Raw genomic sequence first — 55,703 nt, forward strand, 5'->3', positions numbered from 1 at the left:
CGGTCTTGACGACGTAGAGGCCGGCCGAGCCGCGAGAGACGTTGACGATGTGGTTGCTGCGGTCCAGCACGCCGTTCTCGCGGACGACCGCGAACGGCGGCGACGGCGTGACGCCGTCCTTGCCCGCGGGGCCAACGGGGCCCGCCGCACCGGTGGCACCGGTGGCGCCGGTCGCGCCCGTGGCACCGGTCGGCAGCTGGCCGCGGCCGAAGTCGATGGCCTTCAGCGACCCGTCCTTCACCTTAGCCGACGTAACGGCTGAAGCGCGCAGCTGGGTGGCACCGACAGAGTTCTTGGGGAGCGTGACGGCCGCGTAGGCGCCGGCGCTCAAGGCCACGAACAACGCGACCAAAGCCACGGCCATGGACGGGGAGAAGTACTTGTTGGAGGTCATGCCGACCAGTGTGAGGCGCCGCGGCACCCGCGCCGGTGCGGCGGGCAGGCGGACGATCTGGCGGAGGACCGACGGGCTGCCGCCGGGCAACCCCCGTGAGGCTCAGCCCGCGCTATCGCGCACGTAAGCCAGGACGGCCAGCACGCGCCGGTGGCCTCCGTCACCGGCGCTCAGGCCGAGCTTCTCGAAGATCGCGGTGACGTGGCGCTCGACCGCGCGCTCGGTGACCGTCAGCGCCTCGCTGATCGCGCGGTTGGTCTGGCCCTCGGCCATCAGCTCCAGGACCTCGCCCTCCTTCGGGGTCAGCGTCTCCAGCGGCCCGTCAGGCCGCCGCCGGCCGAGCATCTGCGAGACGACCTCGGGATCGAGCACGGAGCCGCCCTCCGCGACGCGGCGGACGCCGTCCACGAAGCGGTCGATGTCGGCGACGCGGTCCTTGAGCAGGTAGCCGACGCCTTCGGCCCCGCCGGCCATCAGCCGCTGCGCGTAGGACTCCTCGACGTACTGCGACAACACGAGCACGCCGATCTCCGGCAGCTCGGCGCGCAGCGTCTCGGCGGCGACGAGCCCCTCGTCGGTGTTGGTGGGCGGCATGCGGATGTCGACGATCGCGACATCCGGCTGGTGCGCGCGCACCTTGCGCAGCAGGTCCTCGCCGTCGCCTGCCTGGCCTACAACTTCGATGCCCGCCTCCTCGAGGATGCGGACCGCGCCCTCGCGCAGCAGAACGGAGTCGTCGGCGATCACGACGCGCACGGGATCTCCCCTCGGAGGACGGTCCCGCCGGACGGCGGGCTGGTGACGGTCAGGACGCCGCCCAGGACGGCGAGGCGGTCGGCGAGGCCGCGCAGGCCGCCGCCGTCGGGATCGGCGCCGCCGGCGCCGTCGTCGCGAACTTCGACGACAAGAACGCCGGGTTCTTCGACGACGGCGATCTCGACGACCGTGGCGCTGGCCGCGTGCCGCGCCGCGTTGGTGAGCCCTTCCGCGACCAGGAAGTACGCGGCCGCCTCTACGTCGGCGCCGTAGCGGCGGCCGTCGGCGGGCGGCGCGGCGACACGCGCCGCGAGCGCGCTGCGGCGCACCAGGCCGTTCAGCGCCGGTGCGAGGCCGCCCTCGGTGAGGATCGCCGGGTGGATCCCGCGGGCCAGCTCGCGCAGCTCGGCGAGCGCCTCGGTCAACCCCTCGTCCAACTCGGTCAGCAGCTCGCGGGCGGCGTCGGCGTCGCCGTTGTCCAGGCGCCGCTGGGCGAGCCGCAGCGTGACCGCCAGCGAGACAAGCGACTGCTGGGCGCCGTCGTGGAGGTCGCGCTCGATCTGGCGGCGCGCCGCATCGGCGGTGTGGACGATGCGGGCGCGCGAGTCGCGCAGCTCGGCCTCGGAGCGCTTGCGGTCGGAGATGTCGCGGAGGTGGCCGGTGAAGAGCGTGTCGCCGCCGACGTCGATCCGTGTGATCGTCAGCTCGACCGGGAAGCGCTCGCCGTCGGCGCGCTGGGCCTCGATCTCGATGCGCCGGTCGAGCAAGTGCGGGGTGTCGGTCTCCAGGTAACGATGCAGGCCGCGTCGGTGCGGCTCACGCAGCTCGGGCGGGACGATCAGGTCGGCCATGTCATGACCTACAGCTTGAGTCGAGTTGTAGCCGAACGTCCGCTCGGCGGCGGCGTTGAACTCCACCACCTTGCCTTGGGCGTCCATCGTGACGACGCAGTCCAGCGCGGCTTGAAGCGTCGCGCGGTGGCGGGCGTCGGCAAGCCGGCGCTCCACGAGCTGGCCGAGCATTGCGCCGAGCAGGTCGAGCGTGGCGAGCAGCTCGGGGTCCGGGTCGCGCGGGCGATCGGCGAACAGCTCCACGACGCCGACGGTGCCGCGCTCGGAGCGGACCGGGAACGCGACCGCGGCGTGCAGTCCGGCGGCCGTGGCGGCGTCGCGGCGCGGCAGGCGGTCGTCCACGGTGGCGTCGGTCAGCCACTCGGCGGTCCCAGCGGCGAAGACGCGGCCGGGCAGGCCCTCGCCGAGGCGCAGGATCGTGGTGCGGGTGGCGTCCAGGAACGGCGCCAGGTCACCCGGGCCATCGGTTGACGAGCACGCGACGCAGGCCAGCGCGCCGCCCTCGGCGGTGGCGGGCTCCCATGCCGCGGCCAACCGCCAGTCGAGGCGCTCGGTGATCGTCCGCAGGAGCCGTTCATAGGCACCGGCCGACTGTTGCGCCACTGACATCTAGATGTGGACGCTACTGGGTGAGCAAGCCGTCAAGAGCGGCACCGGAGAGGTCCGCCTTCGCGAGGAAGCCCTTGGCGCCGTGAGCGGCGGCCAGCGCGGCGAAGTCCCCCGCGTCCTGGGTCGAGACCAGGACGACGGCGACGTCCGGCTGGGCGTCGGCGAGCCGCTGGGCGACGACCAGGCCGGAGACGTCCGGCAGGCCGATGTCCAGCAGGACGAGGTCGGGCGTCAGGCGCTGCGCTTCGGCCAAGCCGTTGGTGCCGTCCTGCGCCTCGCCGACGACGGTCCAGCCGTCGCACTCCAGCGCGCGGCGGGCGGTGCGGCGAAACCGCGGATGGTCGTCAACGATCAGGACGCGGCCCGGCACGCCGTGCATTGTCGCCGATCCCGCGCCACCCGATGTGTCGGTTTCCCGCCACACCTTTAGGCGACGGCGGTGGCGCGGAGCGCACCGCGGACCTGCGCGACGAGGCGCAGCAGGTGGTCGTGCTCGGCGACGGCGACCCAGTAGCGGCGCTGGATCGTGTCGAAGCCCTTGCGGTAGGTCAGGCGCAGCTGAAGCCGCGCGCCGAGCGCCGGGACGACCTCGAGGGCGATGACGTCGCGGGCGGCGACGCGCAGGCCGTCGCCGACGATCTCGAGGATGCCGTCGTCAAACCGCGCCAGGCCGCTGGGCCAGACCGGGACGTCGGCGCGCATCGTGAAGCTCGGGGCGACCATCGGGACGGGCGCCTGGTTGGCCTCACGGCTGAGGATGGAGAGCGGATCGCGGAACACGTCGGGGATCCTGCCGCCCGCGGCGCGGCCCGACCGTGGTGCGGGCTGGCGTCTGCGGTGGCGGAGAACCGACACCCGCCGGGGCCGTCACCTCGTCACCCTGCCGCGCGCGCCGCCCAGGCCGTTCGGTAGGCGTCTCCGAGGAAGGCGTCGATCCGCGCGAGGTCCGCGTCGGGCGGCAGGTCGGCGGCGTCGGCGGCCGCGCGCAAGCGCTCGGTGGCGTCCTCGATCTGCTCGAGGATCTCGCTCAGCGGCGGCTCGCCCGCGCGGACGCCGCGCAGCCGCGTGCGGTCTGGCTCGGCGACCGGCAGCGAGATCCGGCCGGTCTGAAGGAGCTCGATGCCCTGGTGGCCGATCCGCAGCGCGTGCATCGCGTACTTGGTGTCGTAGCCGTGGGTGGCCGACAGCTCGCGGGTGCGCGTGGCGTGGCGCTCACCGCGCAGGCTGCGGGCCTGGGCGTCGAGGTAGCCGAGAAACGCGCGGCCGGTGCGGCGCGACAGGAACGCTGGCGCGAGCTGTTGGAGTTGCTCTCCGAGCGGGTCGCGGTGCAGCACGTCGTCGCCTGCGACGAAGAACAGCAACAACACGGTGGGGCTGCCCTTGATCGCCAGCCGCGCGAACTTGCGCAGGCCGTAGATCGTGAGGTCGACGTCGCCCGGGCCAGACGGGTGGCCTTCCGGCTGCGTGCGGGCGACGCAGTGCTCGAAGCGGCGCAGACCCAAGATGTAGTCCTCGGACTCGATGCAGACACCCATCTCGTCGCGGTCGTCGGTTCCGGGGTTGGAAAGTCCGTGCACGGTCGAGCCGACGAGGCCGCGCAGGATGCAGCCCTCGGTCGCGACGCGCAGGGCGACGTCGCGGTCGGGCTCCAGCGAGTTGACGGTGACGAAGTCCACAGAGGACAGCTTGACCGATAGCGTCGTCGACCATGGACCAGGCGGCCATGCGCGCGTTGTTGATGGGGATGCCCCAGGCAGAGGAGTACGAGCACGGCGGCCTGCCCGCGTTCCGGATCCGCGGCAAGCCGCGCTTTGCGACGATGCTCGACGACGAGGGCGTCAACCTCTTCCCCGGTGAGGAGGGCATCCTCGCGTTCACGCAGTCACACCCGCAGTGGTGCACCGAGCGGTGGTGGGGCAAGCAGCTCGCGGCGGTGCGCTTGCACTACGCCGACGCGCCTCGGGAGTTGGTGGAGGACTTGGTCCTGGAGTCGTGGTCGGCGCGCGCGCCGAAGCGACTGCTGAGCACGTTCGAAGGGTTCTAGGCCGGGCGCGCGCGGAACGCAGTCAATCTCGTTCCCACCAGCGTGGCAGTGGATCATCACTGCGCCGCGCGACGCGCGTGACCGGCTGCTCCCACCACCGCATCGCGTGATCCTCGACCGCCCACCGGATCGCCGGCAGCGTCGCGGGCCCGACACCGCGGATCGAGAGCAACTGCTCATCGCTCATCTCCCGCAGTTGGTCGACACGCTCGACGCCCGCCCGGTTCAGCGTCGTCTGCACGTGGCTGCCGATCCGGAGGTGGTCGATCCCCTCCGTGTCCTCGTCCTCGTCGCCAGGCTCCCGCAGCTGCGGCGTGAGGTTCGCCGCCGCGCCCTTCAGGTTCCGCGCCAGCGCCGCCAGACGACCCCTTGACTCATCGCTCAGCAGACTGTCCTCGTCCGCGAGGACCGTCGTCACCGTGTCCGCGATCAGGCCGAGCGCCTCGGCCAGACCATCCGCCCCACGATCTGCCGGCATGGCGCGCAGTATCGCCAATTCGCCCCCGAACGCCAACCCCGTCTTCAAAGTCGCGTGACAACCCTCACTCAGCTGTCACCACAAGGGATGAGGCGTTCGCTCAGATGTAGTACATCGCCACGCCCGCGGCCTTCTTCTCCTGCTCGACCACGTCGGCGACGGTGGTCTTCTCCAGGATGGCGCGGGCGGCGTTGGCGGCGTCAAGGAAAATGCCTTCGGAGCCGCCGCCGAGGGGGCCGTCGAGGAGCTCGACGATCTCCAAGACGGTGATCTCGGAGGCGGGCTTGGCGAACGAGTAGCCGCCCTTGACGCCGCGCTGGCTCTTCAGCAGCCCGGCGCGGCGGAGGACCGCGAAGAGCTGCTCGAGGAACTGGACCGGGATGCCGCGCGCGCGGGCGAGCTCGCCGATCGGGATGGGCGAATCGCCGCCCTGACGGGCGAGCTCGGTCAGCGCCTTCAGCGCGTACGGTGACTTCGTGGTGATCGACAGCATCCCGGTGTCGATGCTACGACACCGGACGGCTGGGGAAGCTACGGCTGGCTCTACAGCCAGCCGCGCTCGGTGGCGGTCGCGACCTCGAGAGGCGCCGCCGTCAGTCCTACAACCACCCTCGCTCGGTGGCGATGAGGACCGCCTGCGCGCGGTCGACCGCGCCGAGCTTGCCGTAGATGTTGTGGAGGTGGGTGCGGACCGTGGAGGTGCTCAGGGAGAGCTCCAGCGCGATCTGCTTGTAGACCTTGCCCTCGGCGAGGCGCTTGAGGACCTCGAGCTCGCGGCCGGAGAGCGGGCACGGGTCGATCTGACGCGTGCGGCCGGTCGTCGGGTACGGCAGGTCGTACATGACGCTGCGCAGCTCGCTCGGCCCGAGGCCGATCGTCCGGGCGCACTTCAGCAGCTCGGTCGGCGACACGGCGCCGCCCTGGGAGTAGTGCGCGAGCATGTCGGCCAGGCGGACGAACGCGGCCTCGCCCTGGGCGTCGTCGGCGTGGTGGCGCTCGATGACCGACGCGACGGCCTTCGGCAGGCCCCAGCGACGGGCGAGGACGCCGCCGACCAGCGCGTGGTCGACGCCGAGCTCACGGCGCTCGCGGTGGATGCGCTCCTCCGGCGTGCGGGCGTTGCCGTGCACCTGGCCCGGGTAGCCGGGGTAGGCGTGCATCAGCACGAGCTTGCCGATGTCGTGCAGCAGCGCGGTGACCATCAGGCGGTCGCGGTGCTCGTAGCCGGCCTCGGTCGCGAGACGGTCAGCGGCACGCTGCGTCGCGACGCCATGCAGGCGGAAGCGCTCGGGCGCCGCGTCCCACACGGACGAGCGCTCGAAGAAGTCAAAGGTGCGAGCGCGGGTCGCCAAGGCCTGGACGGCCTCCGGCGAGAGCAGCTCGACGGCCTGCACGACGGACTCGACCTTGCCGCGGGTCTTGCCCTCGACCTGGTTGCCGAGACGCAGCACGCTGATCACCAGCGCGACGTCGGACTCAACCGCGGCGACGACCTCGCCGGTCGACACACGCTCCTGGCGCACGACGCGCAGCAGGCGGTTGCGGGACTCGGCCAGGGCCGGGAACGCCTCCAGGGCCTCGAAGGCAGCCGTCAGGCGACGGCCATGACCTTCGTTGTGACGGCGCTGGACATCAGCGGCCGGCGTGTGCTGGCTCTGGGAAGCGGCTGCGGCTGGGGGCATGTCGTCTCTGGGCTCCATGAAGGCAGGGGCACGGTTGTTCCGGCCCGTCGGTACATCCCGGTTATCGGCAGCCGTGGACGGATGATTGAGCACCAGATCCAACACTTGTCCGGTGCGTTGTCAGATCGGACCGAATCCCTGCTATTGCGCAGCCGTCGCGAGGGCCGCGTCGAGGCGGCGCAGCGACTCCTCGCGGCCAAGCACCGCAAGGGATTCGAAGATGCCAGGCGAGATCGTCGTCCCCGCCAGCGCAACGCGGATCGGCTGGAAGACATCCTTGGGCTTGCGCTCCGGATCGGCTTCCACGACCTCGCGCAGCGCGACCTCGATCCGCTCGACGTCGAACGGCTCCAGGTGGGCCAGCGCCTCGCGGGCCTGGACCAGCGCGCCGCGGTGGCCGGCGTCCAACCACTTCTCGCGCGCCTTGTCGTCGCCGTCGGCCGGGCCGTCGAAGAGGAAGCCCGCCAGCGGCCAGAAGTCCGCGAGCGTCCCGATCTTCTCCTGGGAGATCGCCACCGCCGCGCGCAGCCCGGTCCGTCCCGTGAACGCCTCGAGCCGCGCGGTGAGCGCGTCGACGTCCAGCTCGCGGATGTAGCGCCCGTTCAGCCACGTGAGCTTCTTGACGTCGAACTGCGCCGGGTTCTTCTGCACGCGCGCGACGTCGAACTGCTGCTGTAGCTCGTGCGTGGTCAGGATCGTCTGGTCGTCGGCCGCGCCCCAGCCAAGCAAGGCCAGGTAGTTGCGGACGGCCTCCGGCAGGAAGCCGGCGTCGCGCAGCTCCTGCACCGAGGCCGCGCCGTGGCGCTTGGAGAGCTTCTTGCCGTCCGGCCCGTGCAGCAGCGGCAGGTGCGCGAACAGCGGCGGCGCGGCACCCAGCGCCTCATAGACCAGCAGCTGCTTGGGCGTGTTGGAGAGGTGGTCCTCGCCGCGGACGACGTGGGTGATCTCCGCGTCGAGGTCGTCCACCGCGACGGCGAAGTTGTACAACACGCTTCCGTCCGCGCGGGCGATCACCGGGTCGTCGAGGTGGACGTGCTGGAAGACCGTGTCGCCGCGGATCAGGTCGTGGACGATCGTGGAGCCGTCGTCCGGGACGCGCAGCCGAACCGCGCCCTCGTCCTCGGCGATCCCGCGGAAGCCCTTGTCGGCGCCGTGCTTGGACTTGTACTCCTTGACATCGTCGCCGGTCGCCGTCGACCGGTAGGCCTTGCCCTCGTCGAGCAGCTTCTGCAGCAGCTCCTGGTGGCGCTCGGTGCGCGAGACCTGCGAGATCGGCCCCTCGTCGTAGTCCAGCTCCAACCACTTCAAGGCGTCGAGGATCTGCTCGACGTTCTCGGGCGTGGAGCGCTCGCGGTCGGTGTCCTCGATGCGCAGGACCAGGACGCCGCCCTCGTTGCCGCGGGCCATGAGCCAGTTGTAGAGGGCGGTGCGGGCACCGCCGATGTGGAGGGCACCGGTGGGCGAGGGAGCGAAGCGGACGCGCATTTCGGTAGGACTCTAGGTGATGCTCATCGGCGCACATGTCTCCCCGGCCGGCGGCCCGGCGAAAGCGGTCGAACGCGGGGTCGAGCGGGGTGCCCGCGCGATCCAGATCTTCAACCAGAACCCGCGGGCGTGGAAGCCGACGATCTACAGCGACGAGGCGATGGCCGACTTCCGCGAGGCGATGGAAGGCTCGGAGGTCGACGCGCTGCTGATCCACGCCGTCTACTTGCTCAACGCAGCGTCCGAGGACCCCGACATCCGCGCGAAGACGCTGACGTCGCTGATCGCCTCGCTGCGCGCCGGGGACGCCCTGGGCGCGGTGTCGGTGGTCCTGCATCCGGGCAGCGCGCTCGGCGGCGAGGTCGCGCCGGCGATCAAGCGGGCGGGCGCGGTGATTAAGGAGGCGCTGGCCGAGAGCGAGTCGTGCGCGCTGCACCTCGAGAACACCGCCGGCGCCGGCGGCACGCTGGGCCGCTCGTTCGGCGAGCTGCACGCGCTGATCGACGCCGCGGGCGGCGACGCGCGGTTGGGCATGTGCCTGGACTCCTGCCACCTCTACGCGTCCGGCTTTGACATCCGCACCGCCGAGGGCCTGACCAAGGTCCTGGACGAGTGCGACGACGTCGTCGGCCTGGACCGCCTCGGCTCGCTGCACTTCAACGACTCCAAAGGCACGCTGGGCTCCAACCGCGACCGCCATGCCGACGTCGGCCAGGGCGAGCTCGGTGAGGACGGCTGCGCGGTCTTCCTCAGCGAGCCGCGCTTCGACGGCCTGCCGGTGATCCTCGAGACGCCGGGCCCCGACAAGAAGGGGCCGACGAAGGAGGAGCTGGAGCTGTGCTGGACCCTGCGCGAGCGTGGGGCAAAGGCACGCGGCTAGCGGCGCGGCGCGCCTGGGCCGCCTGGCCGTCAGCGCTGGTTTCACCCGACTCGAACCCGGAGACACTGCGGTCGGACGCGCAACGTCCAACGCATGGGAGCAGCAACGCAGTGCGGCCCCCGCCCCCGGTCCAGCGACAGAGCGGGGGCCGCATTCGCGACGCTACACGGCCGACCGCGGCCTGCGGGGGAAATCGTTCACCCGTTGCTGGGTGATTGGCGCCCCGCATTCCGGATGATCGTGAACGAGACCATCGCTTTGGCTCCGTCGCGGGTGCTCGCGACGAGCCGGTAGCGGCCGTCGCGCCGTCGACTCGCCCTACGCCGCTGCGGGCTCGGGCGACTGAGGCCGTCGCGCCGTCGACTCGCCCTACGCTGCCGCGGGCTCGGGCGACGGCGGCGCGGCGAGCGCCTCCGGCCCGAGGATGCGCGCTAGCTCGGCGCGCAGCGACGGCGTCGGGTCGACGCGGAAGTCCGAGCCGAGCCGCAGCGTGCGCGGGCCACCGGAGGTGCGGACGTCCAGCAGGACCTCGGCCTCCCCCACGTGGTTGCCGAACACGTGCTTGAGCTCCTCGATGATCGAGGCGGGCAGGCGCGCGGCGTCCAGCACCAACGTCAAGGCCTCGGGACCCTTGGCGACCTCGACCGCGTTGGCGCGCGCGATGTCGACCTCTTGCTGGGTCGGCTCGAACAGCTCACAGGCCTGGACCTTGATCGTCAGGCCGCGGTCGTCGTTGCCCACGCGACCGCGCACGGTGACGATCTTGTCGATCTGCGCGATGTGCTCGTACTCGGCGAGCTGGTCGCCGAAGAAGATCAGCTCGATCGAGCCTTCGAGGTCGTCGAGCGTCGCGAACATCATCATGTTGCCGGTGCGCGTCTTGAGCTTGCGCGCCGCGGTGATGATCCCGCCGACCGTGATCCACTCGCCGTCCTTGACGGTCGGCAGTTCGCTCAGCGGCCGGTCGACCTTGGCGAACAGTGCCTCACGCACCTCCTTGAGGGGGTGCATCGAGAGGAACAGGCCGATCGCGTCCTTCTCGTGGGCGAGCAGCTCGTTCTTCTCGAACTCCTCCTCCGGGATCGCCGGATGCACCGGCCCGGCGAACGCGGCCGCCGCGCCGTTGCTACCGCCGCCGGAGTCGCCCCCGCCGCCGCCCGTGTCAAAAAGGTCGAAGATCGAGCCCTGGCCGATCTCGGCGTCCTGCTGGGCCTTCTGACCCGCGGACTGCGCAGCCTCCAAGACCTCCAACATGCCCTTGCGCGACGCGCCCGTGGAGCCGAAGGCCCCGCACTTGATCAGCGCCTCGATCGACCGCTTGTTGACGGCCTTGGGGTCGACGCGCTCGCAGAAGTCCCAGATCGACGTGAAGTCGCCGGCGTCCTCGCGGGCGCGCTTGATCGCCTCGACCGCCGCGTAGCCAACGCCCTTGACCGCGTCCAGGCCGAAACGGATGTTGCCCTCGACGACGACGAACTCGTGGTCGGAGAGGTTGACGTCCGGGGGCAAGATCTCGATCCCCATCTCGTCGCACCGGGCGGCGAAGAACGGGACCTTGTCCTTGGTGTCCATGACCGACGAGATCAGCGCGGCCATGTACTCGGCGGTGTAGTTGGCCTTCAGCCACGCCGTGCGGTAGGAGATCAGCGCGTAACACGCCGCGTGCGACTTGTTGAAGGAGTAGTCCGCGGACTTCTCGTTGGTCGCCCAGAGCCAGTCGATCGTCGACTGCGCGACGCCGTTCTTGGCGGCGCCCTCGCGGAACATCGGCTCCAGCTTGGCCATCGCCGCGCGGTTCTTCTTGCCGATCGCCTTGCGGAGGTCGTCCGCTTGGGCGCCCGTGAACCCGGCCAGCTCCTTGGAGATGAGCATGGACTGCTCCTGGTACAGGATCACGCCGTACGTCGGGCCGATGATCGGCTCCAGACGCTCGTCGGCGATCGAGACCAGGTCGGGGTTGCGCTTGCCGCGCGCGTAGGTCGGGATCTGCTCCATCGCGCCCGGGCGGTAGAGCGACACGAGCGCGACGAGGTCGTCGAACTCCGTCGGCTTGACCTTGCGCAGGGCCTCCTGCATGCCGTCAGACTCGAACTGGAAGACGCCGACCGAGTCGCCCGCGGCGAGCATCTCGTAGGTCTTCTCGTCGTCGAGCGGCAGGCGGGCCATGTCAGGCCGCTCGCCCGTGGAGCGGGCGATGATGTCCAGTGCGTCCTCGATGACGTCGAGGTTGCGCAGGCCCAGGAAGTCCATCTTGAGGAGCCCGAGCTCCTCGACCGGCTTCATCGAGAACTGCGTGACCTGCCGGTAGACCTTGTTGCCGTCGGCGTCGGTCTCGTTGGCGTCCGCGAGCTGCAGCGGCACGACGTCGGTGAGCGGCATGCCCGCGATGACGACCGCGGCCGCGTGGATCGAGTTGTTGCGGACGATCCCCTCGAGGCCCTTGGCGACGTCGATGATCTGCTTGGCCGTCGGGTCCTCGTCGTAGGCGGCGCGCAGCGGCTCGCCCGGCTGGAGGCAGTCGTCGAACGACGGCGGCCGGCCCATGATCGGATCCGGGATCAGCTTGGCGAGGCGGTCGCCCTGGCCGTACTCGTGGCCGAGCACGCGGGCTGCATCGCGCGTCGCCGCGCGCGGGAACATCTTGCCGAAGGTGATGATCTGCGCGACCGAGCCGCGGCCGTACTTCTCGACCACGTACTGCATCACGCGCTCACGGCCGCGGACGGAGAAGTCGATGTCGATGTCCGGCATCGACACGCGCTCGGGGTTGAGGAAGCGCTCGAAGAGCAGGTCGTAGCGCAGCGGATCGAGGTCGGTGATCCGCAAGGTGTAGGCGATGATCGACCCGGCGGCCGAGCCACGGCCCGGGCCGACGGCGATGCCGTTCTCCTTGGCCCACTTGACGAAGTCCCACACGATCAAGAAGTAGGCGTTGAAGCCCATCTTGTCGATGGTCGCCAGCTCGAACTCCATGCGCTCCATCGCGGCGGCCGGGATCGGATCGCCGTAGCGGTGGCGCATCCCCTCCATCACGCGGTCGCGCAGGTACTGCTTCTCGTCCTGGCCCTCGGGCAGGAAGCGCGGGATCAGCTGCTCGCCGAGCGGGATCTCGACCTCGCAGCGCTCGGCGACCTCGACGGTGTTCGGGACCGCATCCGGCCACTCCGCGAAGTCGCGGGCCATCTCCTCGGAGTTCTTGAGGTAGAACTCGTTGGTGTCGAAGGTCATCTTCGGCGCGGCGAGCGTCGACTTGGTCTGCACGCACAGCAGCGCCGTGTGGTGGTGGTAGTCCTCGCGCCGGAGGTAGTGGACGTCGCCGGTGCCGACGAGCTTGCCGCCCATCTCGCGGGCGATCTTGACGATGCCCTCGTTGGCCTTGTTCTGGTCGGCGATGCCGTTCTTCTGGACCTCGAAGTAGACGTCCCCAGGGCCGAAGACCTGGATCAGCTCGTCGACGTGGGCCCGGGCCTCGGGCTCGTTGTCGGCGATCAGGCGCTGGCAGAAGCGGCCGGCGAGGCAGCCGGTCAGGGCGATGACGCCCTCGGCGTGCGCGGCGAGCTGGGCCATGTCCAGCGACGGCTTGCCGCGGTGCAAGCCCTCGAGGAAGCCCATCGAGGAGAGCTTGACCAGGTTGCGGTAGCCGACGTCGTTCTGCGCGAGCAGCGTGAGGTGGTTGCGCTCGACGCGGCCCGGCGCGCGGTTGGCGTGGTCGTCGACGAGGTAGATCTCGCAGCCGAGGATCGGCTTGACGCCCTCGTCCTTGCACGCCTTGTACATCTCGATGGCGCCGTTCATGACGCCGTGGTCGGTGAGCCCGAGGGCCGGCTGCCCGAACTCCGCGGCGCGCTTGGCGAGCGCCTTGATGTTGCAGGCGCCGTCGAGCAGCGAGTACTCGGAGTGGACGTGCAGGTGGACGGCTGGGGACTGGCTCACGGGCGAAGATCGAGGATAGGTGTCGGGGCGGATGGCGTGGCGGGGTCGGACAGGGCTTGCCGCAAGGAGCGGATTTTGGGACTCATCGGCCTCCGCGCTGGGCGCGGTCGAGCCAGGACAGGAGCGTGCGGACGTCGCGCAGTGAGCCCTCGACGGAGGCCTGGCTGGGCTGCGCGGTCCCTGCGAGGACCGCGGGCAGGAGGCCGGCCGACGTGTGCAGGGTCGCGTCGGCGGGCGGCGCGTCCTCGGCCGACAGGATCGACAGCGGACCCTCACCGGAGGCGTGGATGCGCCAGCGATCGGCGCCCGCGGCGGCAACGTCGATCGACAGGCGACGGCCTTGGGTCCAGGCGGGATCGACCGCCTTGGCGAGCACCGTGAGCAGCAGGCCCGGCGACGGCGAGACGGCCTTGGCCGCCAGCTCGGCGAGGCCGACCGGCTGCCGCCGCGCCTTCAGCAGGCGACGGAGGTAACGGCGGTTCTCGATCGTCGTGTCCGGGAGCCGGCGGCCGGCGCCGCCCGCGACCAGCGGGACGAGCGCGGCGAGCGACCCGGAGACCTTCGCCTTCGGCGTCTCGCCCCGCGGCAGCGAGACCCGGACGAGGTCGTGCTCGACCTGCACCCGGTGCGTCGTGCCGCCGAGCACCTGCAGCTCGTAGGTGATGGGGTTGCGCGTGAGCCCCGCTTGGGCCGGCAGCAGCGCGACCAGCAGCAGCTCCGCGATGTCCGGCTCGCTGTCGGCCAGCGCGGTGAGCGCGTTGCGCAGCCACGGCGAGGGCTTGAGGATCGGCGCGCGCTGCGGCAGCGGCTGCCGCACCGGCTTGGACGCAACCACCCGCGGCCGGACCGGCACCGGCTCATCCTCGACCGGCTCGGGCACGGGCGCCGCCGCCGTCGGCACGAACGCGGCATCGTCGGGCTCGACCGGCGGAGCGACGACGAACGCTACGACCTCGGCCTCCGGCTCCTCCTCGACCGGCTCCGGCTCGACGACAGACGGCGCGGCGAAGCCGACCGGCTCCGGCTCGACGACGGCGACCGGCTCCGCGACCTCGACCGGCTCGGCGAGGTCAGGCGACTCCGCTCCAAGCTGCTCCTCGACCGACTCCAGCTCGGCGGCCAGCGACTCGGACTCGAAGCCCTCCTCGAGCGGCTCAGACTCCGGCTCGCGCTCCGTCTCCGGCGCCTCCGCCCGCAGGCGCGCGGCGGCCGCGGCGAAGTCGAGGTCCAGCGCGGGGTTCGGCGACGCGGGCGCGGTTGTGAGGTGGGAGAGCGCCTCGCGCAGGGAGGCGAGCGTCGCGGGGTTCGTGACGGGCTGGGCGATGCGCGAGGCGGCGAGCTCGGCCTCGGCGGCGGCGCGGGCGGCACGGTCGGTGTCGCCGCGACGGCGCTCGGTCTCCAGCTCGGCCTCGGCGACCCAGCGAGCGGCGCGCTCGGTCTCCAGCTCGGCGCGGAGCTCGACCAGGCTCGTCTGCTCGGCAGAGGCTTCGTCGTGCAGGCGCGTCGCGACCGCGACGACGTTCTCGACGCGCTCGGTCAGCCGCGACATGCGCTGGTCGTCGGCGCGCACCGCGGTCAGCTCGGCGTCCAGCGACTCCAGCGCCGCGCGCAGCTGCGCCTCGGTCGCGATCCGCTGCTCGAGCTCGCGCGACAGCTCCTCTGAGCGCGCCTGCGCCGCGGCCAGGGCGGTCTCCAGCTCGGCGATCCGCTGCCCGGCCGCCGCCTGCTGGCGCTCCAAGGCCGCCGCTCGCGTCCGTGCCGCATCGGCCGCGGACTCCGCGGCGACCCGCGCGCGCCGCTCGTCCTCCAAGCGCTCCTTGAGCACCCGCGCCGCGGCACCAAGCCGATCCTTCACGGAGGCGACCGCGCGCTCGACCGCCTCGACCCGCCCCGCGAACTCGCGCCGCTCAGCCTCGACGCGCCCGGCCAGTGCGGCCTGCTCGGCCGCCGCGCCCTCCACCAGCGCACGCTGCTGCGCCGCCAGCCGCGCGTCGGCCTCCGCGTCGCGCGCCGCCAGCGCCTCGCGCGCCGCGCTCACGGCCGAGGACGCCGCGGTCGTCAGCTCGTCGCGCCGCGCCAGCTCCGAGCGCAACAGCAAGCCCTCGCGCTCCAGCGCCTCGCGCCGCTCGCGCTCGGCGGCCACGCGCAGCCGCTCGTCCTCCAACGCCTTCCGCGCCCGGTCACGCTCGGCCGCGACCGTCGCCAGCTCGGCCTCCGCCGCCGCCAGCCGCTCGCGCAGCTCGGCCAGCTGCACGCCCGCCAGCTCGCGCGCCGCGGCGGTCTCGCCTTGAGCCTCCAGGCGCTCCTGCTGCTCGGCCCATTCGCGCTGACGCGAGACCGTCAGCTGCCCTTCGACCTGCGTGACCCGCGCCCGCAGCCGGTCGCGCTCGGCCGCGACCTCCCCCAGGCGCCGCTCGGCTTCGAAGAGCCGCAGCTCCAGGCCCGCGTCCTCGGACACCTCGGCGCGGCGCGCGCGCCGCGAGGCCAGCACCTGCGGGTCGACGACGTTGCCGCTCTCGGAGGACGGAGGAAGGGTCATGCGGCCCGGGACACTAGGCCCCGGGCCGGACGGATTCGGCGCCGAACGATCGGCTGACCCGAAGCCTTACTGCGTCTGCCGCTGCTTCGCGTTCGCCGCCACGATCAGCGCTCCCACGCCGACCCCGACCGCGCCCGCCGCGGCGAAGCGCTTCGCCCGCGACACGCGATGGCCGAGGTACCACTTTGCGCCCTTCCAGACGACGAACCCCAGGATCTTGTAGCCCATTACGGACTACGACTACCCGCGAGCCTCGTTGCGCAGACGCCACGCGAGCCGCGACTGCAGCGACCACAGCTCGATGAAGCCCGGCGACGCCTGCTGGGAGAACAGCCCGCCGGACTCGTTGAACGAGGCCAGCGACGCGTCGTAGACCGCGTTCGGGGACTCGCGCGTGACGACGCGCGCCATGCCCTTGTAGAGCTTGACGCCGATCGTCCCGGTCACCTGCTTGTTGACCTCGTTCATGTAGGCGTCGATGTCGGTCCGCAGCGGCTCCCACCACAGGCCGGCGTAGACGAGGTAGCCCCACTGCTGGTCCAGCCCGGTCTTGAAGCGGTTCTGGTGGATCGTCCCGACCAGGCGCTCCAGCTCGGCGTGGGCGGGCAGGATGATCGCCGCCGCCGGCACCTCGTAGATGTCGCGGACCTTCAGGCCGACGATCCGGTCCTCGATGTGGTCGACGATCCCGACGCCGTGCTTCATGCCGATCTCGCCGACGCGGTCCAGCAGCTCGACGAGCCCGAGCTGCTCGCCGTTGAGCGCGACCGGCACGCCCTGCTCGAAGCCGATCGTGACGGTCTCGGCCTCGTCGGGCGCCTCCTCGGGACGCGTGACGAGCTGGAAGACGTCGTCGTCAGGCGCGTGGGTCAGGTCCTCGATCCACTTGCCCTCAGACGACCGGCCCCAGATGTTGTCGTCGATCGAGTACGGCGCGGACTCCGTGCCGCCCTTGACCGGGATCCCGTGCTCGCGCGCGTAGGCGATCTCCTCCTCGCGGCCCATCTTCCAGTCGCGGACCGGGGCGATGATCTTCAACTCCGGCGCCAGCGTCGCGACCGTGCCGTCGATCCGGACCTGGTCGTTGCCCTTGCCGGTGCAGCCGTGGGCGATCGTGTCGCAGCCGGTCTCGCGCGCGACCTCGACCGCGATCTTGCCCAGCAGCGGCCGGCCCAAGGCGGTGAACAACGGGTAGTTGAGCCCGTAGTTGGCATTGGCCTTGATCGCCGGGACGATGTACTCGGCGGCGAACTCCTCGCGCGCGTCGACCACGCGCGCGTCGATCGCGCCCAGGCGCAACGCCTTCTCACGGACCACGTCGTAGTCCTCACCGGGCTGGCCCAGGTTGATGGTCAACGCGACCACCTCGGCGTTGTACTGGTCCTGGATCCACTTGAGCATGACGCTGGTGTCCAGGCCGCCCGAGTACAGGAGGCAGACGCGGCCGACCTCTTCAGGACGCGCCAGGTAGGACGCGGCGGGCTCGTGGGGATGGAGAAGCTGATCGTCGGTCATGGCACTCACTTGGTGTCGAGGAGACGCGCGAGCCGGGCGAGGGCGTCGTCCAGCTCGGCGTCGGTGATGGTCAAGGCAGGGAGAAGTCTCAGCGTGGTCGGGCCGGTCGCGTTGAGGACGAGGCGCTCTTCGCGCAGCGCGCGGCCGACGAGGTCGGTCGCCGGCTCGGTGCGGCTCGGGTCCAGCTCGGCGGCGAGCATGAACCCGCGCCCGCGCGTGGAGGCCACGCCGGGCAGCTCGGCCAGCGCGGCGCGCAGCTCGTCGCCCTTCGCGCGCACGCGCGTGAGGAGATCCGGATCAGAGACCACGTCGAACACCGCCAGGCCGGCCGCGGCCTGCACCGGGCCGCCGGCGAAGGTCGAGCCGTGGTCGCCGGGCTCGAAGCCCTCGGCGAAGCGCTCGTTGGTGACGACGGCGCCGATCGGCAGCCCGCCGCCCAGCGCCTTGGCGACCGTGATCAGGTCGGGGACGACCCCAGCGTGCTCGTAGGCCCACAGCCGCCCGGTCCGCCCGAGCCCGACCTGGACCTCGTCGAAGATCAGCGCCGCGCCGTGCTCGTCGCAGGCCTCACGGGCCGCGCGCAGGACGTCGTCGTCGAGCACGTAGACGCCGCTCTCGCCCTGGATCGGCTCCAGGATCACCGCGGCGGTGTCGGCGTCGATCGCGCTGCGCAGCGACTCGACGGTCGGCGGCACCGCGACGAAGCCCGGGACCAACGGCGCGAACGGCGCTTGCTTGGCCTCTTGGGGCGTGGCGCTCAAAGACCCATACGTACGCCCGTGGAACCCGCGGTGCACCGAGACGATCGTCCCGCCGCGCTTGGCCTTGCGCGCCATCTTGATCGCGGCCTCGTTGGCCTCGGTCCCGGAGTTGGCGAAGTGCACGCGGCCGCCGAGCGAAGACGACACCAGACGCTCGGCCAGCGCGGCCATCGGCGCGGTCCAGAAGAGGTTGCCGACGTGGATCAGCTGCGAAGCCTGCTCGGTAATGGCCTTGACGACAGCGGGATGCGCGTGGCCCACGCTGTTGACCGCCAGGCCCGTCTGGAGGTCGAGGTACTCAAGGCCATCGACATCCCAGAGCGTCGACCCGGAGCCGCGCACGAACTCGATCGGCTGCCGCGCGTAGGCGGGGACGAGCGCGTCGCGCGCCTCGCTCACGAATCCGCCTCGATCTTGGTGCCGATGCCCTCGTCGGTGAAGAGCTCGAGCAGGATCGAGTGCGGCACGCGTCCGTCGACGATGTGCGCCGCGGTGACGCCGCCGTGGATCGACTCCACGCACGCCTGCAACTTGGGCCGCATCCCGCCGGCGATCGTCGTCAGGGCGTCTTCCACCTCTTGCGCCGTCGCCTGCGAGATCCGCGACAGCGGGTTCTCGGGGTCGCGCAGCCAGCCGCTGACGTCGGTCAAGAACAACACCTTGTAGGCGCGCATCGCCCGCGCGACGGCGCCCGCCGCCTCGTCCGCGTTGATGTTGTAGGAGTTGTTGTCGCGGTCGGTCCCGACCGAGGCGATCACCGGGATGTAGTCGTCGGCGATGTGGCGCAGCACGTCGGTGTTGACGCGCGTGATCTTGCCGACGAACCCGACGTCCTCCCCACCCGGCGCCTCGGTGCGCTCGCACATGAACAGCCGGCCGTCGTCGCCGCTGAGCCCGATCGACAGTTGCCCGTGGCGGTTCAGCCGCCCGACGATGTCCTTGTTGACCTTGCCGACCAGGACCATCTTGGCAATCTCCACCGTCTCGGCGGACGAGACGCGCAGGCCGCCGACGAACTGCACCGGGATGTCCAGCCGGTTCATGTAGGCCGTGATGTCGGGCCCGCCGCCGTGCACGACGATCGGGTTCATCCCCACGTACTTGAGCAGGACGACGTCGCGCGCGAAGCCCTCTCGCAGCTCCGCGTCCTCCATCGCCGCGCCGCCGTACTTGATGACGACGGTCTGGCCGTGGAACTCGCGGATGTAAGGAAGCGCTTCGAGGAGCGTGCTGACGTCGCGCATGCGGTCGGTGGGCACCCTTAGGTGGTGTACTCGGCGTTGATGGTGATGTACTCGTGGCCGAGGTCAGAGAAGAAGACCTCGGTCTCGAAGCCGTCGCCCGGGAGCGTGATCGCGTACTCGACCTCGTCACCGGAGACGCGCTGGACGAGGTCGTCCTCGTCGTGGCGCACGGCGTTGCCGGCGACGCACACGGCGACGTCCTCGATGGTGATGTCGAAGGGCAGCGGCGCGGTGTCGGGCAGCGCCATGCCGATCGCCTGGGCGATCCGGCCCCAGTTCGGATCGCCGCCGTAGAGCGCGGTCTTGACCAGCGGCGAGTTGCCGATCGCCCGCGCGACGCGCTCGACGTTGGGCCCGTGCCCGCCGCGGACGGTGACGCGGCCGACGCGGCGCGCGCCCTCGCCGTCGCGGCAGAGGTCGATCGCCAGCTGGCGCAGCAGCGCGTCGAGCGCCTGGCCGAAGATCAGCTCGGCCTGGGACTCGGACTCCACGACGACGCCGGACGCGCCGCCGCACAAAAGCAAGGTGGTGTCGTTGGTCGAGAGCTGGCCGTCGACCGTGGCACGATCGAACGAGCGCTTGACGCAGACGCCGAGCAGCAGGTCGGCGGTCTCCGCCGGGACCACCGCATCGGTCTCGATGAAGCACAACATGGTCGCGTGCGAGGGCGAGATCATCCCGGCGCCCTTGCACTGCGCGGCGATCCGCACGGTCCCGTCCGGCAGCTCGACGTCGATCGTTCCGCGCTTCTCGAACAGGTCGGTGGTCATGATCGCCTGCTGGAAGGTGGCGACGCCGTCCGGATCCGCCGTCAGCCCCTTGCCGGCCTCGAGCAGCCCGCGGACGGTCTTGTTGCCGTCCAGCTGCACGCCGATCACGCCGGTCGAGCAGACCGCGACGCGGTCCTCGGTGGTCCGGGCCATCATCGCGCCGGCGCCCTGCATCCGCGCGGCCTCGTCCATGCCCTGGCGGCCGGTGGCGGCGTTGGCGTTGCCGGAGTTGACGGCGACGGCACGCAGCGCGTCCAGCCGCGCACGCTCGCGCGTGACCAGGACGGGCGGCGCGGCGGAGCCGGAGCGCGTGAAGCGCGCGGCGGACGTGGTGTCGTCGTTGTCGGACACCAACAACCCCACGTCGAGCCCACCGGACGGCTTGATCCCCGCGGCGGCACCGCCCGCGCGGAACCCGTTTGGCAGCGGCGCGCCCGGGACCTCGGTGACGCTGTCGGGCACGTCGACCCAGCGCGAGCGGAAGAACGGCACGCTCATGACGCCACCGCCGTGCGAGGGAGCCCCTGGGCGAGCTCGCGCCCGCAATCCGAGCCGCTAGGCGAGGTATTGCGCGAGGTCACAACAACCCCTCCGTCTCGTCCCGCCCGAACATCAGGTTCAGCGACTGCACGGCCTGCGACGACGTCCCCTTCCAGAGGTTGTCGATCGCGCCAAAGGCCAGGATCTTGCCCGTGCGCGGGTCCTCCTGGACGTTGATCGCGCAGAGGTTGGTCTCGCGCACGTCGCGCACGCCGGGCGGGCGGGTGACGACGTCGACGAACGGCTCGGCCGCGTAGGCCTCCTCGTAGAGCTCGATGATGTCGTCGACCTCGGCGCTGCCGGGCGTGACGTAGCAGGACACCAACTCGCCCTGGTCCAACGGGAGGAGGTGCGGGGTGAAGGTCACTTGAATGCCCTTCGCGCCCTGGGCGTCCAACTCCTGGTCGATCTCCGGCGCGTGACGGTGCGTTCCCACCCCATAGGGGGTGACGTTCTCATCGACGGACACGAAGTGCGTCTTCTGCGTCGCGCCGCGACCAGCCCCGGACACGCCCGACTTGGCGTCGATGACGACATCGTCCAGCAGGCCGGCGCGCGCGAGCGGCGCGAGCGTCAGGATCGCCGCGGTCGGGTAGCAGCCCGGCCCGGCGACCAGGTCGGTCTCGGCGATCTGCGCGCGGTACAGCTCGGGCAGCCCGTAGACCGCCTCGGAGATCAGCTCCGGGTGCGGGTGCTTGACGTAGTACTCCTCGTAGGTCGCCAGGTCGCGCAGCCGGAAGTCGGCGCTCAAGTCAATGACCTTGACTCCGCCTTCGAGCAGCTCGGCGACCAACGGGGCGCTCGCGCCGTGCGGGTAGGCGACGATCGCGGCGTCGACGTCGCCGTGGCGGTCGAGGTCCAGTTCCTCCAGCGTCAGCGGGACGCGGTGGTGCGGATACAGCTCGCTGAGCGGCTTGCCGGCGTCGCTGCGCGACGTGATCGCGCTGAGGTTGAAGTACGGGTGGCGGTCGATGATCCGCGCCGCCAGCGCGCCGGCGAAGCCGGACGCGCCCGCGATCAACACGGTGGCATTGGCTTGGTCAGCCACGGAGCTCACCTCCGACCGAGGACAGCGCCGCCACCACCTTCGCGCGCACGGGCGCGACGTCGTCGTCGCTCAGGGTCCGGTCGGGCGCCTGGAACGTCAGCGCCAAGGCCATCGACTTGCGTCCCTCGCCGACCTGCTCGCCGCGGTAGACGTCGAAGACGCGGACGCCCTGCAGCAGCTTGCCGCCGGCCTTCTCGACGGCGCCGAGCACGGTGTCAGCGCTGACGTCGTCGGCGACGATCACCGCGAGATCCTGGCGGACCGGCGGGAACGACGTGAGGTCCTCGTAGCGCGGGACCGCGACGGCATGGGCGACGACGGCGTCGAGGTCGACCTCGAACGCGGCGACGGTGCCGTCCAGCTCCCAGGCGCGGGCGACGAGCGGATGCAGCTCGCCGACCCAGCCGACGACCTCGTCGTCCGGCCCGGCGACGACGGTGGCGCTACGACCGGGGTGCAGGAACGGCTGCGGCTCGGCGCGCACCGACCACTGCACGCGCAGGGTGTCGAGCGTCGCCGCGAGCAGGCCCTTGGCGGAGAAGAAGTCCGCGGTCTTGGGCTGGCCGCTGTCGCCCCACGAGGGCGCGCTCAGCCGGCCGTGGACGACCGCGCCCAGCGAGCGGTGCTCGTGCGGCAGGGTCTCTTCGGGACGCGCCACGTACACCGCGCCGGACTCCAGCAGCGTGAGGTCCGCGTTGCCGCGCGCGACGTTGTGGCGCACCGCGTCGAGCAAGGACCCCAACACGGTCGTGCGCAGGACCGAGTGGTCCTCGCTCATCGGGTTCTGCAGCGCGACGAACGACCGGCGCGGGTCGCCTTCCGGCAGGCGCAGCTTGTCGGCCACGCCCGGCTCGGTGAACGACCAGCCGACGATCTCGTAGGCGCCGCGACCGACGAGCGCGTCGACCGCGCGGCGCCGCATCCGCTGCTCGCTCGACATCCGCCCCGCGGTGCCGCGCCGCTTGGGCAGCGTCGCCGGGAGCTGGTCCAGCGCGAAGCGACCGACCTCTTCGACGAGGTCCGCCTCGCGCGTGACGTCGTTGCGCCGGAACGGCGGGACGGTCACGTCGAGGCCGTCGGGCGCGTCCTCGACGGAGAACCCGAGCGCGGTGAGCGTCGCCTTCTGCTTGGCCCGCGGGATCACCAACCCCAACAACGCCGCGACCTTGGACTCGCGCAGCCGGATCGTCGCGTTCGGCCACGGGTCCGTCGCGAACGGGCCGGCGTCGATCGTGCCGCCGGCGACGGTGGCGCCGGTCAGCTCGATCATCAGCTGGGTCGCGACCGCTTGGGCCTCCATGGCCTGCTCGGGCGCGAGGCCGTCGGAGAAGCGGCTCGACGCCTCGGAGCGCAGCCCGAGCTTGTTGGACGTGCGGTGGATGTTCGGCCCGACCCAGGAGGCGACCTCCATCAGCACGCGCGTGGTGTCGTCTGAGACCTCCGACCGCGCGCCGCCCATGACGCCGGCGATCGACGTCGGCCCGTCAGCGTCCTCGATGACCAGCATCTCGCTGTCGAGCGTGCGGGTCTGCCCGTCGAGCGTCTCGACCTGCTCGCCGTCGCGCGCCCGCCGGACCGTCAGCTCGCCGCCCGCGACCTTGTCGAGGTCGAACGCGTGCAGCGGGTGGCCCGTGAGCAGCATCGCGTAGTTGGTGATGTCGACGACGTTGGAGATCGGGCGCAGGCCCGCGGCCAGCAGCCGCGCCTTCAGCCAGCGCGGCGACGGCGCGATCGTGACGTTCTCGAAGACGCGCGCGGTGAAGCGCGGGCACAGGTCGGGCGCCTCGACGCGCACGTGCGCGCCGGGGACGTAGCCGCTCGTGCCGGGATCCTCCGTCCACGGCGGCGGGGCGAGCGGAGCGCCGGTCGCGGCGTGCACCTCGCGCGCCAGCCCGTAGACGCCCAGGCAGTCCGGGCGGTTGGGCGTGATCTCGAACTCGATCACCGCGTCGAGGATCGGCAGGACGTCGGCCAGCGGCGTGCCGGCGGCCAGCTCGTCCTCCAAGACCATGATCCCGCCGGCGCGCTCGCCCGCGAGGCCGAGCTCGTCCTCGCTCAAGATCATGCCGTTGGACTCGACGCCCCGCAGCTTGGCCTTCTTGAGCTTGGTGCCGTCGGGCATGATCGCGCCCGGCCGCGCCACGGCGACCGTCTGGCCGGCGGCCACGTTCGGCGCGCCGCAGACGATCTGCTGCGGCTCCTCGCCATGGCCTACATCAACGGTCGTGACGTTGAGGCGATCGGCGTCCGGGTGCTTGCCGCACGACAGCACCTTGCCGATGACGAAGTTCGCGCCCTCGCCACCGACGCCGTGCGCGTGGATGGCCTCCACCTTGGTGCCGGAGATCGTGAGGAGCTGCTCGAGCTCTTGCAGGCTGACGTCAGGCGCGCAGTACTCGCGCAGCCAGCTGTAGGGAACCTTCATCCGAACTGCTCCAGGAAGCGCAGGTCGTTCTCATAGAACAACCGCAGGTCGCTGACGCCGTGCTTGAGGAACGCGATCCGCTCGATGCCCATGCCCCAGGCGAAGCCCTGGACCTTCTCGGGGTCGTAGCGGTCGTCGTTGACGTAGGAGTACACGTTGGGGTCCACCTCGCCGGCGCCGAGGATCTCGATCCAGCCCTCGCCCTTGCAGAGCGGGCAGCGGGAGCCGTCCTTCAGCCAGCCGTTGTTGCAGTTGAAGCACGAGACGTCGACCTCGACCGACGGCTCCGTGAACGGGAAGAAGTGACCGCGCAGGCGCACGTCGCGCTCGTCGCCGAAGATCGCGCGGGAGAACTCCAGCAGCGTGCCCTTCAGGTCGGCCAAGGTGATGTCCTCGTCAACGGCAAGGCCTTCAACCTGGTGGAACTGGGGCGTGTGCGTGGCGTCGTTGTCGCGCCGGTAGACGCGGCCGGGGATGACCACGTACAACGGCGGCGGGTGGGCCTCCATCGCGCGCACCTGCATCGGCGAGGTGTGCGTGCGCAGCACGGTGTCCTCGGAGACGTAGAACGTGTCGGCCAGCCCGCGCGCGGGATGCGTCGGCGCGTGGTTGAGCGCGTCGAAGTTGTAGTGGACGGTCTCGACCTCGTTGCCCTCGACGACCGTGAAGCCGAGGCCGACGAAGACGTCCTCCAGCTCGCGCCAGGTCTGCGTGATGAGGTGCAGGCGGCCGACGGGCTGCAACGGGTCGCCGGGCAGCGTGACGTCGACGCGGTCGCGCTCGAGCTTGGCGTCCAGCTCGGAGGCGTCGAGCCGCTCGACCGCCGCGGTCAGCTTGGCTTCCAACGCCTTGCGAACCTCGTTGGCGCGCTTGCCGACCTGGCCGCGCTCCTGCGGCGGCAGCTCACCGACGCCGCGCAGCAGGTTCGGCAGCTCGGCCTTGCGGCCCAGCAGGCGAACGCGCAGCTCCTCGAGCTGCTCGGTGCTGCCCGCCGCGTCGATCGCGGTCAGGCCCTCGTCATGGATCTCTTCGATGCGTTCGATCACGGTGCGGTCTCCGGGTGCTGCGGGGTGACCCTACTCAGCTCGTACAAGGCCAGCGTGGCGGCCATCGCGGCGTTGAGCGACTCGTTGGCGATGGGGATGTGCGCGGCGCGGTCGCACGCGTCGAGCACGTCCTGGGACAGGCCGGCGCGCTCGGCGCCGACGACGATGGTGGTCTCGGTTCCTGCCGGACCGATCAGCGGCGCTCCGCGACGGGCGTCGAGCGCGACGGTCTCCCCCGGCAGCTCGTCGACCGACGTCACGCGCGCGACCGGCACGACGAAGATCGCGCCCATCGAGGCGCGGACGGCCTTCGGGTTGTAGGGGTCGGCGGTCTCGGGGCCGAGCGCCACGCTGGTGGCGCCAAACGCATGCGCGGCGCGCAGGACGGTGCCGACGTTCCCGGGGTCCTTGATCCCCCACAGCGCAACGCACAGCGGGCCGACGGGCCGGTCCAGCCAGCGCTCCTCGAAGACGCCGAGCGCGCGCGTGCCGGAGGCCAGCGTTGAGATCTTCGCCAGCGCGTCCTCGGTCACCTCGACCCCGGCGCGCAGCAGATGCACGGGGTTCCAACCCGCATCGGACGCCGCGGCCAGCAGGTCCTCGCCCTCGGCGAGGAAGCGGCCGCGCTCGCGCCGGCTGCCGAGCCGGCGGATGTCCTTCAACAGCGGGTTGTGATGGGAGGTGATCAAGGGAGTGCGGTTCGGGCAAAAAGAAGGGCGCCGTTCCGATCTCGGAAGCGGCGCCCTTGAGAGCTTGATGTCGGCGGATCTGCGCTACGCAGCGGCTGCCGACGCCTCACGGGCGGCCTCGGCAAATCGGCGGAACGTCTCGGGATCGCGCACGGCGATGTCGGCCAGCACCTTGCGGTCCAGCTCGATCCCGGCCAGCTTGAGGCCGTGGATGAACTCGCCGTAGGACAGGCCGTTCAGGCGCGCGGCCGCGTTGATGCGCGTGATCCACAGGCGACGGAAGTCGCGCTTGCGGTTGCGGCGATCGCGGTACGCGTAGGAGTCGGCCTTGGTCAAGGCCTCCTTCGCGCGCTTGTAGTTGGAGTTCGCCTCGCCGCGGAAGCCCTTGGTGAGCTCCAGGGTCTTGCGACGCTTCTTCTTCGCGTTGACGGAGCGCTTGACGCGGGTCACTTCTTCTTCGCTCCCAAGAGGGTCTTGACGCGGGGCTGGTCGTGAGGAGAGAGCACGAAGTCGTTGCCCTTGTCGCGCTTCTTCTTCGGCGACTTCTTCTCAAGGATGTGGCTCGTGAAGGCGTGGCGAGCCTTGACCTTGCCCTTGGCGGTCAACTTGAAGCGCTTCTTCGCGCCGGAATGGGTCTTCATCTTCGGCATGACGGAGCGACCCAGTATGTCACGGAGGCGCGGAATTGCGCGGTCCGGGGGCGGTGGGCCGTTGCTTTAGCCTAGCAACGTGGCCGCCACCACCCTCTCCAGCAGCCTGATCGGACGCGACGCGGAGCTGGCGGCGCTGAGAGAGGCGGTCGGCGAGGCCGCTGAGGGCAAGCCGTCGCTGGCGTTCGTCGCGGGCGAGTCAGGCCTTGGGAAGTCCCGGCTGTTGACCGAATTGGCGCGCTGCGCGCGGGAAGACGGCGCGCGTGTGCTCAGCGGCGAATGCGTCGAGCTGGGCGACGGCGAGCTGCCCTACTCGCCGCTGGTCGGCGCGCTGCGCCCGCTGGCGCGTGCGGGCGACCCGGCGCTGCTGGAGCTGGCGCCGGCGGCGCGGCGCGAGCTGGCCGCGCTGCTGCCCGGGCTGGACGGCGGCGATGACGCGGGACCGGCGGGCGGGTCCGGGTTTGATTCCGAAAGGCGGTCGGAATCGCAGGCGCGGCTGTTCGAGGCGCTGCTCTCAGCGCTGGACCGCCTGGGCCGCGACGCGCCGGTCGTGCTGATCGTCGAGGACGTTCACTGGGCGGACCGCTCGACGCGCGACTTCCTGTCGTTCCTCGGGCGCAACCTGGCCGACGAGCGCGTCGTGGTGGCGATGTCCTACCGGCCTGACGAGCTGCATCGTCGCCATCCGCTGCGGCCCCTGCTAGCGACGCTGGAGCGCACGCCGCGCGCCCGGCGGGTCGAGCTGGCCGGCCTGACGGCGCCCGACGTGCGCACGATGGCGCGCGAGGTGCTGGGCTCAGAGCCGTCCGAGGAGCTGGTCGAGCGGCTCGTGCGACGCTCGGACGGCAACGCGCTGTTCGTCGAGGAGCTTCTCGCGGCTGGGCCCGGGCCTCTGGCGCCGTCGTTGGCCGACGCGCTGATGGTCCGCGTCGAGCGGCTGCCGGTCGCGGCGCAGGAGGTCGTCCGGGTCCTGTCCGTGGCCCAGCCGGCCGACCACGCGTTGATGGAGTCCTTGGAGGTGGCGGACGAGAGCGGGCTGCGGTCCGCGCTGCGCGACGCGATCGCCGGCCACGTCGTCGCCGTCGACGGCTCAGACCGCTACGTCTTCCGCCACGTGCTGCTGCGCGAGGTCGTCTACGACGACCTGCTGCCCGGCGAGCGCGCTGAGCTGCACCGCACGGTCGCGCGGTCGCTGGAGGCGCGGCTGCCGGGCGAGGCCGGGCCGGGGCTGGCCGCGGCGGTCGCCCACCACTTCTACCGCTCAGGTGACCAGCCGGAGGCGCTGCGCACCGCGATCCTCGCGGCCGACGCCGCGACCGCCGCGCACGCCGAGGCGGATGCGGCCGGCTTCCTGGAGCGGGCGCTGGAGCTGTGGGAGCGGGTCGTGGAGCCCGAGGCGCTGGTGGGCGTCGCGCGGTTCGATCACGTCGATCTGCTGACCGCGGCCGCGCGGGCGCACCGCAACACCGACGACGCGCGGCGAGTGACGCTCTTGAACGAGGCGCTGCGCGAGGCGCGCGCCGCCGACGTCGAGGACCCGCGCGTGCCGCTGCTGCTGCAACAGCGCGCGATGGCCGAATGGGGCCTGGGCCGCGGCGAGGCGTCGCGCGCGTCGCTTGACCTGGCGCGACGACTGCTGCCCGAAGACGCGCCGCCCGAGCAGTGGATCGCCTTGGCGATCGGCCGGATGAAGCTCGCGACGCTGCAGTCGCGCTACTCCGAGTCGATCGCGCTGTCGGAGGAGGTGCTCGCCCACCTGCCCGACGGCCGCGAAGGCCAGGTGCTCAAGTGCGAGACCTACAACAACTTCGGGCTCGCGCTGATCATGACCGACCGCCACGAGGAGGGCGTGGCGGCGCTGCGCGAGTCGGCCGATCTGGCGCGGGCGATCGAGGACTACGTGTTGCTCGGCATCGCTTACGTCAACCTGGCCGACGCGCTGCACCTGTCCGGGCGCTCGGACGAGGCGCGCACGGTGGCCGAGGAGGGTCTGGCAGAGGTCGACGCGGCGGTGCCGGGCCGAGCGTGGCTGCCGACGTTTGCGGCGGAGATCGCGATCGACCGCGGCGAGTTCGACGCGGCGACCGAGTACCTGCGGACCGTCGGGCGCGCCACGGGCAACACGCGCGTCAACATCGAGCTGCGCCGCGCCGAGCGCGCGCTGTCGATCGGCGAGGACGAGGCGGCGCAGGGCTTCCTGGAGGAGGTCGAGGCGTTGTTGGTGGACTCGCTGGAGCCGCAGTTCGTCGCGGTGGCGGGCGTGCTGCGCGCCGAGCTGGATCGCCGCGGTGGGCGGCTGACGAGCGCGCGCGAGGCGGTCGAGAGCGCGCTGGAGCGGTTGGAGTTCTGCAGCGACGACACCGTGCGGTTCGCGCGGCTGGCGGCGACGGGCGTGGCGGTCGAGGCGGACGCGGCGCAGCGCTGCCGCGACCTCGGCGACACTGACGGCGAGGCGGACGCGATCTTCCGCGCGGGCCTGATGCGCGAGCGCGCGGAGGCCGCCGCGGCCGCGGGCCGACCGGTCGAGAGCGCCTACGCGGCGCTGGCGTGCGCGCACCACTTCCGCGCGACCGGGGACGATCCGGGCGAGGCGTGGGGACGGGCGGTTGAGCTGTGGTCGGCGCTGGACCGGCCGTTGTTGGTGGCCTGCGCGCGACGCTGGGCGGCCGAGGCGTGCTTGGCCAGCGGCCGGCGCGAGGGCGCGGGCGAGGCGGCCGGCGAGGCGCTGGCGATCGCGCGGCGGATCGGGTCGCTCTGGCTGGTCGGTGAGCTCGAGGGCCTGATCGCGCGGGCGCGCTTGTCGATCGACTCGGGGTCCTCCCTGGGCGCCGCGGCTGCTGCGACGGCCGCTGACGCCGACGACGATCCGTTCGGGTTGACGCCGCGCGAGCGCCAGGTGCTGACGCTTGTCGCTTCGGGCGCGACCAACCGCGAGGTCGGCGACCGCCTGTACATGGCCGAGAAGACCGCGTCGGTCCACGTCTCTCGGATCCTCGCCAAGCTCGACGTGCGCTCGCGCACGGAGGCCGCGGCGGTCGCCCACCGCCTGGGCCTGGCCGGCGAGGCGGACGACGGCGCGACGCCTTAACGCGAAGGGCCCCTCCGCTCGCGCGAAGGGGCCCGGTCGCTTCAGTCTCTGGTTGAGAGGCGGCTAGGACGCCGCGGGCTGCTCGCCGTCGGCGGTCGGCGCGACTTCGGCATCGGCCTCAGCGGCCTCCGCGTCGTCGTCGTCCGCCTCAGGGGCCTCGTCGACCTCGGCCTCGTCGACCTCAGCCTCAGGGGCATCGGCCTCGGGGGCGTCGGTCTCGGGAGCCTCGGCGACGGGCGTCTCGGCGCCGTCCTCCGGCTCCGCGGCACCGTCGTCCGCAGGCTTCTCGCTGTCCAGCGTCCCCGCGAGGACGGCCTTGGAAGGGCCGAGCATCATCGTCATGTTGCGCCCATCGAGGTTCGGGCGCTGCTCGATGATCGCCAGCTCCTGAAGCTCCTCGGCAAGCCGGTCGAGGATCATGCGACCCCGCTCCGGATGCGTCACCTCGCGGCCACGGAACATGATGGTGATCTTCACCTTGTCCTTGTGGCGCAGGAACCGCTCGACGTGACCCTTTTTGGTGTCGTAGTCGTGCTGGGCGATCTTCGGCCGGAACTTGATCTCCCGGATGACGATCTGCTGCTGGTGCTTGCGCGCCTGCTTGACCTTCTGGGCCTGCTCGTACTTGTACTTCGAGTAGTCCAGGATCCGGCAGACGGGCGGGCGCGCCTCGGGCGCAACCTCCACCAGGTCGAGGTCGCGTTCCTGCGCCATGCGCAGGGCCTGATCGGTCTTCATGACGCCGATCTGCTGGCCATCGTCACCGATGACGCGAACTTCGGGCACACGGATGCGCTCATTGACGCGGGTCGTGTCCCGCTCGGGCGGGCGCCGGTCGAATCTACGAGGGACCGGCACTAGCTGTGATGTCGGCCGGCCGTCAAAGCGCGGGGGCCGACTGTGTCGTGATGCAAGTCAACGGATCCGAGTATAGACGGAACGACGAAGCCGCAACGACCGATGTTCGAAGGGCTTCAGGACGGTGGTCTGCTGCCGACCATCCTGGGTGGTGGCACGTCGAGGTCCCACGACCCCTGCCCGCGCGCGTGCGGGAGCGCTGATCCGGGAGGCGCCGGACCATTACGCGCTGCTCGACGCGCGGCTTGTCGGACGCCTGGCAGGCTTCCTGTACTGCTGCGCAGGGATCATCGCTGCGGCCCTGCTGGCGCTGAATCCGCCGACCGAGGCCGCCGGCCTGGGCCGTGCCGGCTGGATCCCAGCGGTCGTGTTGGTGACGCTCGCGTTCGTCTTCGGCCTGCTGATGCTCGCCAACCGGCGTCCGCTGCCGCCGCCGCTGATCTTCGCGGTCGCTTTGAGCGGCCCGCTGATGCTCGCGCTGCTGCAGTGGCTGTCGGGACCGAGCAGCTCGTTCGCCCAGATCCTGATCCTGAGCGTGGTCTGGTGCGGGGTCGTCCTGCCGGGAGGCCGGCTCGCGATCGTGCTGGCGATCAACACCGCCGTCGTCTTCCTGCCCGCCTTCAGCGACGCATGGAACGCCCAGGCGATGTTGCCCGGGCGCGTCGCGACGGTTGGGATCGTCTGGGCGTTGGCCAGCGTCTGCCTGATCCACGCGACGCGGATGCGCGACGTGCGGCGCTCGCTGAGCGCCTCGGCGGCCGAGGCGGACACGCTCGCCCGCGTCGACGCGCTGACGGGGTTGGGCAACCGCCGGGCGCTGGACGAAGGGCTCGTGGTGTTGGTCGCGACCGCGATGCGCACCGGCCGACCGCTCTCAGCGTTGGTCGGCGACCTCGACGGCTTCAAGCAGATCAACGACCGCCACGGCCATGGGGACGGCGACCGCATCCTCGCCGAGGTCGCGACGACCATGCGCGACCTCGTGAGGCTGCCCGACGCCTGCTTCCGCTGGGGCGGCGACGAGTTCGTCGTGCTCCTGCCCGATACGCCACTAACCGACGCCGAGCAGGTTGCCGAGCGCATCTCCGCGACCGTGTTCGGGCACGTGACCACCGCCTCCGGCGAGCCGGTCCGCATCACCTTCGGCTGTGCCGAACGCGTCGAGCACCAGACCGGCGCCCGCCTCCTGGCGATCGCCGACGCGGCGCTGCTGGCCGCCAAGTCCGCCCAACGCGCCTAAGCCCTTGCGCACCGCGCTCGACGTCTTCCTGCTGGTCGACGGCCTGACGCTCATCGCCGCCTCCCGGATCCTCGCCGACACCTTGAAGCTCCCGGGCAACCGCTCGACGGCCGTCCGCCTCCTCGGCCTCGCCGACGACCCGGCGTCGGCCACATGGCGCTTCGTGTCGTCGGTCATCGCCGGCGTCATCCTTGCCGCAAGCGGGTTGACCGACATCTTCCACTGACCTCGAGCGTTCAGGCTGCTGGTGGTGCGATCTACCGCGTAGTACGTCCGCACAACACGCACACGGACCACCGGCGACGTACCTCGGTTTTTCAACCGTTACTGACTACGGCGTGTCCGCCCGATTGGGGCCGACCGCCCGGCCGCAAACTTTCGCATGTCCTCGTTGAGGAAGGAGACCACGCGAAGCCGATCCTCTCCGATCACGTGCAACTGGTTGGGGTAGTTGGTTGCGCGATGGTAGGTACGCCATCGAACTGGCTCGACTCCGATCGACTGAACCCCATCGTTGGTGATCACTTTGAGGTCATCGTCGGTCTCGACGACAATTCCAAACGGTGCGACGTCACCGTCTGTCACGGCAGCATCGGTTTCCAGGTTCTCAATGCCAACATTCCGCAGACGCTTGCTCAACAGATCCGCCCGACCGTCGTACCGCACAATCTCGAGCTGTCTGTGGAACGCACGGCAGACAAGGCCTTGGCCTGCCCAGGAGAACCCATGTCTGACGCCGTTGATTAGCGGGGGAGCGTCATAACGAGACTCGATCCGAAGCCCGGCGTCACCAGCGTCAGCGGTTTCTGAGGGCGCCGGGTCGACGTCCAAAGATGCAGGTTCCGGCGTCGGCGACCAGGAAGCGCGGACAAGCCGGTCCAGCTCGTTTCGTCCCTCCTCGTCAAAAAGAGCCTCATCGTCCAACGCTGCCTCAAACGTTCTGATCGTCTGGCGCCCGCGCGTCGCATCTTCGCGCTTGGTTTGAGAGAAAACGGCCAAGGCCCCAGCGTGCACATGAGACGACGCATAGATGCTCGTCCGAAGCCAACTGCAAGCGGCGAAGTCCCCACGAAGGACTTCTTGAGGCTCCTCCAAACGTTCGGCCCACGACCGCAACCGCGCCTGACGGAGGCCATCCGAACCAGCAGCGACCGCGAGCATGCCAGCACCGCTAGCGCGTAGGCGTACTGCCTCCCCGTCCCACTGCCGGACCGTGCCTCCGCTGAGACGGTTCCGATCCACCATGCCAAGACCTGTCTCGCTAGCCGTATAAATCCGCGAGCGATGAATCTCGAGGTCGCTGATGGCTTCAGGCACTCCGCGGCGGTATCGGCCTACGACCGCCCGCTCAAACTGGTCCGGAGTCACCTCCAAGTCGCTGGCGGCGAGGCGATTGATCTTGTCGGTGAGTAGCTGACCGATCTCCGGATCTCTAACGAGACGCGCCCAATCATCTCCGTAAAGGAATCTCGCATCCACAAATGCGAGTTCCAGCCCGAGGCGATCCTCCCGTCTATCGACCAGGGATTCCACCAGCGTCGGCCAGTCAACTACGACAACGTCACCATCTATCGTGATGAGGTAGAGACGACCTGAATAGAGATATGCGTCCCACCAGTCCCCTGGTACGTCAAGCACAACGGGACTCGGCCCTCGGGTCACATCGGCCGACATGGCTTCTTCCTAAGGACGCGATCGATCGCCAGCTTGCTGATGTGGCCTTGCTTATGCCATTCCCTCAGAATCCTGACTTCGGGAGCGTCACCTCGCTGCCGACGGACGATGTCGGCGGGGTACCCGTGCCATGGCACGCGCTTCCCGACGAACTTGGCCCACCAAAGCTGGCGCTCTCCATCAGCAGAGACACCGAGTTCGAGCGCAGGTTCGCCGTTCTCTGCGTGAATACCCCACGCGACTTCGCTGTCGACGCCGATCCAATCGTTGTCCCACGCCCTGGCAAAGGTAGTTCGCTCCTCGTCGAGCGTGATGGACCACTGTGACTTGTCAGGTGCGTTATTCCGATGCACCGGATAAGGCTCGTATGGGGGGACAAGATCGCTCAAAGCGCGCGCCACGCTATCCGAAGTCCGGATCGGAGAGCACCACTGAACGCGGGTTTTCAGCCAAAGGGCGGCTCTTTCAGGCGACGGTGGAGCGGTCCTCGACGCACACACTGCTTTGCAGCCACCGCTGTCGAGCGGCGAGGAGAAAGTCTGCGTGTAAAGCAGCTCTCCGTTCATAGCTCTTACTGGCTTACCCTTGAGAAGCGGCCAATTCGTTCCGCTCGGTGGCGATGAGGTCGTCGATCTTGGTGATGAAGTCCTCGACGGCGAGGGTGCCTTCGTCGCCGCCCTTGTGGCGGCGGACGGAGACGGAGGAGGATTCGGCTTCGCGGTCGCCGATGATCAACATGTAGGGGATCTTCGAGATCTCGGCATCGCGGATCTTGCGGCCGGTGGACTCGGTGCGGTCGTCGACCTTCACCCTCACCCCGGCGGCGCGGAGCGTCGCGGCGACCTCGTGGGAGACGTCGTTGTGGCGGTCGGCGATCGGCAGCAGGATTGCCTGGGTCGGCGTCAGCCAGAGCGGGAACTCGCCGGCGTAGTGCTCGATCAAGATCCCGATGAAGCGCTCGAAGGACCCCAACAAGGCGCGATGGATCATCACCGGGCGGTGCTCGGCGTTGTCGGCGCCCGTGTAGGTCGCGTCCAGCCGCTCGGGCATCTGGTAGTCCAACTGGACCGTGCCGAGCTGCCAGGAGCGGCCCAGGGAATCACGCATGTGCAGGTCGATCTTCGGCCCGTAGAAAGCGCCGTCGCCCGGGTTGACCTCGTACTCCAGCCCCTGGCGCTTCAAGGCGTTCTCCAGCGCCAGCTCGGCGTGGTCCCAGACCTCCTCGGCCCCGAGGCGCTTCTCCGGCCGCGTCGACAGCTCCAACTTGGGCTCGAAGCCGAACAGCTTGTAGATGTCGAACCCGAAGTCCAGGCAGCCGACGACCTCGTCCTCGATCTGCTCCTCGGTGCAGAAGATGTGGGCGTCGTCCTGGGTGATGTGCCGGACGCGCATCAGCCCGTGCAACGTCCCGGACGGCTCGTGCCGGTGGACCAGGCCCTGCTCGGAGAAGCGCAGCGGCAGATCCCTATAAGAACGGCGGACGTCCTTGAACAGCTGGACGTGCCCCGGGCAGTTCATCGGCTTCAGGCCCATGGGCCGGTCCTCGATGTCCGTGAAGTACATGTTGTCGCGGTAGTTCTGCCAGTGGCCCGACGCCTTGAAGAGCTCGACGTCCCAGAGGATCGGCGTCTTGACCTCCTCGTAGCCGCGACGCCGGTTCTCCGTCCGCCACAGGTCCGTGAGCTGGTTCCAGATCGCCATCCCCGGCGGCTGCCAGAGCGGCATGCCCGGCGCCAGGTCCGAGAACGTGAACAACCCAAGGTCCTTGCCCAACCGCCGGTGGTCGCGCGCGCGGGCCTCCTCCAACATCCTCAAGTACGCGTTCAGCTCCTTCTGCTTGAAGAACGCCGTGCCGTAGACGCGCGTCAGCATCTGGCGGTCGCTGTCGCCGCGCCAGTAGGCGCCCGCGACCGACTGGAGCTTGAACGCCCCGATCCGCTTGGTCGTCGGCGCGTGCGGTCCGCGACAGAGGTCCGTGAACGGGCCGTTGGTGTACAAGGACACCGTGTCGACGCCCTCGTTCTTGACCAGGTCCTCGATCAGCTCGACCTTGTAGTCCTGGCCCTGGTCGCGGAAGCGCTCCAGCGCCGCGTCGACCGACATGACCTCGCGCACGAACTGCTCGTCGGCGTCGACGTGCTCGCGCATCTTCGCCTCGACGGTCTCGAAGTCCGCGTCGGAGAACTGCACGCCCTCCGGGAAGTCGAAGTCGTAGTAGAAGCCGTTCTCGATCGCCGGGCCGATCGAGATCTTCACGCCCGGGTAGAGCTCCAACATCGCCGCGGCCAGGACGTGCGCCGTGTCGTGGCGGATCAGCTCCAGCGCATCGGCTCCCGAGCGGTCGGTGACGATCTCCAGCACGGCGCCATCCGGCAGCGGCGCTGAGAGATCCTGGGTCGTCCCGTCGACCTTCACCGCCAGGGCCGCCTTCGCGAGCCCAGGCCCGATGGCAGCGGCCGCGTCAGCGCCCGTGGCGCCGTCGTCGAGCTGTAGTTCCTTGCCGTCCGGGAGCGTGACCTTCATGCCTTCGCATCCTAGGCGAGACCGCCCTGCCGCCCGGCTGTGGAATCGAACTCGCTACCGTTCTACAACCGGTTCTGCGCGAGGCGCCTCACTTCCCGTGACGCCCCAGACCGGTCCAGAGACACCACGACGCGGCTCGGACGCGTGCGCCACACGGGCGTTCCGTCACTACCGCTGCAAGGAGGGAAACCGCCCATGCGATCTCCCGCGCTCACCACCATCACGCTCGCCGGCGGCGCCCTGGCCGCCACCGCCGCGCCGGCCTTCGCCGCGAGCCCGCTGCACCCCGCACTGCCCACCGCGAAGACCGGCCTCGCGCCGCTCGTCAGCATCACCAAGACGCCTTTGGTTTCAAGGGACATCGCGCTCGCCAAGCGCGTCGCCCACGTCCGTGGCCGGACGCTTGAGTCCAGCTACCGAAAGACCGCGCGCTCGATGTCGATCACGACGCTCCGGCGCCATCACCGCCACCTCAAGCGCGAGCTGCGCATCGCGCGCCGCGCCCGCGCCGCCGAGCGCTCCGTCGCCTCGCCCCAACTGGAGGCGATCGCCGCCTGCGAGTCCGGCGGCAACCCCAACACGGACACCGGAAACGGGTTCTACGGCAAGTACCAGTTCACCCTTGCCACCTGGCAGGCGGTCGGCGGCTCCGGCAATCCCGCGCGCGCGCCCGAGGGCGAGCAGGATCGCCGCGCGCAGATGCTGATGGATCGCGCGGGCCCGGGCCAGTGGCCCGTGTGCGGCCGGTAGGGCTCGTAGTCTGGGCGGCATGGACGCCGCCCACAGCCTGCGCTCGCAGTTCCCGGTCCTGGAACGCAATGCCTACTTGAACGCCGGCACCTGCGGGCCGGTGCCGGAGACGGCGCATGCGGCAGCGCTGGACGCCTGGGCGTACGCGACCAACGAGGGCCGCAGCGGCGCGTTCTACGAGCGGCTCGTCCCGCTGGCCGAGGAGCTGCGCACGCGCTACGCACGGCTGTTGAACGCCGCGGCCGACGACGTCGCGCTGACCGCGGGGACCAGCGACGGCTGCGCGCACATCGTCGCCGCGCTGGGCCTCCGTGAAGGCGACGAGGTCGTCACCGCCGACGACGAGCACCCTGGCCTGACCGGCCCGCTCATCGCCGCCCGCCAGCAGCGCGGCGTGACCGTCAAGGCCGTGCCGCTGGCGCAGATCCCGGACGCGATCTCCGACACCACCACCTTGGTCGCCTGCTCGCACGTCTCGTGGCACAGCGGCGCGGTCGCGCCGGTCGCGGAGATCGTGGCGGCCGCCGCGCGCTTCGACATCCCCGTGTTGCTCGACGGCGCCCAGGGCGTCGGCGCGATCCCGCTGGACGTCGCTTCGTTCGGCGTCCAGTTCTACACCGGGTCGGGCCAGAAGTGGCTCTGCGGCCCGGTCGGCACCGGCATGTTGTACGTGTCGTCCGAGTGGACCGAGCGCCTGGGCTCCCCCGCCCCCTCCTACGGCGGCCTGACCGATCCCGCGGCCGGCCTGGCGAGCGGGCTAGTGGCCAACGCGCGCCGTCACGACACGCCGCTGCGCGACCTCTCGATCGTCGCCGCCGCAGTCGCCGCGTTCGACGTCCTGGACGCGTTCGGATTCCAAGCCCTACAAGAACGCGCGGCCGGGCTAGCGGCGCAACTGGCTGATGCGCTGCGCGAGCGCGGCGCGACGGTGATCGACCGCGGTCCGACCACGCTCGTCGCCTGGGACGCCGGCAGCGATGAGGCCGCCATCGCCGCCCGCGACCGCCTCCAGGCCGCCGGCGTCACGATCCGCGACCTACCCGGCGCGGGGCGCCTGCGCGCGTCGGTCGGCGCGTGGAACGACGAGGACGACCTCGACCGCTTGCTGTCCGGGCTGGACGCGGCGGCGCAGGCGTAGGCCACCATGTCGCTCCCGAGCGTCGCCGTCCTGATCGCCGCCTACGAGGCCGAGCCGTTCGTCGGCCAGGCCGTCCGCAGCGCGCTCGCGCAGGACTACCCGGCCGACCGCCTGCACGTGGTCGTGGTCGACGACGGCTCGACGGACGGGACCGCGGCGGTGGTGCAGCAGCTCGTGGACGAGCAGCCCGAGCGCCTCACACTGATCCGCCAGGAGAACCGCGGCAGCGTCGGCGCGGTCTCGCGCGCGGCCGCCGCACCCGCCGCGCTGGAGGCCGACCTGCTCGCGATCCTCGACGCCGACGACGCCTGGCCCGCCGGGAAGATCGCCGCCCAGGTCCAGCTGCTGGCCGAGCGCCCCGAGGTCGGCCTCGTCTACGGCGACATGGCGGTGATCGACGCCGCCGGGACCGTCGTGCAGTCGTCGTGGCTGGCAGGTGAGACGCCGCCGCAGGGGCGCTCAATCTCGCGCTTCCTCACCCAGAATCTCGTGACCGGGTCCTCGATCGTCGTCCGCGGCGAGCTGCGCGACCGCCTCTTTCCGATCCCCGTCGAGATGGCGTGGGCCGACTGGTGGCTGGCCGCGCGCACCGCCCAGCACGCCGAGATCGCCTACAACCCGCTCCCGCGCACGCTGTACCGCTTCCACGGCACCAACATGTCGCTCGGGGCTCAGGGTCCCGCGCGGCTGCGGGAGCTGCGCCGCGGGCTGGCACTACAGCGCTGGTTCCTGCGGCGGTTGGGGATCGAGCAGCCTGTAGAAGAACTGGAGCGCTGCTGGGACGCCTTCGCGCGCCTGGCCGCCGAGGCGCGCGAGGCCGCCGGGACGCCGTTCGCGGCGCTCATGGAGGTCACGGCGCAGGACGCCGACGTGGCGCGCGGCCTGACGGAGGAGGCTCGCGCGGCGATCAGCGACGATCCCCACCGCGCCCTTGCGCTCGCGCTGAACGCCGCCGCCGCCAACCCGTTTGACGCCACCGCTCGCGCTGCCCTCAACGCCGCGCGCGCGACGCTCGGTCCTGACGCCGTGGGCCCTCAGCCGTTGCGCGGCGCGCGCGCCATCGTGCTCGCGCTCGACGCCGACGACGTCGTCCGCGACCCCACGCTGCTGCGTGCCGCCGCCGAGCTCGTCGACGGCCTGGACGACGTCACGATCGCCATCGACGCCCAGTCCTTCGACCCCGCCGAGGCCGCCGACCGGATCTCCGCGCTCGCTGCCGAGCAGGGGATCGAGGACGCTGTCGACCTCGCGCTGGTCACCGGCCCGCTAGACGAGCTCGGCGCCGCGCGGCTGGCGCACGGCATCGCCCTCCGCGTGAGCACGCGCCGGCCGCAGGAGGCCGGACCGGCGAGCGCCAGCCACCCCACATGGCTGCCGCTCGCCGACCTCCCCGCCGCCCGCGACCTGCTGCTCAGCAGGCGGGCAGCGCCGCCTGCGTAACGGGATTCAGGCAGCTCGTCTGACGCTTGGGCTTCGCGCTCGCCCGCACCGTCAGCTTCTCCACCCGCACCGCGACCGCGGCGCCCGCGGCCACCTTGACCTCGAGCACCGTCCCCACCGGGAGCTTGGCCAGCTTGAAGGCCTTGGTCGCCAAGGACAGGATCTTGCCCTCCTTCGCCTTCGCCGAGGTCGAGGCGAACGGGCAGCCCTTGGCCTTCTTGGGGGCCTTGCAGGTCAGCGTGACCGTCGCGCCGCCCGGCGCGCCCGTCAAGGACAACTTGGAGAAGATGGTGGTCTTGGCCCCGGCCGTCTGCGCGAAGGCCAGCGCGATCGCCGGCGAGGTCAGCGACGCCGCCAGCCCGTCGCAGTCATCGTCCTTGCCGTTGGCCGGGATCTCGCGGGCGCCCGGGTGGACGGCCTTGTCGTGGTCGTCGCAGTCGGCGCCGAGCGGGCTGCCGTCGCCGTCGGCGTCCACGGCACCGCCGCCGCCCGCCGCGCCGCCACCGCCACCGCCACCGGCGCCGCCTCCACCCGCGACCGTCGCCGCATCAGCCGACTCGCACGAGTCCGCCGCGTCGAGCTGGTCGAGCACCGCGCTGTCGGCACCGTCGCCGCAGGAGACCAGGTCGGCGGCGCCGTCCCGCGCGTTGATCACGTCACCGTCGGCGCCCCCGACCAGCAGGTCAGAACCGCCGCCGCCGTCCAGCGTGTCCGCGCCCGGGCCGCCGTAAAGCTGGTCGGGTCCGCCCGCGCCAGACAGCGCGTCGCCGCCGCTGCCACCGTCGACACGCTCGACGTCAGCACCCACGTCGTCGCTCTCGCCGACCTGCCCATCGTTGGCACCGGCGCCGATCGTCACGGCCACCGGCGCGGTGTAGGTCGCATAGGTCAGCTGGTCGATCCCCGGGCCGCCGCGGTAGACGTCGGCGCCGAGGTTGGCGGTGATGACGTCGTCGCCCGCGCCGCCGTCGATCGTGTCGTCGCCGAAGCCGCCATCCAGGAGGTCGTCGCCGTCGCCGCCGAGCAGGATGTCGTTGCTGCCGTCCGCGCCGCGCAGCGTGTCGCGTCCGGAGCCGCCGTAGATCTCGGCGTGCATGCCGATCGGCAGCGTCGGCGCCGCGGCGATCGTGTCGTCGCCCGGTCCGAGGTCGATCACCAGCTTGGTGATGAAGTCGACCGCGCAGGTCACGTTGTTGGCGTTGCCGGTGCAGCCCAAGCCGGGCGCGAGGCTCTCGCCCGCGGTGCGGTCGATGCCGAGCTTGCCCGCCGTCAGCTTGTAGGCCAACGCGTCGTTGGGCGTCACGGCGGTGGACGTGACGGTGATCGTGTCCGCGGCCGTCTTGGCGACGGTGATCGCCGCCGAGGCGGGCGCGGTGCCGACGACGGCCATGAGGGCAGCGGCCGCCGGCAGGACGAGGAGCCTGCGCATGACGGGCCAGAGTAGGGATGTCAGTGCTCAGACTGGACGAGTGACCGATGCGCGGAACGACATCGGGTGATGACACGAACCATCTTCCGGGGTATGGTCGCCGCTGAGTTGTCCGAAGCGCTCTGCGTTGCGTTGCGGACACCTTCGAGCCCACGGGGCACCACAGGGCCGGCTCCTCAGGTGAGCGGGGAGCCGGCTCTCCCGTGCCGTGGCCGTGGTCAGGCGGGCGCGGGCTCAGCTTCAGCGTCCGGGCCCATGGCCTCCTCGACCTCCGGCCCCGGCGTGAGCACCGCGCCCGCCACCACCGCGGCGAAGCCGGCGAGGCGGAAGACCAAGGACGTGGTGTCGCTCGGGAGCGGCTCGCCGAAGACGATGGGACCGGCGGCGATCGTCACGACGTTCGCGGCCGCCGAGGTGATCGCGATGACCGCGACGGCGGGACCGATCTGCAGCGAGCGAGCGGAGACCACCAGGCCGATCAGGCTCAGGATCGTGATCGTCGCGGCCTCGGGCGTGAAGAACGCCAGCAGCCAGCGGTCGATGAGATCGGCGGACGCGGCCTTGATCGTCACGTCGCTGCCGCCCCACAGCAGGCCGGCGGCGAACGCCAGCGCGGGCCCGGTCCGCAATGTGCCGGCAGCCGCGCAGCAGGCGGCGGCCCCGGCGGTGAGGACCCCGACGTAGATCCACAGCGTGGCGGCGTCGAAGTCGCGGTGGGCGTCGTGGCCGGAGTCGCCGAGCGTCGCAGCAAGCGCCGTGAGACCGGCGGCGGTGATCCCGACGCCGATCCAGTCGCGCCGCGTCGTCGGCAAATGGAAGACCTTGCCTGCCAGCGGCGTCAGCAGCACCAGGCCGCCGGCGATCACCGACTGCACCAGGCTGATCGGCGCCATCGCCAGCGCGGCGACGTGGAAGACCCAGCCGCCGGTGGCGACGATGATCCCGAGCGTCCACCAGCGGTTGGAGAACAGCGCCTTGGTTGATCGCCACGGGTGGCGCAGCTGGACTTCGGGCGCGTCGACCGCGCCGCGCTGCTTGAACAGGAAGCCGAGCAGCCCGACGACCGAGCAGCAGAGCGCGAGCAGGAGCCCGATGGCGACGGGGAAGGACAAAGCTCGCTGAAGGCTAGGGCGCTAGCGCTTCTTGGTGCTCTTGGCCTCGTTGAGCGCAACGGCCTCTTGGAGGAGCGCGGTGAGCGCCGCCTCGTCGACGGCGTCGCCCTCGTGGAAGTCGATCGCGCGGCGGACGTTGCCGTCGAGGCTGGAGTTGAAGAGCTTCGACGGGTCCGTGAGCGACGCGCCCTTGGCGAACGTCATCTTCACGGCGTTCTTATAGGTCTCGCCGGTGCAGATGATGCCGTCGTGGTACCAGGTCGGCACGCCGCGCCACTTCCACTCCTCGACGACGTCCGGATCGGCGGCCTTGACGATGCCGCGTAGCCGGGCGAGCAGCTCGCCACGCCAGTCGCCCAGCTCCTCGATGCGCGCGTCGATCAGCTCGGCGGGGGACTTGGTCTCGTCGGTCACCCGCCGAATGCTAATCGTGTGGGTCAGCGGCGGACCAGCGTCACCCAGTACGGCGCCGGGGCCGGGTCGGTCGTGCCGAAGCGCGCGTTGACCGCGTAGAGCTCGCCGCGGAGAGCCGCGATCGTGCTCGGGACGTCGAAGCCGGTGGACTTGATGGTGGTCACCACGGCGCCGCTGGCGAGATCTTCGGCGAGGCGGACGACCGCGATCTGGTTGAGGCGGTTCTGGACGACGTAGAGGGTGCGGCCGTCGCCATGGCCGGCGCCGTCGCCCAGGAGAAGACCGTCGCCGTTGGTCAGCGCGGTGCCGCCGAGGTCGACCTGCTGCGCGTCGCCGTTCTTGGGGTCGATCTTCCACAGCCGGCCGGCGTTGGACTGGACGGCGAGCAGCGTGTCGTCGGGCGCCGCCACGATGCCGTTGAGGTTGTTGCCGTCCTCGAGCGGGACGTTGGGCACCTCGATCGTCCGTGCCTCGCCCGAGCGCAGGTCGACCGCGTAGATCGCGCTGCGGCGCGAGTCGGTGAAGTAGGCGGTGGAGCGGGTCAGAGCGATGTCGTTGACGAACGTCTCGGCTCCGGGTTGCGCGAGCTGAAGCTGCGCGACGTCGGTGCCGCTGCGCGCGTCGTAGATGAAGGCCTTGCCGGTCGGGCCGCCGGCGACGACGAGGCGGTCGCGCTTGTTGTCGTACTTCAGGCCGATCGCGGCGCGGCCTTGCTGGCCTGCGACCACCGGCGTCGTCTTGCCGCTGCGCGGGTCGAGCTTGAGGACCGCGCCGGTCGGGATCGAGCCGACGTAGAGGTCGCGGCCGCGCGCTGCCGCGATGCCTTCCGGCTGCCAGCCGGCCGGCAGGTCGAGCCGGTCCGCGAGACTCGCGCGCGGCGCACCGCCGTGCCTGTCGCCTCCGTGCCGCTCGCCCCCATGCCCCTTGCGCTTGTCCGCAGACGCTCCCGTGACGGCGGCGACCGCCAGCGCGATGGCCGCGAACAGTGCAACGACGAACCTGATCCTCATGGTGACCCTCCCGGGGCGGCTTCGGACGACGGGCTTCGTGTGACGTGGTCTTCACCGCCTGAGGCCCTCACGCGCCGAACCTTCCGCTGCGTGTCCTGCGCCGGACCCCGCGCCGCGCCCGCGTTCTACGCTGCGCGCTTCATGGTCACGCTCGAACCGCTGACCGACGCCAACCGCGCCTCCGCCAAGGCGCTGCGCGTCGCTCCCAGTCAGGAGCGCTTCGTCTCCACCGTGGCCGAGTCCCTGCGCGAAGCCGCCGAGCATCCTGATGCGCGCCCGATCTGCTGGGTCATTCACGCCGAGGCGGTGCCCGTCGGCTTCGCGATGATCGCCGACGACGTGGGCAGTCCGGAGTACATCCCCCACTTCCTCTGGAAGCTCCTCATCGACCAACACCACCAACATCGCGGCCACGGCACCGCGGCCCTCGACGTCATCGTCGACCACTTCCGCACCCACTCGACCGCCGAGGCGCTCACCACCTCCGCCCACCCCGGCGCCGGTAGCCCGATCCCGTTCTACGAGCGCGACGGCTTCGTCCGCACCGGCGAGCTGAACGGCGACCAGGAGCTCCTCCGCCTACCGCTCGCCCACTGACCGACCACAGCCGAGACCCAGGGGGAGCCGCGCTGACAACGCGAGAACGCGAGGCACATCCCGGAGCGAGCTTTCCGTGATGGAACCACCAAGTCGTCGAGAGGTGGCTCTAGATGTCGGACCACGTCCCCCGGTCTTCGATCTCCGGCATCGGCCCTTTGAGCCAGCCCATGGGAAAAGCGTGCTCCCAGAAATCTAAGAGCTCGCGGCGCATGTCCTCTGAGGCATCTGCTCGATCAGGGGCAGTACCTCCGAACATCTCCAGCCGTGGGGCCTCTGTGACGCGGTTCCCTTCATGAACGACGTACGACGTGTAGCGACCGGCAGAGCTCGTCCAGTATGCGTGGATGAGCGCTTGGTAGTTGCGGCCTTGGATGTCCCGATATTGGAGCAGGACGACCATGCTGTCGGGCTCGGTTGCGAACCCGAGATGTGCCTTGACGCTTCGGCGCGGCGGCACGGATGAGTAGACGATGTGGTCGAACACCCCGTATGCGCCATCGTCGGTCTCCCCAACGGCCTGCGCCTCTTCTTGGTGCTCGTCATCGACGTGCTGCGCCGAGTACTCCTCGAGCTCCTGATCGTCCGCCCAGAGGATCTGAAGGAGTGACAGGTCGACATCGATGGCGGGATAGTCACCGGGGTTGGAGACGCGCACATAGGCTGTTGTCCCGTCGCGCGAGAACTCACAGCCGACGGGCGGGAACGTCATGAGGCGGAACTGCTCCATCTGGCTTGCGCTCTGCACGTCGACCGACCGTTCCGCGGCGACGGCGGCACGCAGCGCAGCTTCAGCGGAATCCCGGGCGTCCGACCGTTGAAGCACTGCGACACCGAAGACCAAGACCGCGCCCACCGCCGCGACCGATTGTGCGATCGCGGCGATCGCCGTCCAGTCGGTAGCGAAGATGTGCATCGCTGGATCTTGGCGTGCCATCTGGACGTCGCCACCGCCCATGGGCCTGCGGCCACCACGGCAGACGAATGCGCCGGATTGGCTGACGGCGACCAGCGCCGCTTTGCAGCAGGTCGCCCCAACGCGAAAACCCCGCCAGAAGCGGGGCTTTCGTCATGGGCGATACTGGGCTCGAACCAGTGACCTCCTGCTTGTCGAGCAGGCGCTCTCCCAGCTGAGCTAATCGCCCCTGGGATCGAGAAGAGTATCAACCGGCGTCGGGGAGTGGTGCGTGGATGTCGACGGCGTTGGGTGGTGCGTCGGTGCCCGGGATGTAGTCGCGGATCCAGAGCTCGCCGGTGTCCGGGAAGAGGTTGATCTCGGGTGCGAGCATGGTGCTGACGAGCAGGACGACGATGTCCGCGTCGCTCTCGTTGCGCAGCTCGTGCGCGCCGGCGCGGCCCGCAAGGAACGCGACGACCTCACCGCGAGCCAGGACGCGCTCGCCGTCCAGCGTCCGCAGCGTCGGCGTGCCCTCGACCACAACGAGCAGCTCCTCGTTGTGCAGGTGCGCGTGCAGCGGGAAGGTCGTCCCTCCTGGCGGCACGCGGAAGAGCGAGGAGCCGAGGCGTTCTGACCCCGCGGCCCGCCCAAGGCGCGCGCGGCGCCAGACGTAAGGCGGCTCGTCGCGGTCGACGTCGTACTCGGGCTCGTAGATGTTCGGCATCACGAGACGAGACGATCGGGCACGGCTCGACCGGACGCAACGCCGCTCGTGTCGTCTACCCTTCCCGATTGCACCCCGGCGCCCTGGCGGAGTGGCTACGCAGCGGCCTGCAAAGCCGTTTACACCGGTTCGATTCCGGTGGGCGCCTCTCGCGACCGGTTCATCGCGCGTCAATACGAGGTTCCACGGATGCGGTGGATCACCTCACCGGTCACCGTAGGCGCCGCATGCGCCGTCTCCTCGCCGTTGTCGTCCTCGCGCTGCTGGCCGCCGCGCCCGCCGCTCACGCCGTCGTCCCCGAGACCGCCGTCGGCGGGGCTGGGTCGAAGTGGTTCTCGGGCTCGCTGATCCAGCAGCCCGGGTCCAACTGCAGCGTCCTGGGCTCGCCCACCTCGGAGATCATGGTCAGCGCGATCGGCTCCTACGGCGGAACCGGTGGCGTGGTGAAGGTCGGCGACCAGTACTGGACGTCGCTGCTGGTGTCAGTGCCCGGGAACCCGTGCGGGGTCGGCTCGTCGGGCATCTCCACCGACTTGATCCTGCCCAAGGGCACCGCGATCGACGGCGGCCGCCCGATCCGCTGCTTCTACCTCCCGCGCGGCGCCAACACCAACGCCTTCCAAGAGGTCACGGGCCAGACCTGGAGCGCGTTTGGCTCCTCCGGGCCGATCTGCCCGTCCTCGCCGTCACCGTCGGCCTACCACGCCGGGGCCTACAACATCGGCTACCGGCCGTTGGCGTCCGGGGGCATGTTGGAGATCTTCGTCCCGGTCACGACCAACACCACGCTCAACGGCATGGGCGGCCCGGACAAGTTCTCGTGGTTGACCGACGCGACCGGCGTGTACGCCAACCCGGGCCTCAGCGAGGTGTGGGCCAACGTCTTCGCGGGGCAGGCCGGCGACCAGCCGTTCGTGTACTTCGCCCGCACCCCGTCGGCGATCTCGTTCTGGAAGGCCGACGCGCCCACCACGCCCAGCGACCTGCGCAACCGCACCGAGTTCTTCGCCAACTTCTACGTCGCGGGCAAGGCCGGGGCGGTGTCGTTCGAGATCCGCCGGACCGACACCAATGCCTTGGTGATCGACTCCTCCAACCCGGCGGCGGCGTTCAACGGGACGGTCGGCGCCGGCCAATCGCTGATCCAGCTCAACCCCGCCGCCGACGCGCGCGGGCCCAACGGCGGCTACGCGCCGTTCGCGTGGGATCCGCCGGGCGAGTGGGGCGTCCCAATGACCATCACCTGGAAGTTCACGCCCCAAGGCGGGAGCGCGGTGACCGGCGCGCAGTCGTTCCGGACGCTGCCAGGGCCGGACGCCGACGGCGATGGCGTGGCCGACAGCGCGGACGCCTGCCCGGCCGTGGCCGGGACGCTGGCCAATGGGTGCCTGCCGGCGGTCGAGCCGGATCCGGATGGCGACGGCGTCTTCGGCACCGCGGACGCGTGCCCGAACGCGGCGGGTCCCGGTCGGATCGACGGCTGCCCGGTCGGCGGTGGTGGCGACGGCTCAGGCTCGACGCCACTGCCGCCGAGCGGGCCGCCGCCAACGCCGGCGCCAGCCCCCGGGACAACGACCGTCACCCCCGCCCCGGCCGCACCGCAGCTCGTCGCGACCCTCGGCGCCGTCAAGCGCAACGCGCGCCTGACCTACGCGGCGCTCAAGCGCGGCGTGAAGGTGAAGGTGACGTGCTCGGCGACCGCGCGCGCCACGCTCGTCCTGGCCCGCGGAGGCTCGACACTCGCCAAGGCGACCGGGACCTGCAAGCGCTCCCTCACCCTGACGCTCAAGCCCTCCGCCAAGACCCTGGCCAAGCTCAAGCGGCTGAAGAAGCCGGCGAGCGCCACGCTGAAGGCGTCGCTCAGCGCCACCGGCGCGCAGGCGGGCAGCGCAACGGTCGCGGTCCGCGTCGGCTGAGCGGACGACCGATCGTCCGCCCCGCTCGCGATACTTCAGGGCGTGCAGCGCGTCCTGAAGATCCTGTCGATCGTCGCGGCCTACGCCGTCACGGTCGGGGGCGTCCTGGTCGCGCTCTTGCTCGCGATTCCGGACGAGCCGTGGCTGCCCGCGCTGGCCGCGATGGCGATCGTCCACCTCGGGTTCGGGCTGATCGTCGCGCGCGTGTGGACGGTCGTCCTGCCGCTGGTGGTCTGCGCGGTGGCGGTGGTCGCCGACGTCGGCGGCTTCTCGATCACCACGTTCCTGGTCGGCGTGCCCTGCGCGATGCTCTTGCTGGCGGGCACGTGGCTGCGAATCGGCTGGGACGACGGTGGCCGCGCCAAGGAGAAGGTGCCCTCCTTCGAGGACGACATCCAAGCCTTCGACGGGCGTCAGGCCTACATCGACGACCACCCCGAGCACGAAGCCGCCTGGAGCGGGTGAAACCTTCGGGGCCACGGGCGCGTTGCAAGGGATGCCATGTTCTTGAAGCCTTCCGTTCTCGCCTCCCTCGCCGTCGCTGCTGCTGCGGCGGCCGCGGTTCCCGCCACGGCCGGTGCCGCCTCGTGGTCGGCGCCCGTCGACGTCATCCCCGCCGGCTCGGCCCCCAACGCGCTCGTCTCGCCCGCGACCGGCAAGTCATTGGTCTTGGCCGGGAGCGGCAGCGATGCGCTGCTGGCGACCGGCACCGCCGCGGGCGTCTTCGGCTCCCCCGTGCCGATCGCGTCCGGCGCCTCGGCGCTGGGCCTGACCAGCGCGCTCGGCGCCGACGGGACGGTCGCGATCGGCTGGGCGGCCGGCGGGACCGGTCACGTGACGGTGCTGGCGCCGAACGGGAGCGTCCGCGCCGACGCGGCGCTGCCGGGCACAGGCGTCAACTCGATCGACGTGGGCGTGACGAGCGACGGTGCGATCGTCGTCGCGTACCGCACCAAGGAGAGCGCCAACTCCTACAGCTTGCAGGTGGCGACGATGCCCGCGGGGACGACGGCCTTCGGCGAGCCGGTCGCGCTGCAGAGCGGCGCGGCGGTCGACTCGATCGACGTCGCGACGGGCGGCGGCGGGGCCGTGGCGATCGCCTACCGGCAGCTCGGCGGCAAGTACCGCGCGCGGGTGGCGGTCAGGCCAGCGGGCGCGAGCGCGTTCGAGGCCGGTGTCGCGATGAGCCGCAGCGCCAGTGAGGGAGACGACTACTCGCCGCGCGTGGCGTTCGACGCCGACGGCACGCTCGTCGCGGTGTGGGGCAACGCGGGCGGGGCGCTGTACGCGCTGCGCCCGGCGGGTGCGGGCGCAGCGTTCGGCGAGGCCCAGCCGCTCGGCTCCGGCCCCGCCTATGACGTCGACCTCGTTCCGGCACCGGGCGGCGGCGCCGCCGTGTCCTACGCGGGCAGCGGCTCCGTCTGGGCCGCGTTGCAGGGCGCGCCGGGCGCCTCGTTCAGCGCGCCCGTCCAGGCCGGCCCGGCGTACAGCAGCCCCATCACGGTGGACACCGCCGTGACCGCCGCGCCCAACGGCACGGTGACCGCGCTCTGGGCCGACCCGACCACCGGCGCCGTCCACGCGGTCGACGCCGGCGGCGCCGACACGACCGTCGGTTACGGCTCCCGCGACGGCGTGACGCCCGTTTCGATCGCCAGCACCGGCGACCGCACGCTCGCCGCCTGGAAGACCGCCGCTGGAACGGTGGTCGCTGCCACACGCAGCGCAACCACCCGCGCCGCCAAGCCGGGCGAGCTCGGCCCCGCGCCCGCCGGCCTGGACACGACGCGCCCGAAGCTGACGCTCGTCGGCTTCTCCAAGCGGTTGAAGGTGTCCTCAAAGACCAAGTCGGTGGTCTTGAAGGCCAAGTGCTCCGAGGCCTGCAAGCTCTTCGTCACGTCGAACCTGCGCACCCAGCCTCAGGGCAGCAAGTCCCGCCAGCGCGTTGCACCCCTGCCGCCTTTCCAGACCAAGACGCCGCGCACCGGCACCCAGAAGATCACGCTGAAGCTCGGCAACTACGCGCTGAAGGACCTCCGCGCCGCGCTCAAGCGCAAGCACGGCGGCCAGCTCTTCGTGGTCGTCGAGGCCTCCGACGCGGCCGGGAACACCGCCCGCCAGAAGCTCCAGATCACGCTTAAGCCAACCCGGCGCTGAGTCGACACCACGCCGCCGACCTTCGCTAGACTGCCGTGACCACGCGGATGTAGCTCAGTTGGCTAGAGCGTCTGCTTGCCATGCAGAAGGTCGAGGGTTCGAGTCCCTTCATCCGCTTCGTTCAGAAGGCCCCGCTCCGGCGGGGCTTTCTGCGTCTCTGGGTCAGGCCGTCGAAGCGCGGACGCGGCGATAGCGCTCGTAGATCACGCGCGACTCGAAGGTCCTGACTTCGGCCAGCTCGAGCGGGACGTCCGTGGTGACCGGCGGCAGCAGCGGCGTGCCGCCTCCGACCAGGACGGGGTAGCGGAACATGCGCAGCTCGTCGAGAAGGCCGAGCTCGATGGCCTCCCCGACCAGTTGGGCACCGCCGATCGAGACGTCCTTGTCGGTCCCAGCGAGCGCCGCGGCGATCTCCTCGGCGACCGAGCCCTCAGCGAGCCGGGTGTTGCTGCCCTCAACGCGGTCGAGCGTGCGGCTGAAGACGACCTTCGGAAGCGCGCACCAGACGTCGGCGAAGGCCGACCGCGCTTCGTCGGCGCGCATGGACGGATCCGTCTCCCAGACGAGCATCATCTCGTAGAGGCGACGGCCGAGGAGGTACCCGCCGAGCTGACCTACTTGCTCGAGGTGGAAGCCGAACAGCTCATCGCTGGGTGGTGACCAGGCAAACGATCCTTGGCGGTCGTTGATGAAGCCATCGGCCGAGACGCCCATCGAGCAGAGCAACATGGGCGGACCTTACGTGGTCCCGCAGCGTGGCCGCCTATGAGGCGGGCGGTGTGTTGAAGCGGCCCGAGCCGCTGGAGAAGGCGTGCGACCAGACGACCGGGAAGAGCGGGTGGTCGAGTGGCGCGCCGGCCTCCAACTCGACGTCCGGGAACGGCGGCGAGGTGCGGTGTGGGCGCGGTGCCCAGGTGGCGTCGTCGCCGGTGAAGCGAACGCTGAACGCCCGGCGGCGTGCCGGGGAGCCGGCGGCGGCGTGCAGGGTCAGCATGTTGAAGGCCACGGCGTCGCCGGGCTGCAAGGCCCAGCCCTTGATCGGGAACGCGGCGCGGTCGGCGTCGACGTCCGGGACTTCCTCCAGCGCGCCTTCGTCGAAGACCATCGCGGTCTTCTTGACGAACGAGCGCGGCATGAACCACGGGCCGGCGTGCGTGCCGGTGACGAACTCCAGCGTCGAAGGCCGCGCGACTGGGTCCAGCGGGATCCAGAACGAGATCGTCTGCGCGCCGTCGATCGGGTAGTAGGGCTGGTCCTGGTGCCACGGCGAGCGGTCGAGCGTCCCCGGCTCCTTGACCAGCAGGTGGTCGTGGAACAGACGGACCTCCTGCGACCCCATCAACAACCCGGCCGCCGCGCCCAATGCCGACCCTCGGATGACCTGCTCGTACTCCTCGATCTGCTGCCAGTTGCGGAAGTCTTCGACGAACGCGCCGGGCTTGCCGGGCTCGGTCGCGTTCATGCCCAGCGGGCTGAGGTCGGCGAGGTTCTTGTCCACCCCGCGCACGAGCGTGTCGACCTCGTCGCCGGTCAGCAGCCCGCGCAGGACGACGACGCCGTCGCGCGCAAAGGCCGCGGCGTCCTCGGCGGTCGGCAGAGCGGCGGAGGGCGCGGGCGACGTGCTCATGACGCGACTCTAACCGGAGGGCGCGAGCCCGCGCCGGTGCGCCCAGAGCCGGTCGCCGGCCGCCCAGACGGCGAACGCCAGACCGCCGACCAACCCGGTCGCGGTCGCGAGCACGCCGGCGGCGGCCGCCGCGGCGACCCCACCGCTGCCGAGGATCAGGACGGTCGCGCCCGCGCCGACGCTCGGGCCGACCGGCAGCTGGCCGATCGCGACCATCGCTATCAAGACCGCGATCGAGTCGAAGATCGAAGCGTCGACGCCGACCGCGTGCAGGAGCAGCCAGTTGCGGGCGATCTGCGCGAAGACGGCGATCAACACCAATAGGAAGAGCGTCCGGCCGTCGCGCAGCGTGTGGAGAACCCGCAGGCCCTGCCAGAGCGGCCGCGTCGCGCGGACCGACATCCGACGCAGGCCGAAGGTGAGCGCGCCGATCACCGCGACGAAGATGATCGGGCACCACCACGGCAGTCCGAGCGGGCCGATCAGCGTCACGGACGTCGCCGCGGCCAGGCCGGCCTCGATCGCCAGGATCGGCAGCTCGGCGGCCAGCAGCGTCGGGACCGGCGGCGCGTCGGCGGGGCTGGACCGGCGCAGCGCCGCGATCCGCGCGACGGTCCCGAGCTGCGCGTTGAGCAGGCTGCCGACGTAGCCCATGCTCGACGCCCGATACAGCGGCCGTCGCGCGACCGTGCCGCCCGCGGCCTCGATCGTCCGGTGCCACGCCTCGGTGCGCGACAGCAGCGCGACGATCTGCAGGACCGCGGCGAGCGCCAGAACTCCAATCGACGCGCGTGACAACGCGGTCGCGAAGTCGTCGCGGTGGCCGGCAATCACGTAAGCCAACAGGCCCGCCGCAACCAGCGAGCCCACGACGGCGACGAGCTTGCGATGGCGCTCCAGGCCGCGGCGCGTGGCGGCCCAGGTGCGGCGCACCGCGGAAGCCGGCGCGGCGGGCGCGACGGCGGGAAGAACGGGCGCGGGCAGCGGCGGCCCCACGGGCAGGCGCAGCTCGTCGGACTGAACGGCCATGGAACCGAGGCTACGCGCGCCCGCGCCTCAGGTCCCTACAGCTATCCCCCGGCTGGGGCTCCGGCGTCCTCCCCGCCGCGCCAATCGCCGGCCACCATCCGGTTGGGCGCGGTCGTGTGCCAGGCGTGCGGGTCGTCGGCGTAAATCGCGTCGAAGAGCGCGCGGGCGGTGTCGGTGTGAAGCTTGTCGCGGACGCGCTCGCGGGTCGGGCGCAGCGACGTGACCAGCGCGGTGTCGGGCGTCTCGGTCAGCTCGAGGTCGCAGTCGAGGTTGTCGGCGTCCTTGACGATCCGGGCCTCGAGCGACGCTTGGGCGTGGTACTCGTCCCACAGCGCGCGGACGTCTTCCTCCAGCGACGTGCCGGCGACGGCGTCACCTAACGCGTCGTCTTCGCGCCGCTCGACGTACATCCGCGAGAGGTAATGCACATCGCCCGTGCGCGTCTCGGCCAGGTCGTGCACCAACGCGAGCTGCGCGCAGCGCGCGCCGTCGGCGCCCTCGCGCCGCGCGATCGCCATCGCGATCCACGCGACCCGCAGCGTGTGCTCGGCGACGTTGGCCATCCCCGCGCCGGTGAACTGCACCCACGTGCGCGCGACCCGGCGCAGCGAGCCGACCTCGTGCAGCAGCTCGACGTCGCGGGAGACCTCAGAGCTCATGCGCTCACCTTGAACTTGACGGTGGCCGACGGGGCGTCGTCCAGGATCACGAAGTGCGCGTGCAGGTGCGCGACCGAGCCGCCGTTGTACCTCATGTCGCCCGAGCGCATGACGGTCGCGGTGGCCAGCGGCGCGTGGCGGTCCTTCAGCAGCCGCTGCAAGGACCACAGCTCGGCCCCCGCCGCGTCTGGCAGCTCGTCGAACGACGCCACGTGCGTCCGCGGCACGATCAGGTAGTGCGCGACCGTCCCCGCGTAGGGATAGGCGTTGCGCGTGATGTACCAGAACTCGCCGCGGTGCTCGACCGGGTGCTCCTGGTGCTCGGCGACGTGCTCCTCGCAGAAGATGCAGATCCCGCGCTCCTCCAAGGACGACATGTACGCACGTTGGTCCTCGGTGCGCGCCGCGTCGAGGTAGTACAGGGTCTCAGCGCCGGTCATACACCTTGATGGTGAACTCGTGGCCGTTCTCGGCGATGGTCTGCGACGACGAGGACACGGCCCACTGCGCGGGGTCGAGCGCCGGGAAGAACGTGTCGCCGTCGACGTCCTCGACGATCTCGGTCGCGTACACGCGGTCGGCGAGCGGCAGCGTCTCGGCGTAGGTCTGCCCGCCGCCGATCACGAACGCGTCGGTGCCCGCAGCCGCCAGCGCGGACTCCAGCGACGTGTAGGCCTCGGCCCCGTCAAACGAGGACGACGACGAGAGCACGATGTTGCGCCGGTCGGGCAGCGGCCGGAACTTCTCCGGGATCGACTCATAGGTGTTGCGACCCATGATCACCGTCCCGCCCGTCGTCAGCTCGCGGAAGTGCTTCATGTCGCTCGGAAGGTGCCACGGCAGCCCGCCGTCGCGCCCGATCACGCGTGCGCTCCCCGCCCAGGCGACGACCAGCGAGATCACGTCAGGACCGGGATGCCGCGCATCGCCGGGTGCGGGTGGTAGTCGCTCAGCGCGAAGTGGTCGGCGCGGAAGTCGTGGATGTCGGTGACGCGCTTGCCGGCCTCGGTCAGCTCCAGCGTCGGCAGCGGCAGCGGGTCGCGCTCAATCAGCTCGTCCACGAACTCCACCTGGTTGGAGTAGATGTGGGCGTACTGGATCCAGTGCACGTACTCCACGAACTCGTAGCCCGTGAGCTGCTCGATCATCAGGCCGAGCGCCGTGTACTGCGCCATGTTGGACGGCACGCCGATCGGCGTGTCGCCCGAGCGCTGGTTGTGGATCAGGTGCAGCTTGTCGTTGAACACCAGCGCGTGGATCCACCCGTGGCAGGGCGCGATCGTGTTGCGCGACTTGACGCCGGCCTCGCGGTGGTTGGCGTTCGGGATCCACGGCGACATCACCGCGGTCCGGTCCAGCGGCAGGTCCTTCAGCTTCTGGATCAGGTGCGGGAGCTGGTCGAAGCCGGGGTCGTCGGGGTCGTCCAGGTTGGTGGTGAAGTTCCGGAACGCGTGCCCGTAGGAGCCCGGCCCGAGGTCGCCGTCTGCCAGCCCGCGTGACGACGTCTTAGCCGGCGTCGCCCACGCGTCCCACCAGTCGCAGCCGAACGCCCGGAACTCGTCCAGCGTGCGCGCGCCGTTGATGAACGCGCACAGCTCGCCGATGGCCTTGCTCACGAACCCGCCGATCGAGCGCTCGGTGATGATCGGCGCGCCATGGGCCATCGAGAAGCGCATCTGGTGGCCGGCGACCGCCAGCGCGGTCTCGCCCTGCTTGGTCTCGACCTGCACGCCCGTCTCGCGGATCGTGCGCAGCATGTCCTGGTACTGGCTGCTGGGACGGCGCTCGTCGAAGGGCAGGTAGGTCGGCATACGAGGGACATGCTAGGAGCGCGTCGGACGGAATCCGGATGGCCCCGAACGATCCGCCGGAACCCCATCTATCCTTCCGCGCATGGCCGCCACCAGCGGCGTCCTGAGCTCGGACGTCAACTTCGCCGACCGCCTGGTCCCGTCCCTCGAGGAGATGACCCGCGTCGTCTCCCACCTGCGGGGGCTCGGCTACCGCATCGTGCTGACCTCGGGGTCCTTCGACCTCATCCACCTCGGTCACGTCAAGTACCTCGCGCGCGCGAAAGAGCTCGGCGGGATCCTGGTGGTGGGCGTGGACAGCGACGCGAAGATCCGCCGCCGCAAGGGCGACGACCGCCCGATGGTCCCCGAGAACGAGCGCCTGGAGCTCTTGGCCCACCAGCGCCCGGTCGACCTGATCTACCTCAAGCGCGAGGAGGACCCACAGTGGGGACTGATCCGCGCCGTCGAGCCCGAGGTCCTCGTGCTCACCGCCGATCACTCCTACACGCCCGAGCAGCTCACGGCGCTGGAGGAGGTCGTCGGCGAGGTCGTCGTGCTGGAGCGCCAGTCGTCGGTGACGACCTCGGAGCGGATCCGCCAGATGTACATGAACCTCGGGGACAAGCTCGGGCCCAAGCTCGCCGAGGTCCTGCCGGGGCTGATCGACGAGACGCTGCGGCGCGGACGATGACGGACCGCTCTCCGTCTGCGGCTCGGCCGTGCCGGCGGCGCGGCCGGTAGATGGCTCGATGAGCGAGGTCGTCCTCGCCTACGTCCCGGTCCTGCACGAGGGGTACCGGCGCTTCCTGGAGCGCCACGCGCGCGACCGGCGCGTCTTCGTGATCGGGCCGGAGCTGCACGCCGACTACCGGCCGCTGGCCAAGGACGTGCGGGCGCTCGACGCGCAGGACGCCGCGGGCGCGCTGGCGTCGCTGGGGATCGCGACGAGCGTCGCCGTGCTCGACGCGACCAGCGCCGAGCAGCTCGCGGCAGAGGACAGCCTGTCGCTGATCCTCCCGGCCGAGGACGTCAGCTACGCGGTCGTCGAGCGCTGGTTCCCCCGCGCCGCGGTCCGCTACGACCCGGTCTTCCTGCGCTGGGACAAGACCAAGACCGTGCAGATGCTCGACCCGGGGCCCGAGCGCGTGACCACGGACGCCGAGGATGCCGAGCTGGCGGCGCTCGCGGAGGACGCGGCCGACGGGTCACTTGACTGGTGGCGCCAGGTCGGCGCCGCGATCCGCTTCGCCGACGGCACCACCGCCGCCGCGGCCAACGTCCACCACCC

General features: G+C 70.9%; 54 protein-coding genes and 3 tRNA genes (2 of these 57 only partly in view). 16 read left to right on the forward strand and 41 right to left on the reverse strand.

Annotated features, from left to right (window positions below):
* The 6 genes from ACT01A_RS03850 to ACT01A_RS03875 all read right to left on the reverse strand — a co-directional run.
* Window positions 1–484, reverse strand: the 5' portion of a protein-coding gene (locus ACT01A_RS03850) for a hypothetical protein (RefSeq protein ID WP_445150924.1). Its footprint begins 185 nt before the window's first position; the window shows 484 of its 669 coding nt (coding positions 1–484); the start codon lies at window positions 482–484; the stop codon falls past the left edge of the window.
* 12 nt (window positions 485–496) lie between these two features.
* Entirely contained in the window at window positions 497–1,150 is a 654-nt protein-coding gene (locus ACT01A_RS03855; protein ID WP_445150925.1) for a response regulator transcription factor, read from the reverse strand.
* Window positions 1,138–2,610, reverse strand: a complete 1,473-nt coding sequence (locus tag ACT01A_RS03860) for a PAS domain S-box protein (protein ID WP_445150926.1) — start codon at window positions 2,608–2,610, stop codon at window positions 1,138–1,140. The genes ACT01A_RS03855 and ACT01A_RS03860 overlap by 13 nt, the downstream gene beginning before the upstream one ends.
* A gap of 13 nt (window positions 2,611–2,623) precedes the next feature.
* Window positions 2,624–2,980, reverse strand: coding sequence for a response regulator (locus tag ACT01A_RS03865; protein WP_445150927.1), 357 nt, complete (start codon window positions 2,978–2,980; stop codon window positions 2,624–2,626).
* 56 nt (window positions 2,981–3,036) lie between these two features.
* The gene (locus ACT01A_RS03870) at window positions 3,037–3,390 is read right to left on the reverse strand and encodes a hypothetical protein (protein ID WP_445150928.1); all 354 of its coding nucleotides are present in this window, start codon (window positions 3,388–3,390) and stop codon (window positions 3,037–3,039) included.
* Window positions 3,391–3,485: 95 nt separating this feature from the next.
* Window positions 3,486–4,286 carry a DNA polymerase beta superfamily protein gene (locus ACT01A_RS03875; RefSeq protein ID WP_445150929.1) on the reverse strand — a complete coding sequence of 267 codons (801 nt, stop codon included), beginning with the start codon at window positions 4,284–4,286 and terminating at the stop codon, window positions 3,486–3,488.
* A gap of 32 nt (window positions 4,287–4,318) precedes the next feature.
* Between ACT01A_RS03875 and ACT01A_RS03880 the strand changes: the two genes are divergently transcribed.
* Window positions 4,319–4,654, forward strand: a complete 336-nt coding sequence (locus ACT01A_RS03880; RefSeq protein ID WP_445150930.1) for a hypothetical protein — start codon at window positions 4,319–4,321, stop codon at window positions 4,652–4,654.
* A 22-nt stretch (window positions 4,655–4,676) separates the two neighbouring features.
* Here the strand turns inward: ACT01A_RS03880 and ACT01A_RS03885 are convergent, their stop codons facing one another.
* The 4 genes from ACT01A_RS03885 to gltX form a co-directional block, all read right to left on the reverse strand.
* Window positions 4,677–5,180: a hypothetical protein gene (locus ACT01A_RS03885; RefSeq protein WP_445150931.1), complete on the reverse strand. Its 504-nt coding sequence runs from the start codon at window positions 5,178–5,180 to the stop codon at window positions 4,677–4,679.
* 52 nt (window positions 5,181–5,232) lie between these two features.
* Window positions 5,233–5,625, reverse strand: coding sequence for an RrF2 family transcriptional regulator (locus ACT01A_RS03890; protein WP_445150932.1), 393 nt, complete (start codon window positions 5,623–5,625; stop codon window positions 5,233–5,235).
* Window positions 5,626–5,731: 106 nt separating this feature from the next.
* Window positions 5,732–6,814 carry an HDOD domain-containing protein gene (locus tag ACT01A_RS03895; RefSeq protein ID WP_445150933.1) on the reverse strand — a complete coding sequence of 361 codons (1,083 nt, stop codon included), beginning with the start codon at window positions 6,812–6,814 and terminating at the stop codon, window positions 5,732–5,734.
* Window positions 6,815–6,955: 141 nt separating this feature from the next.
* A complete protein-coding gene (gltX, locus tag ACT01A_RS03900) occupies window positions 6,956–8,299 on the reverse strand; it encodes a glutamate--tRNA ligase (protein WP_445150934.1) in 1,344 nt (447 codons plus the stop codon).
* A 19-nt stretch (window positions 8,300–8,318) separates the two neighbouring features.
* Between gltX and ACT01A_RS03905 the strand changes: the two genes are divergently transcribed.
* On the forward strand, window positions 8,319–9,179 hold the full coding sequence (locus tag ACT01A_RS03905; protein WP_445150935.1) for a deoxyribonuclease IV: 861 nt from the start codon (window positions 8,319–8,321) through the stop codon (window positions 9,177–9,179).
* Between the two features lie 369 nt (window positions 9,180–9,548).
* Here the strand turns inward: ACT01A_RS03905 and dnaE are convergent, their stop codons facing one another.
* From dnaE to rpmI, 13 genes are all read right to left on the reverse strand, one after another.
* Window positions 9,549–13,112: a DNA polymerase III subunit alpha gene (gene dnaE / locus ACT01A_RS03910; RefSeq protein WP_445150936.1), complete on the reverse strand. Its 3,564-nt coding sequence runs from the start codon at window positions 13,110–13,112 to the stop codon at window positions 9,549–9,551.
* A gap of 82 nt (window positions 13,113–13,194) precedes the next feature.
* Window positions 13,195–15,651: a hypothetical protein gene (locus ACT01A_RS03915; RefSeq protein ID WP_445150937.1), complete on the reverse strand. Its 2,457-nt coding sequence runs from the start codon at window positions 15,649–15,651 to the stop codon at window positions 13,195–13,197.
* 66 nt (window positions 15,652–15,717) lie between these two features.
* Window positions 15,718–15,879 carry a hypothetical protein gene (locus ACT01A_RS03920; protein ID WP_445150938.1) on the reverse strand — a complete coding sequence of 54 codons (162 nt, stop codon included), beginning with the start codon at window positions 15,877–15,879 and terminating at the stop codon, window positions 15,718–15,720.
* A 12-nt stretch (window positions 15,880–15,891) separates the two neighbouring features.
* Complete coding sequence (locus ACT01A_RS03925; protein WP_445150939.1) at window positions 15,892–17,166, reverse strand: argininosuccinate synthase; 1,275 nt, start codon at window positions 17,164–17,166, stop codon at window positions 15,892–15,894.
* A gap of 5 nt (window positions 17,167–17,171) precedes the next feature.
* Entirely contained in the window at window positions 17,172–18,326 is a 1,155-nt protein-coding gene (locus ACT01A_RS03930) for an aspartate aminotransferase family protein (RefSeq protein ID WP_445150940.1), read from the reverse strand.
* The gene (gene argB, locus ACT01A_RS03935) at window positions 18,323–19,186 is read right to left on the reverse strand and encodes an acetylglutamate kinase (RefSeq protein ID WP_445150941.1); all 864 of its coding nucleotides are present in this window, start codon (window positions 19,184–19,186) and stop codon (window positions 18,323–18,325) included. Before argB ends, ACT01A_RS03930 begins: the two co-directional genes overlap by 4 nt.
* 2 nt (window positions 19,187–19,188) lie before the next feature.
* Complete coding sequence (gene argJ, locus ACT01A_RS03940) at window positions 19,189–20,439, reverse strand: bifunctional glutamate N-acetyltransferase/amino-acid acetyltransferase ArgJ (RefSeq protein WP_445150942.1); 1,251 nt, start codon at window positions 20,437–20,439, stop codon at window positions 19,189–19,191.
* A gap of 79 nt (window positions 20,440–20,518) precedes the next feature.
* On the reverse strand, window positions 20,519–21,529 hold the full coding sequence (argC, locus tag ACT01A_RS03945; protein ID WP_445150943.1) for an N-acetyl-gamma-glutamyl-phosphate reductase: 1,011 nt from the start codon (window positions 21,527–21,529) through the stop codon (window positions 20,519–20,521).
* Window positions 21,522–23,954: a phenylalanine--tRNA ligase subunit beta gene (pheT, locus tag ACT01A_RS03950; protein ID WP_445150944.1), complete on the reverse strand. Its 2,433-nt coding sequence runs from the start codon at window positions 23,952–23,954 to the stop codon at window positions 21,522–21,524. Before pheT ends, argC begins: the two co-directional genes overlap by 8 nt.
* Window positions 23,951–25,000 carry a phenylalanine--tRNA ligase subunit alpha gene (pheS, locus tag ACT01A_RS03955; protein WP_445150945.1) on the reverse strand — a complete coding sequence of 350 codons (1,050 nt, stop codon included), beginning with the start codon at window positions 24,998–25,000 and terminating at the stop codon, window positions 23,951–23,953. The genes pheT and pheS overlap by 4 nt, the downstream gene beginning before the upstream one ends.
* Window positions 24,997–25,689, reverse strand: coding sequence for a TrmH family RNA methyltransferase (locus tag ACT01A_RS03960; protein WP_445150946.1), 693 nt, complete (start codon window positions 25,687–25,689; stop codon window positions 24,997–24,999). The genes pheS and ACT01A_RS03960 overlap by 4 nt, the downstream gene beginning before the upstream one ends.
* 84 nt (window positions 25,690–25,773) lie before the next feature.
* Complete coding sequence (gene rplT / locus ACT01A_RS03965) at window positions 25,774–26,139, reverse strand: 50S ribosomal protein L20 (protein WP_028075194.1); 366 nt, start codon at window positions 26,137–26,139, stop codon at window positions 25,774–25,776.
* Complete coding sequence (gene rpmI, locus ACT01A_RS03970; protein ID WP_445150947.1) at window positions 26,136–26,339, reverse strand: 50S ribosomal protein L35; 204 nt, start codon at window positions 26,337–26,339, stop codon at window positions 26,136–26,138. Before rpmI ends, rplT begins: the two co-directional genes overlap by 4 nt.
* Before the next feature lie 79 nt (window positions 26,340–26,418).
* On the opposite strand from rpmI, the gene ACT01A_RS03975 reads away from it, so the two are divergent.
* Window positions 26,419–29,427: a helix-turn-helix transcriptional regulator gene (locus ACT01A_RS03975; protein ID WP_445150948.1), complete on the forward strand. Its 3,009-nt coding sequence runs from the start codon at window positions 26,419–26,421 to the stop codon at window positions 29,425–29,427.
* 63 nt (window positions 29,428–29,490) lie between these two features.
* Here ACT01A_RS03975 and infC read toward each other — a convergent pair whose 3' ends face one another.
* Window positions 29,491–30,285, reverse strand: a complete 795-nt coding sequence (gene infC / locus ACT01A_RS03980; protein WP_445150949.1) for a translation initiation factor IF-3 — start codon at window positions 30,283–30,285, stop codon at window positions 29,491–29,493.
* Between the two features lie 151 nt (window positions 30,286–30,436).
* On the opposite strand from infC, the gene ACT01A_RS03985 reads away from it, so the two are divergent.
* Both ACT01A_RS03985 and ACT01A_RS03990 read left to right on the forward strand, forming a co-directional pair.
* On the forward strand, window positions 30,437–31,525 hold the full coding sequence (locus tag ACT01A_RS03985; protein WP_445150950.1) for a GGDEF domain-containing protein: 1,089 nt from the start codon (window positions 30,437–30,439) through the stop codon (window positions 31,523–31,525).
* A 4-nt stretch (window positions 31,526–31,529) separates the two neighbouring features.
* On the forward strand, window positions 31,530–31,751 hold the full coding sequence (locus ACT01A_RS03990; protein ID WP_445150951.1) for a hypothetical protein: 222 nt from the start codon (window positions 31,530–31,532) through the stop codon (window positions 31,749–31,751).
* A 98-nt stretch (window positions 31,752–31,849) separates the two neighbouring features.
* Here the strand turns inward: ACT01A_RS03990 and ACT01A_RS03995 are convergent, their stop codons facing one another.
* The 3 genes from ACT01A_RS03995 to thrS all read right to left on the reverse strand — a co-directional run bounded on the left by ACT01A_RS03995 (window position 31,850) and on the right by thrS (window position 35,722).
* A complete protein-coding gene (locus tag ACT01A_RS03995) occupies window positions 31,850–33,199 on the reverse strand; it encodes a hypothetical protein (protein ID WP_445150952.1) in 1,350 nt (449 codons plus the stop codon).
* A complete protein-coding gene (locus ACT01A_RS04000; RefSeq protein ID WP_445150953.1) occupies window positions 33,184–33,588 on the reverse strand; it encodes a hypothetical protein in 405 nt (134 codons plus the stop codon). The genes ACT01A_RS03995 and ACT01A_RS04000 overlap by 16 nt, the downstream gene beginning before the upstream one ends.
* Before the next feature lie 190 nt (window positions 33,589–33,778).
* Complete coding sequence (gene thrS / locus ACT01A_RS04005) at window positions 33,779–35,722, reverse strand: threonine--tRNA ligase (RefSeq protein ID WP_445150954.1); 1,944 nt, start codon at window positions 35,720–35,722, stop codon at window positions 33,779–33,781.
* Window positions 35,723–35,917: 195 nt separating this feature from the next.
* Here thrS and ACT01A_RS04010 point away from each other — a divergent pair, with 195 nt between their 5' ends.
* From ACT01A_RS04010 to ACT01A_RS04020, 3 genes are read left to right on the forward strand one after another with little or no spacing between them, the layout of a single operon-like run.
* A complete protein-coding gene (locus ACT01A_RS04010; protein ID WP_445150955.1) occupies window positions 35,918–36,472 on the forward strand; it encodes a transglycosylase family protein in 555 nt (184 codons plus the stop codon).
* A 19-nt stretch (window positions 36,473–36,491) separates the two neighbouring features.
* Window positions 36,492–37,610: an aminotransferase class V-fold PLP-dependent enzyme gene (locus ACT01A_RS04015; RefSeq protein ID WP_445150956.1), complete on the forward strand. Its 1,119-nt coding sequence runs from the start codon at window positions 36,492–36,494 to the stop codon at window positions 37,608–37,610.
* Between the two features lie 6 nt (window positions 37,611–37,616).
* Window positions 37,617–39,050 carry a glycosyltransferase gene (locus tag ACT01A_RS04020; RefSeq protein ID WP_445150957.1) on the forward strand — a complete coding sequence of 478 codons (1,434 nt, stop codon included), beginning with the start codon at window positions 37,617–37,619 and terminating at the stop codon, window positions 39,048–39,050.
* Here ACT01A_RS04020 and ACT01A_RS04025 read toward each other — a convergent pair.
* From ACT01A_RS04025 to ACT01A_RS04040, 4 genes are all read right to left on the reverse strand, one after another.
* On the reverse strand, window positions 39,022–40,479 hold the full coding sequence (locus tag ACT01A_RS04025) for a MopE-related protein (protein ID WP_445150958.1): 1,458 nt from the start codon (window positions 40,477–40,479) through the stop codon (window positions 39,022–39,024). The two genes, ACT01A_RS04020 and ACT01A_RS04025, sit on opposite strands and share 29 nt — an antisense overlap.
* 218 nt (window positions 40,480–40,697) lie before the next feature.
* Complete coding sequence (locus tag ACT01A_RS04030) at window positions 40,698–41,591, reverse strand: DMT family transporter (RefSeq protein ID WP_445150959.1); 894 nt, start codon at window positions 41,589–41,591, stop codon at window positions 40,698–40,700.
* 21 nt (window positions 41,592–41,612) lie between these two features.
* Window positions 41,613–42,005 carry a DUF1801 domain-containing protein gene (locus ACT01A_RS04035; RefSeq protein ID WP_445150960.1) on the reverse strand — a complete coding sequence of 131 codons (393 nt, stop codon included), beginning with the start codon at window positions 42,003–42,005 and terminating at the stop codon, window positions 41,613–41,615.
* 23 nt (window positions 42,006–42,028) lie between these two features.
* On the reverse strand, window positions 42,029–43,015 hold the full coding sequence (locus ACT01A_RS04040) for an outer membrane protein assembly factor BamB family protein (RefSeq protein WP_445150961.1): 987 nt from the start codon (window positions 43,013–43,015) through the stop codon (window positions 42,029–42,031).
* Window positions 43,016–43,156: 141 nt separating this feature from the next.
* On the opposite strand from ACT01A_RS04040, the gene ACT01A_RS04045 reads away from it, so the two are divergent.
* Entirely contained in the window at window positions 43,157–43,612 is a 456-nt protein-coding gene (locus tag ACT01A_RS04045; RefSeq protein WP_445150962.1) for a GNAT family N-acetyltransferase, read from the forward strand.
* 109 nt (window positions 43,613–43,721) lie between these two features.
* On the opposite strand, the gene ACT01A_RS04050 is transcribed toward ACT01A_RS04045, so the two are convergent.
* From ACT01A_RS04050 to ACT01A_RS04060, 3 genes are all read right to left on the reverse strand, one after another.
* Window positions 43,722–44,528 carry a hypothetical protein gene (locus tag ACT01A_RS04050; RefSeq protein ID WP_445150963.1) on the reverse strand — a complete coding sequence of 269 codons (807 nt, stop codon included), beginning with the start codon at window positions 44,526–44,528 and terminating at the stop codon, window positions 43,722–43,724.
* A gap of 156 nt (window positions 44,529–44,684) precedes the next feature.
* A tRNA-Val gene (locus ACT01A_RS04055) sits at window positions 44,685–44,757 on the reverse strand.
* Window positions 44,758–44,775: 18 nt separating this feature from the next.
* Window positions 44,776–45,234 carry a cupin domain-containing protein gene (locus ACT01A_RS04060; protein ID WP_445150964.1) on the reverse strand — a complete coding sequence of 153 codons (459 nt, stop codon included), beginning with the start codon at window positions 45,232–45,234 and terminating at the stop codon, window positions 44,776–44,778.
* Window positions 45,235–45,311: 77 nt separating this feature from the next.
* Between ACT01A_RS04060 and ACT01A_RS04065 the strand changes: the two genes are divergently transcribed.
* The 5 genes from ACT01A_RS04065 to ACT01A_RS04085 all read left to right on the forward strand — a co-directional run bounded on the left by ACT01A_RS04065 (window position 45,312) and on the right by ACT01A_RS04085 (window position 49,424).
* Window positions 45,312–45,382, forward strand: a tRNA-Cys gene (locus ACT01A_RS04065).
* A gap of 79 nt (window positions 45,383–45,461) precedes the next feature.
* Window positions 45,462–47,150 carry a thrombospondin type 3 repeat-containing protein gene (locus ACT01A_RS04070; RefSeq protein WP_445150965.1) on the forward strand — a complete coding sequence of 563 codons (1,689 nt, stop codon included), beginning with the start codon at window positions 45,462–45,464 and terminating at the stop codon, window positions 47,148–47,150.
* Window positions 47,151–47,192: 42 nt separating this feature from the next.
* A complete protein-coding gene (locus ACT01A_RS04075) occupies window positions 47,193–47,615 on the forward strand; it encodes a hypothetical protein (RefSeq protein WP_445150966.1) in 423 nt (140 codons plus the stop codon).
* Between the two features lie 42 nt (window positions 47,616–47,657).
* Complete coding sequence (locus ACT01A_RS04080; RefSeq protein WP_445150967.1) at window positions 47,658–49,307, forward strand: hypothetical protein; 1,650 nt, start codon at window positions 47,658–47,660, stop codon at window positions 49,305–49,307.
* Between the two features lie 43 nt (window positions 49,308–49,350).
* A tRNA-Gly gene (locus ACT01A_RS04085) sits at window positions 49,351–49,424 on the forward strand.
* 45 nt (window positions 49,425–49,469) lie between these two features.
* On the opposite strand, the gene ACT01A_RS04090 is transcribed toward ACT01A_RS04085, so the two are convergent.
* The 7 genes from ACT01A_RS04090 to thyA are packed head-to-tail and all read right to left on the reverse strand — an operon-like array spanning window position 49,470 to window position 54,433.
* Window positions 49,470–50,036 (reverse strand): dihydrofolate reductase family protein, encoded by a 567-nt coding sequence (locus ACT01A_RS04090; protein WP_445150968.1) that lies wholly within the window; start codon window positions 50,034–50,036, stop codon window positions 49,470–49,472.
* A gap of 34 nt (window positions 50,037–50,070) precedes the next feature.
* Window positions 50,071–50,934, reverse strand: coding sequence for a phytanoyl-CoA dioxygenase family protein (locus tag ACT01A_RS04095; protein ID WP_445150969.1), 864 nt, complete (start codon window positions 50,932–50,934; stop codon window positions 50,071–50,073).
* A gap of 9 nt (window positions 50,935–50,943) precedes the next feature.
* Window positions 50,944–51,963, reverse strand: a complete 1,020-nt coding sequence (locus ACT01A_RS04100; RefSeq protein WP_445150970.1) for a lysylphosphatidylglycerol synthase domain-containing protein — start codon at window positions 51,961–51,963, stop codon at window positions 50,944–50,946.
* A gap of 41 nt (window positions 51,964–52,004) precedes the next feature.
* Window positions 52,005–52,622, reverse strand: a complete 618-nt coding sequence (locus ACT01A_RS04105) for an HD domain-containing protein (protein ID WP_445150971.1) — start codon at window positions 52,620–52,622, stop codon at window positions 52,005–52,007.
* Window positions 52,619–53,062, reverse strand: a complete 444-nt coding sequence (locus ACT01A_RS04110) for an HIT family protein (protein WP_445150972.1) — start codon at window positions 53,060–53,062, stop codon at window positions 52,619–52,621. Before ACT01A_RS04110 ends, ACT01A_RS04105 begins: the two co-directional genes overlap by 4 nt.
* Complete coding sequence (locus ACT01A_RS04115) at window positions 53,049–53,525, reverse strand: dihydrofolate reductase (RefSeq protein ID WP_445150973.1); 477 nt, start codon at window positions 53,523–53,525, stop codon at window positions 53,049–53,051. The genes ACT01A_RS04110 and ACT01A_RS04115 overlap by 14 nt, the downstream gene beginning before the upstream one ends.
* A complete protein-coding gene (gene thyA, locus ACT01A_RS04120) occupies window positions 53,522–54,433 on the reverse strand; it encodes a thymidylate synthase (protein WP_445150974.1) in 912 nt (303 codons plus the stop codon). The genes ACT01A_RS04115 and thyA overlap by 4 nt, the downstream gene beginning before the upstream one ends.
* Window positions 54,434–54,515: 82 nt before the next feature.
* On the opposite strand from thyA, the gene ACT01A_RS04125 reads away from it, so the two are divergent.
* On the forward strand, window positions 54,516–55,106 hold the full coding sequence (locus tag ACT01A_RS04125; RefSeq protein ID WP_445150975.1) for an adenylyltransferase/cytidyltransferase family protein: 591 nt from the start codon (window positions 54,516–54,518) through the stop codon (window positions 55,104–55,106).
* Window positions 55,107–55,164: 58 nt separating this feature from the next.
* Window positions 55,165–55,703, forward strand: partial view of a deoxycytidylate deaminase gene (locus ACT01A_RS04130; RefSeq protein WP_445150976.1) — the 5' portion only. Its footprint extends 322 nt past the window's final position; 539 of the gene's 861 nt are visible here — the first part of the coding sequence; its start codon is at window positions 55,165–55,167; the stop codon falls past the right edge of the window.

The organism is Baekduia sp. Peel2402 (genome assembly GCF_052567285.1).

Coding starts and splice junctions, on each gene's coding strand:
- ACT01A_RS03860 (WP_445150926.1), bottom strand. CDS start 2,610: ATGTCAGTGGCGCAACAGTCGGCCGGTGCCTATGAACGGCTCCTGCGG.
- ACT01A_RS03880 (WP_445150930.1), top strand. CDS start 4,319: ATGGACCAGGCGGCCATGCGCGCGTTGTTGATGGGGATGCCCCAGGCA.
- ACT01A_RS03890 (WP_445150932.1), bottom strand. CDS start 5,625: ATGCTGTCGATCACCACGAAGTCACCGTACGCGCTGAAGGCGCTGACC.
- ACT01A_RS03895 (WP_445150933.1), bottom strand. CDS start 6,814: ATGCCCCCAGCCGCAGCCGCTTCCCAGAGCCAGCACACGCCGGCCGCT.
- gltX (WP_445150934.1), bottom strand. CDS start 8,299: ATGCGCGTCCGCTTCGCTCCCTCGCCCACCGGTGCCCTCCACATCGGC.
- ACT01A_RS03905 (WP_445150935.1), top strand. CDS start 8,319: ATGCTCATCGGCGCACATGTCTCCCCGGCCGGCGGCCCGGCGAAAGCG.
- ACT01A_RS03915 (WP_445150937.1), bottom strand. CDS start 15,651: ATGACCCTTCCTCCGTCCTCCGAGAGCGGCAACGTCGTCGACCCGCAG.
- ACT01A_RS03920 (WP_445150938.1), bottom strand. CDS start 15,879: ATGGGCTACAAGATCCTGGGGTTCGTCGTCTGGAAGGGCGCAAAGTGG.
- ACT01A_RS03925 (WP_445150939.1), bottom strand. CDS start 17,166: ATGACCGACGATCAGCTTCTCCATCCCCACGAGCCCGCCGCGTCCTAC.
- argJ (WP_445150942.1), bottom strand. CDS start 20,439: ATGAGCGTGCCGTTCTTCCGCTCGCGCTGGGTCGACGTGCCCGACAGC.
- pheT (WP_445150944.1), bottom strand. CDS start 23,954: ATGAAGGTTCCCTACAGCTGGCTGCGCGAGTACTGCGCGCCTGACGTC.
- rpmI (WP_445150947.1), bottom strand. CDS start 26,339: ATGCCGAAGATGAAGACCCATTCCGGCGCGAAGAAGCGCTTCAAGTTG.
- ACT01A_RS03995 (WP_445150952.1), bottom strand. CDS start 33,199: ATGTCGGCCGATGTGACCCGAGGGCCGAGTCCCGTTGTGCTTGACGTA.
- thrS (WP_445150954.1), bottom strand. CDS start 35,722: ATGAAGGTCACGCTCCCGGACGGCAAGGAACTACAGCTCGACGACGGC.
- ACT01A_RS04010 (WP_445150955.1), top strand. CDS start 35,918: ATGCGATCTCCCGCGCTCACCACCATCACGCTCGCCGGCGGCGCCCTG.
- ACT01A_RS04015 (WP_445150956.1), top strand. CDS start 36,492: ATGGACGCCGCCCACAGCCTGCGCTCGCAGTTCCCGGTCCTGGAACGC.
- ACT01A_RS04020 (WP_445150957.1), top strand. CDS start 37,617: ATGTCGCTCCCGAGCGTCGCCGTCCTGATCGCCGCCTACGAGGCCGAG.
- ACT01A_RS04025 (WP_445150958.1), bottom strand. CDS start 40,479: ATGCGCAGGCTCCTCGTCCTGCCGGCGGCCGCTGCCCTCATGGCCGTC.
- ACT01A_RS04040 (WP_445150961.1), bottom strand. CDS start 43,015: ATGAGGATCAGGTTCGTCGTTGCACTGTTCGCGGCCATCGCGCTGGCG.
- ACT01A_RS04045 (WP_445150962.1), top strand. CDS start 43,157: ATGGTCACGCTCGAACCGCTGACCGACGCCAACCGCGCCTCCGCCAAG.
- ACT01A_RS04050 (WP_445150963.1), bottom strand. CDS start 44,528: ATGCACATCTTCGCTACCGACTGGACGGCGATCGCCGCGATCGCACAA.
- ACT01A_RS04060 (WP_445150964.1), bottom strand. CDS start 45,234: ATGCCGAACATCTACGAGCCCGAGTACGACGTCGACCGCGACGAGCCG.
- ACT01A_RS04070 (WP_445150965.1), top strand. CDS start 45,462: ATGCGCCGTCTCCTCGCCGTTGTCGTCCTCGCGCTGCTGGCCGCCGCG.
- ACT01A_RS04090 (WP_445150968.1), bottom strand. CDS start 50,036: ATGTTGCTCTGCTCGATGGGCGTCTCGGCCGATGGCTTCATCAACGAC.
- ACT01A_RS04095 (WP_445150969.1), bottom strand. CDS start 50,934: ATGAGCACGTCGCCCGCGCCCTCCGCCGCTCTGCCGACCGCCGAGGAC.
- ACT01A_RS04100 (WP_445150970.1), bottom strand. CDS start 51,963: ATGGCCGTTCAGTCCGACGAGCTGCGCCTGCCCGTGGGGCCGCCGCTG.
- ACT01A_RS04105 (WP_445150971.1), bottom strand. CDS start 52,622: ATGAGCTCTGAGGTCTCCCGCGACGTCGAGCTGCTGCACGAGGTCGGC.
- ACT01A_RS04110 (WP_445150972.1), bottom strand. CDS start 53,062: ATGACCGGCGCTGAGACCCTGTACTACCTCGACGCGGCGCGCACCGAG.
- thyA (WP_445150974.1), bottom strand. CDS start 54,433: ATGCCGACCTACCTGCCCTTCGACGAGCGCCGTCCCAGCAGCCAGTAC.
- ACT01A_RS04125 (WP_445150975.1), top strand. CDS start 54,516: ATGGCCGCCACCAGCGGCGTCCTGAGCTCGGACGTCAACTTCGCCGAC.